Here is a 43344-nt window from a genome sequence, read left to right on the forward strand (position 1 = left end):
CACCCGTCACGCCCCTCTCCGCACCCACCCCCTCCACCGCCCCCTCCCGCAGCGCGTCCCTCTCGCCTGGGGCGGGTGGGAGGGGGAGGTGGGGGCGGAGGTGGTGTGGGGTGTGGGTGGGTGGGTGGGTGGGGGTGCGGGGGTGGGGTCAGGTCGGGGTCAGGTCGGGGTGGGGGTGGGGGTGGGGAGGGGGTCGGGGATGCCGGGGAAGGGGGTGTCGGGGGCGCCCCAGCGGTGGGCGCGGAGGGTGCAGTCGCGGAGGGCGGTGGCTGCGGTGGGGCGGTGGGGGGCGGGGAGGTCGGCGACCAGGTCGGCGTAGACGGTGGTGAGGCTGGTTTCCAGGTGGGCGGCGAGTTTGGTGGCGGTGGTGGGGTCGGTGACCGGGAAGGGGAGTTGGTAGCCGCCGGCGGCGGGAGTGGGGGTGGCGCCGAGGGTGGTGACGAGGCGTTGCCAGGCGTCGCGTTGGGCCTGGTGGGCGGCGTAGGCGGTGCGGGCGTCGGTGCGCTGCTGGTCCTCGGGGAGGTGGGCGCCGACGACGCCGTAGCCGTAGACGGCGGCGTGTTCGGCGCTCAGGGCCTTCTGGAGGGCGGGGAGTACTGCTCCGGGGGTGGTGGTGGGGGTGGGGGTGCCGCTTGCCGTCGGGGTGGGCTGGTCGGCGGGGGCGCCGAGGGAGGCGGCGTGCAGGGTGTTGGCGGCGGCCACCGAGGCGAGCAGGCGGGCGAGGGGTGGGCGGGCCGCGCCGAGGTCGGCCAGCCGGGCCTGGGCGGTCTGGCGTTCCAGGGTGGCCAGGGCGGCGGGGGTGGGGGTGGGGGTGGCGCTGGGCGGTGTGGTGGTGGGGGTCGGTGTGGTGGGGGTGGGGGCCGGGATGCCGTCGGCGAGGGCGGCGCGGTGCTGGGCGGTCTCGGCGCGGAGGGTCTTCAGCAGGGTGGTCTGGGCCCCGGCGGTGGCCAGGAGGGTGTCGTAGGCCGCCAGCAGGGTGTCGGTGGCGGCGACGGCGCGCAGGCGGACGGGGGTGTCCGGGTCGGGGCTCTTGTCGCCGGGTGTCACGTCGGGGCCGGTGCCGGAGCTGGTGCAGGCGGTGGTGAGGGTGATCAGTCCGAGGGCCAGGAAGGTCCTTCGGCTGGGCGGCTGCATCGGGGTCACTCCGGAGCGGGTACGGGAGGGCGGCCTCCCCGCCTGCCCTCGTTGGCGTGAATCTTCGCAGAATCCCCACCTTTGCGGGTGGTGTTCGAGGGTTCGGTGCGGCGGGCGGGGCGGTGTGAGCTTGCTCGCAGTGGGTGGCGTGCGGCTGGTCGGGGGAGGTCCGGAATCGGTGGTTCGCGGCTTCACCGGCTAGGCTTTGGGCCGAGCTGCCGTGACCCGGTGTGCGCCCGACGGGCGCGGAGGGCGCGGTGCGACCTCTGACAACAGCAGACGCGGCCGAGGAGTCCACCCGGATGAGCACCACCCACACCGACCGGCTGCGCGCGTTGCTGGAGCCGCTGGCCGTCCAGGCCGGACTGGACCTGGAGGACGTCAAGGTCACCAAGGCGGGCAACCGCCGGCAGGTGCAGATCGACGTCGACACCGACGGCGGCGTGGACATGGACGCCATCGCCGAGTTCAGCCGGGTGGTCGGCGAGGCCCTGGACGCCTCGGACGTGATGGGGGACGAGCCGTACCTGTTGGAGGTCGGCTCGCCGGGTGCGGAGCGTCCGCTGGTCCTGCCGCGGCACTGGCAGCGCGCCGAGGGCCGGCTCGCCAAGATCCACCTGGTCGACGGCGGGGAGCTGGTCGCCCGGGTGCTGGAGGCGGACGAGGCCGGCGCGCTGGTCGAGGTGCAGCCGGTGAAGGGGCGTGGCCGTCCGAAGGAGCGCCGCCTGGAGTACGTCGAGGTCGATCGCGCGCGGGTCCAGGTCGAGTTCAACCGCAAGGACGACGAGCAGCTCCTGGACGAGGCCGCCGACTTCGACGAGGGGGACGACGGCGCCGAGTGAGCCGGCCGCCGTACGACCATCATGAACGTGACGAAAGACGAGGAGGCGTAGCCGTGGACATCGACATGAGTGCCCTGCGCACGCTGGTCAACGAGAAGAACATCCCCTTCGACCTGCTGGTCGAGTCCATCGAGTCCGCCCTCCTCACCGCGTACCACCGCACCGAGGGCTCGCGCCGTCGCGCCCGGGTGAACCTGGACCGCAAGAGCGGCCACGTCACCGTGTGGGCCATGGAGGACCCGGCGGAGCTGGACGAGGGCGTCGAGCCGAAGGAGTTCGACGACACCCCGAACGGTTTCGGTCGGATCGCGTCCAGCATCGGCATCCAGGTGATGATGCAGCGCCTGCGCGACGCCGCCGACGACCAGACCTTCGGCGAGTACGCGGGCAAGGAGGGCGACATCGTCACCGGTGTCGTCCAGCAGGGCAACGACCCGAAGAGCGTGCTGGTCGACATCGGCAAGCTGGAGGCCATCCTGCCGCCGCAGGAGCAGGTCCCGGGCGAGGACTACCGGCACGGCACCCGGCTGAAGTGCTACGTGGTGGCGGTGCGCCGTGGTGTCCGCGGGCCGTCGGTGACGCTGTCGCGCACCCACCCGAGCCTGGTGAAGAAGCTGTTCGCGCTGGAGGTCCCGGAGATCGCGGACGGGAGCGTGGAGATCGCCGCGATCGCCCGTGAGGCCGGTCACCGTACCAAGATCGCGGTGTGGTCGCGCCGGGCCGGGCTGAACGCCAAGGGTGCCTGCATCGGCCCGATGGGCTCCCGGGTGCGCGCCGTGATGGGCGAGCTGCACGGCGAGAAGATCGACATCGTCGACTGGTCCGAGGACCCGCGCGAGATGGTCGCCGCCGCGTTGTCCCCCGCGCGGGTGACCAGCGTGGAGATCGTGGACCTCGCCCAGCGTTCCGCCCGGGTGATCGTGCCGGACTACCAGCTGTCCCTGGCGATCGGCAAGGAGGGGCAGAACGCCCGTCTGGCCGCGCGTCTGACCGGTTGGCGGATCGACATCCGGCCGGACACCGAGGGCCAGGCCGAGTCCCAGTAGGAGAAATGCAGGGCCGCGGCCCGGTAGTGAGTGTTGTTCCTGGCGCCCCCGCCGGTCCTCCGGGATCTGCGGGGCGGCGCCATGTCGCTTCGGAGGGGTAGACTTGCCTTCGTCTGGCCGGACGCACGTCCGAGCACGCCCGGAACGCACCTGCGTGGGCTGCCGCAAGCGCGCGGCCAAGCACCAGCTGTTGCGTGTCACGGCGGTCGAGGGCGTCTGCGTCCCCGATCCCCGTGGCGCACTGCCGGGCCGAGGCGCTCACCTGCACCTCGATCCGGCCTGCCTCGACCTCGCGGTCCGCCGCCGGGCGTTCCCCCGGGCCTTCCGGCTCCAGGGGACGCTCGACACGGAGCGGCTCCGCGGGTTCATCGAGGAGCGGGCGGGCGGAGCCTCCTAGACGGGCCGCCTCCCGCGACAACCGCCGCTCATCGCGGCGGAGAACCACCGCAACAAGCACAGCGCTCGGGCAGCCGCGCGCCGTGCCACCAGTCAGGTACCTCGCGATGTGGAAGTAGGTCGAGATTGCGATGAGCACTCGATGAGTACGCGATGAGTACGCGATGGGTACGCCCATGAAGTAGCGACAGTCCGGCGGACGAGACCCCCGGACTCATAGACAGGAGTGAAGTGGCTAAGGTCCGGGTTTATGAACTCGCCAAGGAGCTTGGCTTGGAGAGCAAGGCCGTCATGGCCAAGCTGACCGAGCTCGGTGAGTTCGTCCGTTCGGCGTCCTCGACGATCGAGGCGCCGGTCGTGCGCAAGCTGACTGACGCGCTTGGCGTGGCCCCCACCGGTGGTGGCGCTGCCAAGCCTGGCCCGCGGAAGCCCGCGGCGCCCCAGCCCGCGGCAGGCGCCGCGGGTGCACCCAAGCCGGGTGCCCCGACCCCGGGTCCGCGCCCCAGCGCGACCCCTGGTCCCCGTCCGACCCCGGCCGCCGCGGCTCCCGCCGCTCCGGCCGCCCCCGCGGCTCCGGCCGCTCCCGCCGCCTCGCGCCCGGGTGCGCCGACTCCGGGCCCGCGCCCGGCCGCGCGTCCCGCCGCCCCGGCGGCTCCGGCTGCTCCCGCGGCCGAGTTCTCCTCGCCGGCTCCGGCCGGTGCCGACGCCCCGCGTCCGGCCACCCAGGCCCCGCGTCCGAGCGGCCAGGCCCCCGCCGGTGGCGGCGCCCGTCCGGGCCCGCGTCCGGCCGGCCCGCGTCCGGGCAACAACCCGTTCACCTCGGGTAGTGCGACCGGCATGGCTCGCCCCGGCGACCGCCGTCCGGGCGCGCCGGGTGCCCGTCCGGGTGCTCCGGGTGCGCAGGGCGGCGACCGTCCGCGTCCCGGTGGTGACCGTCCGCGTCCGGGTGGTGCGCCGGGTGCCGACCGTGGCGCCCCGCGTCCCGGTGGTGACCGTCCGCGTCCGGGTGGTGCGCCGGGTGCCGACCGTGGCGCCCCGCGTCCCGGTGGTGACCGTCCGCGTCCGGCCGGTGGGCCGGGTGCCGGTGCTCCCCGTCCGGGTGGCGCCCCCCGTCCCGACGGCATGCCGCGTCCGGCCGGTCCGCGCCCCGGCGCGCCGTCCCCGTCCGGCATGCCGCGCCCGAACCCGGGCATGATGCCGCAGCGTCCGGCCGGCCCGCGTCCGGGTCCGGGTGGCCGTGGTCCGGGTGGCCCCGGTGGCCGTCCGGCCGGTCCCGGTGGCGGCGGCGCCCGTCCGGGCTTCCAGGGTCGTCCGGCCGGTCCGGGCTCGCGTCCGGCCGGTGGCGGCGGCTTCGGCGGCCCGCGTCCGGGTGGCGGCGCTCCCGGCGGCGGCGGTGGCTTCGGCCCGCGTCCCGGTGGCTTCGGCGGTCGTCCCGGCGGCCCGGGTGCCCGTGGCGGCACGCAGGGTGCCTTCGGTCGTGGCCCGGGCGGTCGCCCGGCGCGCGGTCGCAAGTCGAAGCGGGCGAAGCGCCAGGAGTACGAGGCCATGCAGGCCCCGTCCGTCGGCGGTGTGATGCTGCCTCGCGGCAACGGCCAGACCGTTCGCCTGTCGAGCGGCGCCTCGCTGATGGACTTCGCGGAGAAGATCAACGCCAACCCGGCCGCGCTCGTCTCCGTCATGTTCAACCTCGGTGAGATGGTCACCGCGACCCAGTCGGTCTCCGACGCCACGCTGCAGCTGCTGGCGGACGAGATGGGCTTCGTCCTGGAGATCGTCAGCCGGGACGACGAGGACCGCGAGCTGCTGGAGTCGTTCGACATCGACTTCGGTGCCAACGAGGGCGACGAGGACCAGCTGGCCCCGCGCCCGCCGGTCGTCACCGTCATGGGTCACGTCGACCACGGTAAGACCCGACTGCTGGACGCGATCCGCAAGTCCAACGTGGTGGCCGGCGAGGCCGGTGGCATCACCCAGCACATCGGTGCCTACCAGGTGGCGACGATGGTGAACGGCGAAGAGCGCCCGATCACCTTCCTCGACACCCCGGGTCACGAGGCGTTCTCCGCCATGCGTGCCCGTGGTGCCAAGTCCACCGACATCGCGATCCTGGTGGTCGCGGCCAACGACGGTGTCATGCCGCAGACGGTCGAGGCGCTGAACCACGCCAAGGCCGCCGGTGTGCCGATCGTGGTCGCCGTCAACAAGATCGACGTCGAGGGCGCCGACCCGACCAAGGTCCGCGGTCAGCTGACCGAGTTCGGCCTGGTGGCCGAGGAGTACGGCGGCGACACCATGTTCGTCGACATCTCCGCGCGCCAGGGTCTGAACATCGACCAGCTGCTGGAGGCCGTGGTCCTGACCGCGGACGCCTCGCTCGACCTGCGGGCCAACCCGGAGCAGGACGCGCAGGGTATTGCGATCGAAGCCCACCTGGACAAGGGCCGCGGCGCCATGGCGACCGTCCTGGTCCAGCGCGGTACCCTCCGCGTCGGCGACTCGATCGTCGTGGGCGACGCCTACGGCCGCGTCCGCGCCATGCTGGACGAGAACGGCAACAGCCTCGCCGAGGCCGGTCCGTCCCGCCCGGTGCTGCTGCTCGGTCTGACCTCGGTGCCCCGCGCCGGCGACAGCTTCATCGTCGTCGACGAGGACCGCACCGCCCGCCAGATCGCCGAGAAGCGCTCGGCCCGCGACCGCAACGCCGCCTTCGCGCAGCGTCGGGTCCGGGTGTCCCTGGAGGACCTGGACAAGGCCATCGCCGCCGGCTCCATCGAGCAGCTCAACCTCATCATCAAGGGTGACGTCTCCGGTTCGGTCGAGGCCCTCGAGGACGCCCTCGTCAAGCTGGACGTGGGCGAGGAGGTCGAGCTCCGGGTCCTGCACCGCGGTGTGGGTGCCATCACCGAGTCCGACGTGGACCTGGCGATGGGCTCGGACGCCATCATCATCGGCTTCAACGTGCGCGCCGAAGGCCGTGCGCGCGCCGCGGCCGACAAGGAAGGCGTGGACGTCCGGTACTACTCGGTCATCTACCAGGCGATCGAGGAGATCGAGAACGCCCTCAAGGGCATGCTCAAGCCGGAGTACGAGGAGGTGCGCCTCGGCGCCGCGGAGATCCGCGAGGTCTTCCGCTCCTCCAAGTTCGGCAACATCGCCGGTGTCCTGGTCCGCGACGGCGTCATCCGCCGCAACGCCAAGGCCCGCCTGCTGCGCGACGGCAAGGTCGTGGCGGAGAGCCTCACCATCGAGGGTCTGCGCCGCTTCAAGGACGACGCGACCGAGGTCCGCGAGGGCTTCGAGGCCGGTGTCACCCTGGGGTCGTTCAACGACATCAAGGTCGAGGACATCATCGAGACCTACGAGATGCGCGAGAAGCCGCGCGCCTAGTCGGTGTCAGCCGGGGCCGGTCGACGGATGGTATTTCCGTCGACCGGCCCCGGTCTCGCTGTGTAGGGTCCTGGGAAGCCGGACCGGTTCCGGACCGGTTTCCCGAGGCCTTCCAGGTCGGCGAGACCTGTCATACATGTTCGTGGGAACACTCACCTTCGACCTGCTGCTGGGCGACGTCCACTCGCTCAAGGAGAAGCGTTCGATCGTGCGGCCCATCGTGGCCGAACTGCAGCGCAAGTACAGCGTGTGCGCTGCCGAGACCGGGAACCAGGACCTGCACCGCCGGGCCGAGATCGGCCTCGCGGTGGTCGCCGGCGAAGCCGGGTACGTCACCGAGGTCCTGGACAGCTGTGAGCGGTTGGTCGCCGGCCGCCCCGAGGTGCAGCTCCTCTCCGCGAGGAGGAGGTACCACAACGACGACGACGAATGAGGGCTGTGGAGCCGGCCGGCGGAAGTCGCCGTTCTCACACAGATCAGGACCGAGAGCGCCCGCAAGGCCGGGCGCGGGCCGGTACTTTGGGGCATGGGCCCCGACGGGTGCGCAGCTCGCCCGGGTACCGGGCCCACTGCACGAGGAGGCAACGTGACCGACACCGCAAGGGCGCGCAAGCTCGCCGACCGCATCCAGGTGGTCGTCGCCCAGACCCTGGAGCGGCGGATCAAGGACCCGCGGCTGGGGTTCGTGACCATCACCGACACCCGGGTGACCGGAGACCTGCGCGAGGCCACCGTCTTCTACACCGTCTTCGGCGACGAGACCGAGCGCGAGGCCACCGCGGCCGCGCTGGAGAGCGCCAAGGGCGTGATCCGCTCCGAGGTCGGCAAGATCGGGGTGCGCTTCACCCCCACCCTGACCTTCGTCGCGGACGCGCTGCCGGAGAACGCCCGGAACATCGACGACCTGCTCGACCGGGCCAAGGCCATCGACGCGGCGGTGCGCACCACCGCCGCGGGCGCGACCTACGCCGGTGACGCGGACCCGTACCGGGTGCCCGCGGCCGAGCGTGACGACGAGGACGAGTAGTCATGGCGGGTGAGCCGGCGCAGGCCGCCTCGCGAGCCGGAACGACCACGGGGGCGTCCTCCACCAGCACGGTGGAGGGTGCCCTCGCGGCGCTCCCCGGCCCGCGGGCCGAGGAGAGCGGCTTCGAGCTGCTCTGGCAGCAGGTGGTGGCGGAGATCGGGCGGGCCCGTTCGATCGACCTGATCTGCCACATCTGCCCGGACGGCGACGCGCTCGGCTCCTCGCTGGCGGCGGCCCTGGCACTGCGCGCGCTCGGCAAGGAGGTGCGGGTCTCCTTCGGCGACGACCCGCAGATCGTGCCCGAGTCGCTGGCCTTCCTGCCCGGCCAGGAGCTGATCGTGCCGGCCGCCGAGGTGCCGGACGTGCCCGAGCTGGTGCTCTGCTTCGACGTCGCCGCGCAGAGCCGGCTGGGGCTGCTGCACGACAAGGCCTTCGCCGCGCCCGTCCTGGTGGTCTTCGACCACCACGCCTCCAACCCGGGCTTCGGCACCCACCAGTTGATCGACCCGGCCGCGCCGGCCACCGCCGTCCTGGTGGACGAACTGCTGCGCCGGCTCGGCGTCGAGCTCGACCAGTCGCTGGCCACCTGCCTCTACACCGGGGTCGCCACCGACACCGGCTCCTTCAAGTACCGGGCCACCACGCCCGCCACCCACGAACTGGCCGGACGGCTGCTCGCCACCGGGATCCGGCACGACCTGATCTCCCGGCAGCTGTGGGACACCTCCTCCTTCGGTTACCTCAAGGTGCTGGCCGCCGCGCTGGACCGGGCCGTCTACGACCCGGACGCGGCCGACGGGCTGGGCCTGGTGTGGACCTGGGTGCCCTACCAGGACCTGGCGCTGTTCAGCGTCACCGTCGAGGAGATCGAGGGGCTGATCGACATCCTGCGCCGGCCGGCCGAGGCCGAGGTGGCGCTGGTGCTCAAGCAGGACCCGGACGGCACGCTGCGCGGCTCCTCCCGCTCCAAGGGGGCGGTGGACGTGGCCGCCGCCTGCGCCGAGCTGGGCGGCGGCGGGCACGTCTTCGCGGCCGGGTTCAGCGCCCGGGAGGACGTCGCCGCCGTGGTCGAGCGGTTCCGGGGCGCGCTGCGGCCCCGTCCCTGACCTGACCGTCCCGCGGTGGGCGACTGCCGCCCGTCCGTACGCCTGCCCGTCCGTACGCCTGCCGCTCGTACGACCGCACGTCCGTACGACCGCACGTCTCAGAGAAAGAACCCGATGAAGCGCAAAGGCACCGGCCCCGACGGCCTGGTGATCGTCGACAAGCCCGAGGGCATCACCTCGCACGGGGTCGTCGCCAAGATGCGGTGGCTGGCCGGGACCAGGAAGGTCGGGCACGCCGGCACGCTGGACCCGATGGCCACCGGGGTGCTGGTGATCGGCGTCGAGCGGGCCACCCGGCTGCTCGGCCACCTGATGCTGACCGCCAAGACCTACGAGGCGACCATCCGGCTCGGCCAGACCACCGTCACCGACGACCGCGAGGGCGAGATCACCGCCTCGGCCCCGACGGACGGCGTCACCCGGGAGGCGATCGACGCCGGGATCGCGGCGCTCACCGGCGAGATCATGCAGGTGCCGTCCAAGGTCAGCGCGATCAAGATCGACGGCAAGCGGTCGTACGCCCGGGTGCGCGAGGGCGAGGACTTCGAGCTCGCGGCCCGGCCGACCACGATCCACTCCTTCACCGTCCAGGCGCAGCGCGAGGCCGTCGCCGAGGACGGCACGCCGGTGATCGACCTGGACGTGACCGTCGAGTGCTCCTCCGGCACCTACATCCGGGCGCTGGCCCGCGACTTGGGCGCCGGGCTGGGCGTCGGCGGGCACCTGACGGCGCTGCGGCGCACCAGGGTCGGGCCGTACGGGGTGGAGTCGGCGCACACCCTGGAGGAGCTGGAGACCGCCGTCAAGGGCGAGGACGGCGCGCCGCTGGAGGTGCTGCCGATCGCGGCGGCCGCGGCGGCCGCCTTCCCGCGCTGGGACCTGGACGAGGACTCGGCGGAGAAGCTGTCGCACGGCGCCCGGCTGAAGGCGCCCGGGCTGGGCGCGGACGGGCCGATCGCGGTGTTCGGGCCGGACGGGCGCTTCCTCGCGCTGGTCGAGGAGAAGGGCGGGCAGGCGAAGCCGGTCGCGGTGTTCGTCGGCTGAGCAGGGCGTGGTCGGAACCCCCGTCGGGACGTGCTCCCGGCGGGGGTTCCTGCTGTGCGGGGAGTCGCCGGTGCGGGGTTCACCCGCGGGTTCGCCTACGGGTCACCTGCGTGGTCCGCCTTCGGGGGTTCACCTGTGCGGGCCTTTCACTCGAACCGGGGGCGTCACCCGTGCGGGGGAGCGCGCGAGGTGAACCGCCGTGGTGAACGGCGCGGGCGCGGTCGGGGCGCCCCCTCGGCGGGCAGGATCCCGGCGGCGAGCGGGCGACGGGCCCGCTCGACGGTCGAAGGGGCGTCCATGCCGGGGTTCGCGGAGGGTGATCCGGGGCGGTACCTGCTGCGGATCCGCGACCTCGACGGAAGGCTGCACGGCTTGGGGTTCGCCGCCGACCCGCAGGGCGGGGTGCTCACCGCGCACGAGGCCGTGGCGGGCCTGGACCGGGTGGTGCTGCACACCCCCGGCGGACAGACCCGGGTGCTGGGCCCGGAGGCCGTGCTGCCGCTGCCCGAGCACGGGCTCGCCCTGCTGCGCACCGACGCCGTCGGCGGGCTGCCGGTGCCGCCGCTGCCGGTGGCCGCGGTGGGGGCCGGGCACGAGGTGCTGCTGCCCGCGCTCACCGGCGAGGACGGCCGGGCGGTCGTGCTGCGCTGCGGGCTGCTGGGCGTCGGCGGCGCGGCCTACGGCGGGCACCGGCTGGCCGGGGTGCTGGTGCTGGACGTGCCGGCGGTCGGCGGGGTCCTGGTGCCGGCCGGCTCACCGGTGCTGGACGCACGCAGCGGTGCCGTGGTGGCGCTGGCCGTGCCCGGCCTGCGCGGCTCGCAGCCCGGCGGGGCGCCGTACGGCCGTTCGACGTACGACCGTTCGCAGTGCGGCGAGCAGTACGGCGAGCAGTACGGCGGGGCGCTGTCGGCGGTGCCGGCCGGTGGCGGGGCGGTGGTGGCGGAGGCGCTGGCCGGGCTGCTGGCGCGCAACGCGGCGGCGGTGCCCGGGTACGGCCCGGCGCTGAACCTGGCCGGGGTGCTGCGGCTGGCCGCCGCCCAGCTGGCCGCCGCCGGGGCCGGTCCGGGCCGGGTGGCCGGGCTGGCCGCCGACCGGGTGGACCGGCCGGACGGCCCGGCCGGGGACGAACCGGAGGCGACCGTCACCGCCCTGGTCGGCGCCCCCGGCAGCGGGCGCTCCACCGAACTGGCCGCGCTGGCCGTCCGCCGCTCCGACGGCGACCGGCCGCTGCCCACGCTCTGGCTGCGCGGCGCCGACCTGCGCGCCGGGGACCGCTCACTCGCCGAACCGGTGGAGCGGGCGCTGGCCGCCGTCGCGGCCGAACTGGGCGTCCCGGCGCCCGCCCCGGAGCCGGTCGCGGCGCTGTGCGCGGCCGCCGGCCGCCCGCTGCTGGTGGTGCTGGACGGCCCCGAGGAGGCCCCGGCCGAGCTGGACCCGCGCTGGCTGCGCGGCGCCGGGCAGTGGCTGACCGGCTGCGGGGCACGGCTGCTGACCGCCTGCGGCGAGGAGGTCTGGGAGCGGCTGGCGGCCGAGCCCTGGGGGAGCGGCGCCCCGGACGCCGCCCGCCCGGCCGAACCGGGGCCGGACGGCGACCTGGCCAGCGCCCCCACCGTCCGGATGGACGGCGCCGGCCCCGGCGCCCCGACCCTGGCCGGGCACCGGCTGGGCCCGCTGCCCGTCGAGGCGGCCGAGCGGGTGCGCCGCCGCTACGGGCTGCCGCCGGGCCGGCCGTCCGCCGCCGAGGACGCCCGGCACCCGCTGGCCGTCCGGCTGGCCGGCGAGCTGTGGGCGCAGGGCCTGCACGACGGGCCGGCGCGGCGCGGCGAGCTGTTCGGGGCCCACCTGGACCTGTGCTGCTTGCGGGTGGCTCAGCGGCTGGCCGAGGACGACCGGCCGCGCCGCCCCGGCGCCCACCGCCGGGGCGCCGTCCGGCCCGCCGGACCGCGCCAGCGCCGGGTGCGCCGGCTCGCGGCGGCGGTGGCCGGGCGGGTGCACGAGGCGGCCCGGCGGATGCTCGGCGAGGAGCCGGGCGGGCTGGGCCGGGAGGCCTTCGAGGGGCTGTTCCCGGTCGACGGCGGCTGGGCCGGCGCGGTCCTCGCCGAGGGGCTGTTCGTCCCCGCCGGGCCCGGCTACCGCTTCGCCCACGGGGAGTTCGCCGACTGGCTGCAGGGCCGGCACCTGGACCTGGACGCGGCGCTGCGGATGCTGCTCGGCGAGGCCGAGGACACCCCGCCCGGGCCGGAGGGGCCCGGCCCGGCCGTCCCCCGGCACCGGATCGGCCCGGTCACCGCCGCGCTGCGCCGGGTCGCCGAGACCTGGGGCGCGACCGCCCTGGACCCGTGGCTGCACCGGATCTGGCGCGCACTGGACCTGCGCCCGCCGGGCAGCGAACCCGCCTGGTGGGCGGCCCGGTTGCTCACCGCCGGGCTCGCCGCCAGCCCCGATCCCACCGAACACCGGGCGCTGCTCGACCAGTTGGCCCGCCGGATCGCCGAACGGGCGGCGACCGCCGGGAGTTGGGAGGTGCTCGACGGGCTGAACCGCTTCGGACCGGCGTTCTGGATCGGCCTCGGCCTGCCCGTCGAGGCCGAACTCGCGCTGCTGCGCCGCCTGGTAACCGCCGACGGCTCCGGGCAGCAGTTCCTCGGCGCGGTGGCCGGGCGGCTGCGCGCCGACCCGGTCGCGGTGTTCCCGCTGCTCTGCGCCTGGTTCGAGGACCCGGGCGGGCTGCCGGGCCGGCCCGGTCGGACGGTCGCCGACCTCGCCCACGACCTGCTGCACGCCCACCGCCGGCTGGCCCTGGACGAGTTGGCCGACGCGCTGGCCGACGCCGCCCACCCGCGGGCGGACGCGCTCCTCGCCGTGCTCGCCGCGGAGGAGCCGTCCGCGCTCTGCCGCGCGGTGGACCGCTGGAGCCACGACCGGCGGCCCGAGCGGCACGTCGCCGCCGCCGTGCACGCGCTGCGGACCGCCCCGTACGCCGGCGGTCCCGGGGCCGAGCTGCTGCGGTACACCGCGCTGACCCTGCTCGCCCGCCAGGACGAACCCGGCCTGCACGGCGCCGCGCTGGCCCTGCTGGTCGGCGACCCGGCGACCCGGGCCGGGCACCTGGAGGCCGCGCTCGCCCGCCACCGCGCGGGCGGCGACCCCTTCCTCACCGCGCGCGCCCTCGCCCCGGCCCTGGAGAGCGACCCGGAGCCCGTCCTCGCCGCGCTGGCCGACGGCCTGGCGCTCCCCGGCGCGGCCCCCGCCGAGACCCTGCGGGTGCTCGCCGACGCCGGGTCGCCGGTGGCCGCCCGGCGCAGTGCCGACCTGGCCGCCCGGCTGCTGCGCCGGCACCCGGAGCTGGCCGGGCCGGTCGCCGTCCACTACCTCGGCCGCCGGCTGCGGCACGCCGCGATCGACGGCCCGGCCGCCCGGCTGGAGCTGCGGGTGCTGCTCGGCGGGGCGCTGGCCGCCCGGGAGGCCGCCGTGTGCCGGCCGTTCGCCGAGGTGCTGTCCGTCCCGGTGGCCGACCCGGCGGCGGACGCTCTGCGCTGCGAGCTGCTGGACACCCTGCTCGCCACCGAGACCGACCGGGTGGTGCTGACCGCCGCCGTGGAACGCCTCGCCGAGCACTGCGCGGCCGAGAACCCGGCCCGGGCCCGCGCCGTGCTGGCCCGGGCGACCCCGGGCTTGGCGGACGCGGACGAGCTGCTGGTGCGCTGCGCCGGGCGCTCGGCGGCCTTCGCCCGGCTGCTCGCCCGGTGGCCGCGCGACGCCGCCCCGACCGCCCCGGACGGCCCCCGGCTGGCCCGGATGCGGGCCCTGGTGGCGGCCGGACGGGACCCTCAGTACGCCGCCGCCGAGGCCGAGCGGGCCGTACCCGCGGGGGCGCTGCGCGCACCGGTGCGCGCAACCCCCATTCCGGTGCCTGAGCCCGGCCAGGCGCATGGCACGCTATAGGGGTTCGGTTGTGAGCGTTTGAGCGTGCCGAGGGTACGCACCGTACGGAACAAGGAGCAGTCGGGTGCAGCGCTGGCGTGGCCTGGAGGAGATCCCCGGTGACTGGGGACGCAGCGTCGTCACCATCGGCTCGTTCGACGGGGTGCACCGCGGACATCAGCTGATCATCGGGCGGGCCGTCGAGCGGGCCCGCGAACTCGGCCTCCCCTCGGTCGTGGTGACCTTCGACCCGCACCCGCGCGAGGTGATCCGCCCGGGCAGCCACCCGCCGCTGCTCGCGCCGCACCCGCGCCGGGCCGAGCTGATCGCCGAACTCGGCGTGGACGCGGTGCTGGTGCTGCCGTTCACCACCGAGTTCTCCCAGGAGTCCCCGGAGACCTTCGTCCAGCAGGTGCTGGTGGACGCGCTGCGCGCCCGGGTCGTCATCGAGGGCCCCAACTTCCGCTTCGGGCACAAGGCGGCCGGGGACGTCGCGCTGCTCACCGAGCTGGGCCGGGCGGACGACTTCCAGGTCGAGGTGGTGGACCTCCAGGTGTCCGGCACGGCCGGGGACGGTGAGCCGTTCTCCTCCAGCCTGACCCGCCGCCTGGTCGAGACCGGGGACATGGCGGGCGCCAACGAGGTGCTCGGCCGCCCGCACCGGGTCGAGGGCGTGGTGGTGCGCGGCGCGCAGCGCGGCCGCGAACTCGGCTACCCGACCGCCAACGTGGAGACCGTGCCGCACAGCGCCGTCCCCGCCGACGGGGTGTACGCGGGCTGGCTGACCGCCGAGGGCGAGAGGATGCCGGCGGCGATCTCGGTCGGCACCAACCCGACCTTCGACGGCACCGCCCGCACCGTCGAGGCGTACGCGATCGACCGGGTCGGCCTGGACCTGTACGGGCTGCACGTGGCCGTGGACTTCCTGGCCTACCTGCGCGGGATGGAGAAGTTCGACTCCATCGAGGCGCTGCTGGACCGGATGGCCGATGACGTCAAGCGGGCCCGGGAGCTGACCGAGGTCTGATCCCGGCCGTACGGGGAAGGGCCCGCCGACTCGGAGTCGGCGGGCCCTTCCGTCGTCACTGCTGGGGCGGCTGCGGCGGGTAGCCGTAGCCCGGGCCCGGCTGCGGGGCGCCCGGCTGCTGCGGCCAGGGGGCTCCGGGGGCGGGCTGCTGGGGGTAGCCGTACCCGGGCGGGGGCGGCGGGGCCTGGCCGGGCTGCGGGGCCCACGGCGCCCCGGGGGCGGGCTGGGCGGCCTGGCCGGGGTAGCCCTGCTGCTGGGGGTCGGCGTACGGCTGGGGCTGGGCCGGCTGCTGGTAGCCGGCCTGCGCCTGCTGCTGCCAGCCGGCCTGCTGGGCGGCCGCCTGCTGGGCCCGGACGATGTCCTCGCCGACCAGGGTGGCCAGCTCGAAGTACGCCTCGCGGACCTTGGGTCGCATCATGTCGAGGTTGACCTCGGCACCGGCGGCCAGGCTCTCGTCGAACGGCACCACGATGACGCCGCGGCAGCGGGTCTGGAAGTGCGCGACGATGTCCTCGACCTTGATCATCTTGCTGGTCTCGCGCACCCCGGAGACCACCGTGATGCTGCGCTGCACCAGATCGGCGTAGCCGTGCGCGGAGAGCCAGTCCAGGGTGGTCGAGGCGCTGGAGGCGCCGTCCACGCTCGGGGTGGAGACGATGATCAGCTGGTCCGCGAGGTCCAGCACCCCGCGCATCGCGCTGTACAGCAGGCCGGTGCCGGAGTCGGTCAGGATGATCGGGTACTGGCGGCCCAGCACCTCGATGACCTGGCGGTAGTCCGAGTCGTTGAAGGTGGTCGAGACGGCCGGGTCGACGTCGTTCGCCAGGATCTCCAGGCCCGAGTTCAGGTCCTGCGAGGTGAACTGACGGATGTCCATGTAGCTGCGCAGGTGCGGGATCGCCGTCACCAGGTCGCGGATGGTCGCGCCGGTCTGGCGCTTGACCCGGCGGCCCAGGGTGCCGGCGTCCGGGTTGGCGTCGATCGCGATCACCTTGTCCTGGCGCTCGCTGGCCAGGGTCGCGCCGAGCGCGGTGGTGGTCGTGGTCTTGCCGACGCCGCCCTTGAGGCTGATCACGGCGATCCGGTAGCAGCTCAGCACCGGGGTGCGGATGATCTCCAGCTTGCGGGCCTTCTCGGCCGCCGCCGCCTTCCCGCCGAACTGGAACCGGGGCTGCTGGCGCTGCTGCTTGGGCTGGCTGCGCAGCAGCCGGTCCGAGGACAGCTCGACGGCGGCGGTGTAGCCGAGCGGGGCGCCGTGGGCGGTCTGCTGCGGGGCGGCGGCCTGCTGGAACGCGGCCGGCGGCGGCGTGGCGGCACCCTGCGGCGGCCAGGGCTGGGCGGGGGCGGGCTGCTGCTGGGCGGGCTGGCCGGGCTGGCCGGGGTAGGGCTGCCCGGGCTGGGGCTGGGCGGCAGGCTGCTGGTAGGCACCGGGCTGCGGCCAGCCACCCTGACGCGGGTCGACCGGGGCGGGCGGCGCGGGCTGGGGCTGTTCGGGCTGCGGCTGGACGGGCTGGACGGGCTGGACGGGTTGCGGCTGTGCGGGCTGCGGCTGGACGGCCTGCGCGGCGGCCGCGTGCTGGGCGGCCCAGGCGGCCTGCGGATCCCAGGCGGCCTGCGGGTCCAGCGGGGCCTGGCCCGGCACCGGCTGGGCCGTCGGCTGCTGCGCGAACTGCTGCGGCGGTACCGGCTGCGCGGGCTGCGGGGCCGGGTACGGCTGCGGCGCGCTCGGCTGGGCCGGTGCCTCCGCCGCCGGCGGCCAGGGCTGCGCGGCGGCGGGTGCCTGCGGATGCTCCGGCGTCACGGGCGGGGCCGCCATCGGGAACGGAACGTGCTGGGCCTCGGCCTGTACGGGCGGCGTCGGCGGTACGGGGGCGGGCGCGGGCGTCGGTTCGGCCACCGGCGGCGGGGTGGGGGCCGCGACCGGAGCCGGGGCGGGCGCAGGCGTCGGCACGGGCGCCTCGCCGACCGTCGGAGCCGGAGCCGGAGCCGGAGCCGGAGCCGGGGTCGGAACCGGTGCAGGAACCGGTGGCGGCACCGGAGGACCGGGGACGCCCGGTTCGGCCGGGGCGCCGGGGCCCGCGGCCGGGGCCGGGCCGGCCGGCGTCGCCGGGCCCGACTGCACGTACCAGGACGGGGGAGTGTAATCGGGCGCGTCGGACCAGTCGTCGTCGTCCTCCGCCGCGTTGTCGCCGACGTAGACGCCGTCCCGATCGCTGCTCACTAGGGCTCCCTCGTGTTCGCCGCCGCTTGTTCAGCGGTGCCGTTGCCGCAACAAAGACTAGGCCGTTCGGCTGCCCCTGTTGAAGGCGGCTTCGGTTCCGGACCGGGATCGACCGGCCCGGGAGCGCCCCTCAGTCCATCCGGCGCGGCAGGCCGAGCACCTGCTGCTCGGCCTGCCCGGCCACCGCGCGGACGTACTGACGCCGCATCCGGGTGGCCCACAGGGTGAGGTCGTCGCCGAGGGCGGGCAGCGCGGCCACGTCCTCCGGCGGCAGCGACAGCACCCGGCCGACCAGCTCCGCCTCCTGGGGCATGATCCGCTGCACGCCGACCAGGTCGGCCGCGTTGAGCACCCGGGAGGCGTTCGGACCCAGGTACGGGAGCAGCGTCAGGGTGGTCTGCCAGGGCGCGGCGGAGAGCCGGGTGCGCGGCGGGCGGGCGCCGAGGTCGCGCACCACCAGCACCGGGGAGGCCACCGAGGCGCCCTGCGGGCCGAGCCGTCCGACCTGGTGGACCGTCACGCAGGGCTGGCCGCCGCCGGCGGCCTGCGCCATCGGGCCCCAGAGCTGGGCGCGGGCGGTCTCCACCGCGACCCGGGCACCGATCGCGGCCGCCCGCAGCGCGATGATCTGGGCCGTCCACACGCCGCCGACCAGCACCAGGTCGTAGGCGCTGGGGCGGAACAGGCCGAGCACCGCGGGCAGTCCCTGCGGGTCGACGCCGATCACCACGCCGTCGTCGCCGACCGGGAAGGCCAGCGCGGCGAGGTCGGCGGCCTCCAGCACGTGCTTCTCCCGGCGCGGTCCGCGCAGCCCGAAGCCCGGCAGGATCCGCGGGCGCGGCCGGCGCTGTTCGGCGCCGGGCGTCGGACCGGGGGCGGGATAGGTCTGGTACGCCATCAGGACGTTCCTCCCAGCGGCAGGGTGGCGAGCATGCCGGGGGCCTGTTCGAGGTCGAGCCGGACGAGGCCGAGCCCGGCGCTCTGGGCCCGGGCCTCCACCTGGCGGCCGACGTCACCGACCTCGCCCTCGCTGCGGCCGGTCACCCGCAGGTGGCCGCTGACGGTCACCGAGCCGCCGGTGCCGTGCCCGGCGGTGAGGCTGAAGGTGCTGGCCAGTGCGGGGGAGCCGGTGATCAGGTTGACCAGGTCCGGTGCGCCGATCCGGCCGGCGCCGCCGCCGGGGCGGGTCAGCTGCGGCCAGCGGGAGATCGCGTAGGTGCTGTGCCAGCGGTCGTCGATCCGCCAGAAGCGGTTGCCCTCCTGGGTGCGGCGGGTGGTGCCGCCGCCGCTGCCGGTGCCCTGGCGTCCGGCGACCGCGATCGGGTTGGCGCAGGTGGCGATGGCCAGGGCGGCGATCAGCTCGCGCTCGTCCAGCACGGTCGCGTTGAACCCGGCGCTGTTGAGGCGTCCGGCGAGCTGGTCGGTCACCCGCTGGAGCGCCTTGCGGGCGCCCTCCTCGCCGCCGCCGCGGGCCCGGACGGCGGTGGCCGCGCGCTCCGGGTCGAGCTTGAGGGCGACCCAGGTCAGCCGCAGCCCGGGGGTGGAGGTGCCGTCCGGGAGTTCGCGGTAGGCGCGGGCGGCCAGCGACTGCTCGGGCAGGTGCTGGGCCGGGGCGGGCTGGGTGTGCTGGACCAGCTGCACCGACTCCAGGGTGACGTCGTCCACGGTGAGCGCCGAGCAGATCACGTCCAGCGGCAGCGGCAGCGCGGTGCGCACCGGGCGCAGCGGCTGGTCCTTGGCCTGGACGAGCAGCACCGAGGTGAGGAAGGTGCCGTCACCGACCATGCCGGTCTCGCGCCGCACCGGGCGGCCGCCGAAGTCGGCCTCGGTGGCGTGGGTGCAGGTGCGCAGTGCCGGTTCGAGCTCCAGCGCTGGCGCCAGGGCCGGGTCGGTGCCGGGCGGCGGCAGCAGCGACTTCGCCTGCCGGCGGCGGGACTTGAGGGCGGTGCGGACCCGGAGCAGCTCCGGGATGGTGCGGCCGCGCAGCGGCACGAGCGCCAGCACCAGCAGGACCAGCGAGACCGCGCCGAAGCCGGCCGCGACCGGGCGGCTGATCGTCCAGCCCACCGCGACCAGGGCGGCGGCGACCTCGACCAGGACGAGCTGCTGGAGCTTCAACCGGCCGCCGAGCAGCCCGGGTCGGGGGTTGACGCGCACCTGGACGGGGCCGCCGGGGCCGGCGGGCGCCGCCGGTCGGACGGCCGCGGTCCCGGCGGGCGGGCCGCCGCGTCGGGCCCGTCCGGGCCGGCGCGACCTCCCTGCGCCCGCGTCGCCGCGGCGTTCTGGAGCGGTCTGGCTTGGCATCCCCCGGTGGCCCTCTCTGATCCGTTGGCGCGGCCCGGCTGGCTGGTTCGCGGACCGTACCCGTACCGTACTCACCGTCTGCTGCCGCATCGTAGAGGGTTCGGGCCGGGTCCCGCCCGGCGGGTGCGGACCACGGGGCAGGTCGGGCCGACGGGAGGCCGACCGCGGCCGGCACAGGTCTGACAGAGGGGGACGACGAGGATGGCATCGCGTCGGGACGAACTGAACGCGTACACCTTCGCCCGCAAGCGCACGGTGGGGGCGTTCCTGCTGCCCTCCGGCGGCGGCAGTGACGAGGACGCGCCGCGCCCGGTGAAGGCGGTGCTGCCCAGCGTGCTGGTCGGGACGCTGGTGGTGGCCGGGTTCGGGCTCTGGGGGGTGTTCAAGCCCGCCGCGCCGCTGCAGTGGGACAGCGGGAAGAACATCATCCAGGGCAAGCAGTCGACCACCCGCTACGTGGTGCTGGTCGATCCGGACGGCAAGACCAAGCGGCTGCACCAGGTGCTCAACATGTCCTCGGCGCGGCTGGTGCTGCCGGTCGACGCCAAGGTCGTGGTGGTGGACGACGGGGTGCTGGACCGCTACCCCAACCACGGCCCGACCATCGGGATCCCGTACGCCCCGGACAAGTTGCCCGGCAAGGACAGCGCCGGCCAGCCGATGAAGTGGGCGGTCTGCGACCGTCCGGGGTCGGACGAGAAGCAGGAGACCGTCAACCAGGCGGTGTTCGTGGCGGCCGGCGCGGACGCGGCGGCGCTGGCGGCCAAGGACCGGATGCTCGGCCAGGACCAGCTGATGCTGGTGCAGCAGGCGGACGACCAGCAGGTCTCGGCCTCGGGGCCGGGCCAGTCGGCCGGGGGCGCCGCGAAGGTGTACCTGGTCGACGCCCAGGGCCGCAAGCACGAGATCGGCTCGACGCAGTCGGACGACAAGGAGCGCAAGGCGCTGGTCACCGCGGTCTTCGGGCCCAACGCGGTGCCGCAGCGGGTGAAGCGGGAGTGGCTGGACACCCTGGTGACCGCCAGCGCGATCACCTTCCCCGACGTCCAGGGGATGACCGACACCCCGAACCCCAACTCCAGCGTGAACCTGGGCAACGCGGCGGACCGCCGGATCGGCCGGCTGGTGCACTACCAGGACCGCAACTACGTGGTCGGCAAGGACGGCCTCTTCCTGATCACCCCGTTCCAGGCGGAGCTGATCCGGCAGAACCCGGCGTACCAGGTGCTCTACAAGTACGACCAGGACAAGCGGCCGCGCAACGACGAGATGACCCCGGACGACCAGTTCAAGAACAACACCGACGTCCGGCTGCCGAAGACCCCGGACGACTGGCCGCTGAAGTCCGGTGCGCCGGTGAACAACTGGCAGGACCGCCAGGACGCCCGGCTGGTGGTCTGCAGCACCTTCGACGGCATGGCCGAGGACGGCCGCACGCCCAAGCGCAGCGTCTGGGCCGGGACGTCCTACCCGGCGGCGTACAACAACGGCGCGGGCGCGGCGTACGTGACGCCCGGTCACGGCCTGTTCTACCGGGCGGTGGACAACGCGGCAGGCGGCAACGGCGGCAACAACACCAACGGCGGCAACGAAGCCAACGCCGCGGCCGGGGGCGGCTCCGGCACCGACTTCCTGATCACCGAGACCGGCCTGCGCTACTCCGTCCCGGCCAACGGCGACGGCGGCCACGGCCCCACCCCGTCGCCCGGCTCCAGCGGCTCCCCGAAGCCGACGGCCGCGCCGCCGAGCACCCCGAACCCGGGTGCCGCGAACCAGCCGACCCAGAACCCGGACGAGCAACCCGGTGGCAACCAGGCCCGACTGGGCTACCAGAACGTCCAGCCGCTGCCGGTCCCGAAGGAGTGGTCGAACCTGGTGCCGGCCGGCCCGCCGCTGACCGCGAAGAGCGCCGCGCAGCCGCAGAATGCCTGATCAGCCAAGCCCGGCAACGGAATTGGCCCCAGTGTCATGGTCTGGTAACTACTCGGCACTCGATGTTGGGTGAGTTGCGTGTGCCGACTACAGTGCTGCTGGACATCACACGGGTGATGCGGCGGCGGGCCCTCGGGGCCCTCCGTGCACACAATGTTTTTCTCATGGGGGACGGTGGATCATGAGTGACGGCCAGTTCACGGTGACCGCGCAGGAGATGATGGACTTCGCCGGGAAGATCGAGACGGCGATCGGCCAGATCGAGGCGGAGCGCAGCGCGCTCCAGACGACGGTCGACAACATCACCAGCGGCTGGAAGGGCCAGGCGGCTGACGCCTACAAGGCCCTGCAGACGAAGGTCAACGATGACGTCAAGGCGCTGAAGGAATCGCTGCACGCGATCAAGAACGCCATCGAGCTGACCACCAAGCACTACGCGAGTGCCGAAGAGGAGCAGAAGTCGCTGTTCGGCCCCCAGAGCTGATCACCGCTTCCACGCTGATCACCGCTCCGTTCCGACCTTCCGCCCTCCGGGGCGACCGCCGATGAACGCGGGGCGCTCCGCATCCTCGTCAAGGGAGACATTGTGACCGACCACATCCTCGTCAACTTCCAGACCCTGCACCAGGCGTCCCAGGACGTGCAGACCTCGGCCAACAAGATCGAGCAGATGCTCTCCGACCTGCGCAAGGAGGTCACCAAGATCTCCCACGGCTGGCAGGGCCAGGCCCAGCAGGGCTACAACGCCCAGCAGACCAAGTGGGACGGCGCCGCCCAGGACCTGAAGGACACCTGCGCCAAGATCTCCAGCTCGCTGGAGAGCGCCGCGCAGAGCTACCACGCGACCGAGAAGAAGAACGCCGGTCTCTGGAACAGCTGATCGCAGGTTCCCGGACGGGAACGGCAGGGGCGGGTACCCGGATTCCGGGCACCCGCCCTTCGGCGCGCGGCACGGTACGCCGCGGCACGGGGTGGCGAACACGAGGGGTGGCTAGGGTGTCCGGACGCGGGTTCCGTAGGACGGTCGCGGCGCTGGCCGCGCTCGTGGTGCTGGGCGGCCCGGCCGGGGCCCCGGCGTTCGCGGACGGCGGGCCCGGACTGGCCGCCGCCGGCGACTGCCCCAAGCCCGCGCCCGACGTGCCGACCGTGCCGTGGTCGCTGCAGCGGATACTCCTGGACGAGCTCTGGCAGGGCGGGAAGACCACCGGCAGCGGGGTGACGGTCGCCGTCATCGACACCGGGGTGGACGACACCAACCCCCAGCTGGCCGGCAAGGTCGACGCGGGCAACAGCCTGTTGTTCGACAAGCAGAACAACAAGCCGGTCGACGGCACCTCCAAGAACGACACGGTCGGCCACGGCACCAAGGTGGCCGGCATCATCGCCGCGGGCCGCAGCGACAAGACCGGCTTCGTCGGGCTGGCCCCCGACGCCAGGATCTACGCGATCCGGCAGAACGACAGCGAGGGCAACGGCGACGTCTCCAGCCTCACCAAGGCCATCAACGACGCGATCGACCACCACGTCAAGGTCATCAACATCTCGCAGGACGTGCGCGGAGCGGGGGACGCCCAGTTCGGCGGCTACGCGGACCTCAAGGCCGCCATCGACCGGGCCGAGCAGAGCAAGGTCGTGGTGGTCGCCTCCAGCGGCAACGACGGCAAGGAGGGCGACACCTACCCGGGCGCCTTCCCGACCGTGCTCTCCGTCGGTGCCTCCGACCGCAACAACGAGCGCGCCCCGTTCTCCCAGTACGGCTCCTTCGTGAAGGTCGCCGCGCCCGGCGTCGACATGCTCTCCACCGTGCCCGGCGGCGGCCAGTGCGTCGACAACGGCACCAGCTTCGCCGCCCCGTACGTCTCCGGGCTCGCCGCGCTGCTGATCGGCGCGCACCCCCTCTGGACGCCGGCCCAGGTGCGGGCGTGGATCGAGCAGTCCGCCCAGCGCACCGAGGCCGGCCCGAACCAGTTCATCGGCTGGGGCGTGGTGGATCCGGTCAAGGCCGTCACCAAGGCGCCCGAGAACCCGCCGTCCACCCCCGCCCCGGACGCCCCGGTGCAGCTGGCCGCCGCCCCGATCGTGCCGCGGCCGGTCGGCATCGGCGAGACCCAGGCCGACCGCGACGGCCGCACCGCCACCTACGTGGTCGGCGTCGGCGCCCTGGTGGTGGCCCTGCTGATCGGCGGCGGCGTGGTGCTCCGCGACCGGCGCCGCGGGAAGAACCCGTAAGCCGCCTGTAACACCACGGCCGGTTCACCGCATCCATCAGGTGTCGGGGGCACACGGACGCGGGGGAGCGACGGGCGATGAGATGGATCGGTGGTGGCCGCGAGGCCAAGGACGCGGAGTTCCTGGAACTCGTCTCCAGTCGCACCGGCCCCCTCTACCGCTCGGCCTGCCTGCTCACCAGCGGCGACACCCACTACGCCGAGGACCTCGTGCAGGAGGCCCTCAGCCGGATGTACGTGCTCTGGCGGCGCAGCGCCTTCACCGGCGGCCGGAACAGGATCGACAACCCGGCGGCCTACATCCACACCGTGATGGTGCGCACCTTCCTCGCCCAGCAGCGCCGCCGCTCCAGCGGCGAGCGTCCGACCGAGGCCCTGCCGGAGCGGGAGGGTCACGACGCGGACAGCAGTCTGCGGCTGACCCTGCTCGACGCGCTCGGGCGGATGCCGGCCAAGGACCGGGCGGTGCTGGTGCTGCGCTACTGGGAGGACCGCAGCATCGAGGAGACCGCGGACGTGCTGCGGCTGTCCTCCGGCGCGGTCCGGACCAGGACGAGTCGGGCGCTGACCCGGCTGCGCACCCTGCTCGGCGATTCGCTGGCCGAGCTCGCCGCCCGCTGAACGCCCCGGGCACAACTGCTGACCACTACTGGCACTTCCGCGACGCAAGGAGACGGTGATCCGCCATGTCCGAGCCGGACAAGTTCGAAGACGATCTTCTCTTCGCCATCACCCGCACCGGTGAGGGCTTCCGCCCCGAGCAGGCCGACCAGGCCGGGCTGGTAGCGGGCGGCTACCAGCGCGGCCGCAGCCGCTGGCGCCGCCGGTCCACCGCCGCGGTGGTGGGCGGCGCCGCCGCGCTGGCGCTGGTGGGCACCGGGGCGGTCTACCTGACCGGCCCGGCCTCCCGCTCCGGTGACGGCACGGGCACGGTGGCCGCCGCCGGGCCGGCCGCCGCACCCGCGGGTTCCGCCGCCGCGGGCTCCGGGGCCGGGGGCTCCGGGGCCGCGACGACCCCGGCCGCCGACGCCACGCCGTCCGCCAAGCCGATCACCGACGACGAGATGCTGGCCACCTTCCAAGCCCTGCTGCCCCAGGGCCGCACCACCGACGGCAAGGGGTCCGGCACCGCTCAGCAGCCCGGCAAGCCGTGGGGCGGCGGCATCGCCGCGACCGCCTCGCTGGTCTTCGACGACGGCCAGGGCAAGGCCGCGATGGGCGTCTCGGTCGGCCGCCTGGCCCTGAACGATCCCAACCGGGCGCAGAACGTCTGCCCGAGCAAGAACACCGTCCCGTACGACGCCTGCACCTCCACCAGCCTGCCGGGCGGCGGCTCGCTGACCGTTCTCCAGGGCTACGAGTACCCGGACAAGCGGGCCACCACCAAGTGGTGGAACGCCAAGCTGATCGGCCAGGACGGCCGCCAGATCGAGCTGTCGGAGTGGAACTCCGCGGCCGAGAAGGACTCGCCGGACAGCCGCCCGAACCCGCCGCTGTCGCCGGAGCAGCTCAAGGCGATCGTCACCGACAAGTCCTGGGACGCGGTCGTCGCGGCGATCCCGGAGCCGAAGCCGGTCAAGGTGCCGGACACCTCGAAGGAGTACAGCGCCCAGGAGATCCTGGACCTCACCGCCAAGCTGCTGCCGGGCGGGCTGACCGAGTCGACCTCCCAGGCCGACGGCTTCGGCTACGCCAACTTCGTCCTCGACGACGGCCGGGGCAAGTCCCTGGTGCAGCTCAACGTCCAGGACTGGAGCCGCGACGACCAGACCAAGGCGGAGCTGTTCGCCGGCGCCCGGACGCTGCCGGACGGCACCAAGATGGTGATCCGCAACGGGAGCGACAAGCCGGGCGTGGGCATGTGGACCGTCGACACCCTGCACCCGGACGGCCTGCGGGTGGTGATCAGCTCGTTCAACAGCGGCACCCAGCAGGCCCCGGCGACCCGCAAGACGCCGGTGCTGACCAACGACCAGATGCAGGCGATCGCGGCCGCCCCGGTCTGGAAGCTGAAGAAGTAGCGGGCGGACGTACGGATGCGGCGGTGCCCCGGGCTGGGGGGAAGGCCCGGGGCACCGCCGTGTGGGGGAGGGGTGGGGGATCGGGGGTCAGTCCCGCTGGTCCTCGGGGAGGCTGATCACCCAGCGGGTGTCCTGCCGGGGGCGCAGGTAGAGCAGCCAGTAGAGGGTGGCGGCGGCGGTGATGCCACCGGTCCACAGCAGGGGTTCGGCGTCGAGCTGGGTCATGACGTAGACCAGGACGACGATCAGCAGCGCGGGGACGGCCGGCCACAGCGGCATCCGCCAGGCGGCGGCGTGCTTGTGGTGGCCGCGGCGGGAGAGCAGCGAGGCGATGGCGACCAGCAGGTACATCGCGGTGACCGCGACGCCGGTGATGTTGCTGAGCAGTTCGCCCTTGACGAAGCAGAGGGCGGCGCCGGGCAGGCCGACCGCGAGGGTGGCGATCCAGGGGGAGCCGAAGCGGCCGAGGGTGCCGAAGGCCTTGTTGACGGGCTCGGGCCAGGCCTTGTCGCGGGCGGAGGCGAACAGCACCCGGGAGTTCTGGATGACCATGACGATGCCGGCGTTGATGATGGCCAGCGCGATGCAGAGGCTGATGAAGGTGCCGACCGCGGAGTTGCTCCAGGCGGTGACCATGCCGGAGATGTCGCCGGAGGTCAGGGTCTGCAGGTCGGGGGCGCCCAGGGTGATGGCGGCGACCGGGATCAGGATGATCGCGCTGGACAGGCCGAGGGTCCACAGCACGGTGCGGGAGACGGTGCGGCGGGGGTTCTCCAGCTCCTCGGAGAGGTAGACGGCGGTGGAGAAGCCCTGGGTGGCGAACAGGGCGATGCCCAGGGCGCCGATGATGGCGCCGATGCCGACCGGGCTGGCGGCGCCGCCGTCCGTGGAGACCAGGCCGTGCAGCAGGCTGGGGTGCGCGGAGTTGGCGTGGGCGAAGCCGAGCACGGAGACCACGCCGGCCGCGATGACCTCCAGGACCAGGAAGATGCCGGTGATCCAGGCGTTGGCGCGCAGGTCGAGCAGACCGGCCAGGGTGGCGGCGAGCATCACGACGGCGCCGGCGATCGGCTTGTCGACGTGCAGGACGGGCGCCAGGTAGTCGGCGGTGCCGAGGGCGATGACCGAGGGGACGATCATCACCACGATCAGCGACTGGATGAAGACCAGCCAGCCCGCGAGGCGCCCGGCCAGGGTGCCGACCATCGCGTACTCGCCGCCGGCGCTGGGGATCAGGGTGCCGAGCTCGGAGTAGCAGAACGCGACCGCGACGCAGAGCACCGAGCCGATGGCGATGGCAAGGGCGGTGGCGCTGCCGATGCTGGAGAACAGCTCCGGCACGATCACGAAGAGCGTCGACGCGGGGGTGACGCAGGACAGCGTGAGCAGGGTGCCGCCCACGACGCCGATCGAGCGCTTGAGCTGCTGGGGCGCTGCTGTTCCGTCCGCCGTGGCGGTGACGTTCTGTGGCGGGCGAAGCGTGTCGGTCATGTGGCTTCCGATCGGCTCTGTGCGGTCCTGGGATGGGAGCGGTATCGCCTCCGCTGGCTGGTTGCTCGGGTCCTGTCGGTCGCTCCCAAGGCCGCAATGGAACCTTGGGTGTATTGATTGCGTCAACGCCGGAACTGCTTCGGAATCCGTTGCGGTGAACGGCATAAACATGCGATCCGATGATCACTTACGGTCATCACGTTGGTTGTCCGACTTGCTACTTTGGCCACATCAAGCATGAATCAAAGGTGAACTGCACATTGCATGCCATCTTTCCAAGGTGGCGCCTCGATGGGACGGTGATACGCCCAGGCGCCCCTGAGCCGCAGGGCAACTCCCGAGGCGGGTGCGGGAACCGCAGCCCCACGCCGGAAAGATCTAGGTAACGTTTCAGCACCTGGGACGACGAAGGGGTCGGACTCCGCTGAGTCCGACCCCTTCGATCACCGTCCGTAGCGGGCGGCCCGTCCATGGCGGGCGGCCCGCCCGCTGCGCCCGGTCACTGCGCCGGCAGCCAGCCCGTCTGGACCATCTGTCCGTTGGTCGCGCGGCGTGACACGTAGACCCCGCGGCCCGGCGGCAGCGCCTGCGGCTTGACCGTCCCCAGCAGCGCGCCCTCGTCCCGGTTGCCGGACAGGATGACGCCCTGCCCGCCGAGCTCGCGCATCCGCTGCATCACCGGCTCGTACAGCGAGCGCCCGGCGCCGCCGGCGCTGCGGGCCACGATCACCCGCAGGCCGATGTCCCGGGCGAACGGCAGGAACTCGGCCAGCGGCGCCAGCGGGTTGCCCGAGCTGGTCGCGACCAGCTCGTAGTCGTCGACGATCACGAACATGTCCTTGCCGCTGTACCAGCTGCGGTTGCGCAGCTGCTCGGCGGTCACGTCCGGGCCGGGCAGGCGCCGGGCGCAGGCCCCGCGCAGCATGTCCACGATCGCCGTCATGGCCGGCTGCGCGGCCGCGTACTCCACCAGGAACTCCGGCGGGACGGTGCCCAGCAGGGCGCGCCGGTAGTCGCCGACCACGATGCCCGCCTGGTCCGGGGTGTAGCGCTCGGTGATCTGCTTGATCAGCATCCGCAGCACCGCCGACTTCCCGGACTCGGTGTCACCGAAGACGATGAACAGCGGGTCGGTCTCGAAGTTGACGAACACCGGTGCCAGCTCGGCCTCGTCCACGCCGAAGGACACGCCGCGCTCCGGGTGCTCGAAGCCCTTCGGCAGCGAGTGGCCGTCCAGGACGGCCGGCAGCATCCGCACCTGCGGGGCGCGCGGGCCGGTCCAGGCCCCGTCGACCGCGCCGACCAGTGCGGCGACGCCGTCCTGGAGGTCCTCCACCGAGGAGGAGCCGTCCAGTCGGGGCAGTCCGCCCAGGAAGTGCAGCCGCTCCGCGGTGATGCCGCGCCCGGCCAGCGGCGGGACGTTCTGCGCCACCCGGCGGTCCACCTCGGACTCCATCGCGTCACCGAGCTTCAGCTCGATGCGGTTCTGCAGCAGGTCCTTCAGCGCGGGGCGCACCTCCGCGTAGCGGGCCGCGGTGATCACCAGGTGGACGCCGTAGCCGAGGCCGCGCTGGGCGATGTCGCCGATCACCGGCTCCAGGCCCTCGAACTCCTGCTTGAAGGTGTTCCAGCCGTCGATCATCAGGAAGACGTCGCCGAAGGCCTCGTCGGGCAGCTGTCCGGCCGCCCGGCGGGCCCGGTAGGTGGTGATGGTGTCGATCCCGGCCGTCCGGAACAGCTCCTCGCGCCGGTTCATCACCGAGTGCACCTCGGAGACCATCCGACGCACCTTGTCCACGTCCAGGCGCCCGGCCACCCCGCCGACGTGCGGCAGTCCGGTCAGCGACTGGAAGCTGCCCGCGCCGAAGTCCAGCAGGTAGAACTGAACCTCGCGCGGGGTGTGGGTGAGGCCGAAGGCGGCCGTCATGGTGCGCAGCACGGTGGACTTGCCCGAGCGCGGGCCGCCCACCACCAGGCCGTGGCCAGCCGCCCCGGAGAAGTCGACCTCCAGGATGTCGGTCTTCTGCTCGCGCGGCTTGTCCACGATGCCGATCGGCGCCCGCAGCCGGCCGCCCGGGTAGCCCGGTGCGGTCAGCCCGCGCTCCGGGACGACCTGCAGCGGCGGCAGCAGGTGGTCGATGCTCGGCGCATCGTCCAGCGGCGGCAGCCACACCTGGTGCGCGGCCGGGCCCTGGCCGGTCATCCGCTGGACGAAGACGTCCAGCACGGTGTCCACCAGCGCGTCGTCCTGTTCCGGGGCCCGCGGCGCCTCCTCCTCCACCGGCTCCGGCGGCAGGTCCACGAAGGCCGAGGTGAACTCCACCGGCCGGGCGTTCACCCGCCGGCCACCGGTCGAGCGCTGCTGCCCCGGTGCCCGGTACGGCCCCGAGACGTACGCGGCCTTGAACCGGTCCATCACGTCCTCGCCGAACTTCAGGTAGCCCACCCCCGGCACCGGCGGCAGGTGGTACGCGTCCGGCACGCCGATCGCGGCCCGCGACTCGGCGGCCGAGAAGGTGCGCAGACCGATCCGGTAGGAGAGATAGGTGTCCAGGCCGCGCAGCTTGCCCTCCTCCAGGCGCTGCGAGGCCAGCAGCAGGTGCACGCCCAGGGAGCGGCCGATACGGCCGATCTGGATGAACATCTCGATGAAGTCGGGCTTGGCGGTGAGGAGTTCGGAGAACTCGTCGATGATCAGCACCAGCGAGGGCAGCGGGTCCAGCGCCGCGCCGGCCGCCCGGGCCCGCTCGTACTCGTGGATGTTGGCGTAGTTGCCGGAGCGGTGCAGCAGCTCCTGGCGGCGGTGCAGCTCGCCCTCGATCGCGTCGCGCATGCGGTCGACCAGGGTGAGCTCGCCCTCCAGGTTGGTGATCACCGCGGAGGTGTGCGGCATGTCCGCCATGCCCAGGAAGGTCGCGCCGCCCTTGAAGTCGGCGAGCACGAAGTTCAGCGTCTCCGAGGAGTGGGTCATCGCCAGCGCGAGCACCAGTGTGCGCAGCAGCTCCGACTTGCCGGAGCCGGTCGCGCCCACGCACAGGCCGTGCGGGCCCATGCCCTCCAGCGCGGCCTCCTTGATGTCCAGGTAGACGTGCTCGCCGTTGGCGCCGACGCCGATCGGCACCCGCATCCGCTCGTGCTGGGCGCGCGGGCGCCAGCTGCGGGCCACGTCGAAGGAGCCCGGGTCGCCGGAGTTCATCATGTCGGTGAAGTCCAGGTTGGACAGCAGCGGCTCGTCGTCACCGCCGGCCGAGGCCCGGTACGGCGCCAACTGCCGTGCCAGTGCCTCGGACTGCCACTGCGAGAGCAGGTCCGGCTTGCCGCTGTAGGTCGCCCCGGAGGCCGAACGCAGCACCAGCTCCTGCGGGTTGACCGTCACCATCAGGTGCCCGCTCGGCTCGTCCACCTCGCCCGGGACGACCTCGATCACGGTCACGCCCTGCACGCCCTCGGGGCTCGCCAGCACCGAGTCGTGCGGCACCCCGGCGCCGTCCATGATCACCACGAGGTGCGGCTGGTCCGCGGCGGGCGCCGCGTCCCGGACGAAGCGCTGGCGGCCGGACAGCTCGTCCTGGAGCAGGAACTCCAGGTCGCCCAGGTCGGTGGCGTTCAGCCGGCGCGAGCCCGCGCCGTCGCTCTCCTTGCGGTGCTGGTTGTGCGGGAGCCACTTGGTCCAGTCCCACTCCTCGGCCGCGCCGGGCGCCGCGGCGACCGCGACCAGCAGGTCGTCCGGCGAGTGCAGGGTGGTCAGTTGGGCGATCATCGCGCGCACGTTGCCGTACACCGAGTCCGGGTCCCCGCACACCGTGATGTGGTAGAACGCCCGCAGCGAGACCGCCAGCGGCAGGTCCTGCAGGGTGCCGTGGGCCTTCAGGAAGGAGTGCATCGCGGCCGCAGACAGCGGCTCCAGCTCGTCCATCGGCGCGGTCTGCGGCGCCACCAGCGGGGTGGACAGCTGCACCGGCCCGAGGCCCACCCGGATCTGCGCGAAGTCGCCGTCGGCCGTACGCCGTTCCCACAGCCGCCGGCCGTCCTCGACGATCGACCACAGCTGGTCCGGCGCCGGGTTCAGGAACAGCAGCGCGCCGCGCTGGCTCTCCGCCGTGCGGCGCACCTGGCGGCGGGTCTGCTGCAGGTACTTGAGGTAGTCGCGGCGCTCGTCCGCCATCGCGGTCGAGCCGCCCTTGCGGGCCCGCACGATCTGGGCCAGCACCATGCCGACCGTCGAGGCGATCATCAGACCGCCCATGATCTTCATCGGGGCGGCCGCACCGGGCGAGAAGAAGAACACCGCCGAGCCGCCCATGCCGAGCATCGGCAGGATGCTCATCAGCCAGTCCTCGCCGCCGTGCCGGGGCAGCTCGGGCGGGCTGATCAGCTCCACCGGCTCGTCCGGCACGGTCGGCGGGTAGGCCCTGGCCGGTCGCTTGACCATGATCACACCCATGTGCCATCCACCCCGCGGCGTCGATCGATCACTTCGGCATCAGCCCTCACGCGACTGCGCCGGTCCGGTACGGAATCCCGTGGCTGAGGACGTCCCACCCAGCGCAGCCCCCGTACCACCGTGCGCAGGCGCCCGATACTAACGGTCGGCCCCCGCACCGCCCGCCCGGCCCCGCCCCGGGGCGGCACCGGGCCCCGCCCCGCGGCGACGGAGGGCACGAACCGAGCGGGTAGGGTAACGCCGCGCCAACTCGCGGCCCGGCCGGGCCGGTTCCACAGCCACACCGCGCGCCGCCGTGCCGCGGCACCGTCAATACAGGGGGAGCGCCCAGTGCGTCGAAGGATCGAGGTGTCGTCGTGAGTGAGCGGAGCGAGCTCACCATCGAAAGGTGCGTGTGGGCGAGTGCCCCTGCCGGGCGCGGCGAGGTGGGCGCATGAGCGCGGCTGCCGCCACGGGCTACTGCCGGGTGACCGTCGTCGCCCCGGACCGCCGGATCGATGTCGCCCTGCCCGAGGACGTCGCCCTCGCCGACGTCTACCCCGAGGTGCTGCGCCTGGCCAAGCAGAGCCAGCCCGACGGCACTCCCACCGGCTTCCACCTGGTCCGCCGCGACGGCACCGTGCTCGACAGCAGCCTGTCACTGGCCGCCCAGCAGGTCCGCGACGGCGACCTGCTGGCGCTTCGCCCCTTCGCCGAGTCGCTGCCGCCGGCCGTCTACGACGACGTCGCCGACGCCATCGCCAGCGCCGTCGAGGCCGACCGCCGGTTCTGGACCGTCGACCTGATGCGCGGCTTCGGCCTGATCGGCGCCGGGGTGCTGCTCGCCCTGCTCGGCTTCGCGCTCTGGTTCTCCGACCTGCGCCACGACATGCACAGCCTGCCCGGCGTGCTGGCCGGCGTCGCCGCCGTCGTGCTCACCGCGCTCGCCGGGGTGCGCGCCCGGGTCTACCAGGACCCCCACGCCGCGGTCGCGCTCGGCCTCGGCGCCCTGCCGCACGCCATGATCGCCGGCAGCGGCGTCATCGCCGTCGCCCATCCGTGGGACGGCCCCGGCCGGCTGCAGTTCCTGACCGGCTGCGTCACCGTCCTGGTGATCGCCGTGCTGCTGGCCGGACTGCTGCCGGAGAAGGACGCGGTGTTCGTCGCCGCCGCCTTCGTCGCCACCGCCGGCTCGCTCGCCACCTTCACCGCCGTACTGATGCCCGACACCCCGGCCGGGAACATCGCCGCCGTCACCGGCGTCGCCGCGGTCGCCGCGGTCGGCTTCCTGCCCAGCCTCTCCGCCCGCTTCGCCCGGCTCCCGGTCGGCTTCAGTGCCCCCGGCCAGACCCGCACCCGCAGCCGCGACTACGACGAGGAGGCCGAGCGCGCCGAGGCCGTCGAGTACGAGCGGATCGCCCACCAGGCCCGCCGCGGCCACGAGGTGCTGGTCGGCCTGGTCGGCGGCTGCGCCGCGGTCGTGGTCGGCGCCTGCGCCGTCCTCTCCTTCACCGACCGGACCTTCCCGGAGCTGCTGGCGCTCACCCTGGGCATCGCGACCATGCTGCGCGCCCGGTTGTTCCGCTACACCGCCCAGGTCCTCAGCCTCACCGTCGCCGGGCTGCTCGGCCTGTGCCTGCTGATCGTCGGGCTGTCCCTGCACACCCCGGCGTTCATCCTGCGGGCGGCCGGCTCCGGCACCGAGCTGGACCTGCGCACGATCTGGCTGGCCACCTCCATCGCCTTCGGCGCCGCGCTGCTCACCGCGATCGCGCTGGTGGTGCCCCGGCTCGGCGTCTCCCCGTTCTGGGGCCGCATCCTGGACCTGGTGGACAGCCTCACCCTGATCTCACTGGTCCCGCTGGCGCTCGCCGTCCTGAACGTCTACCGGCTGGTCCGCGGCGCCACCGGCTGACCGCCGCCGACCGGTGCCGCCCCACCCGTCGCCCGGCCGGGTGGGGCGGCACTGGTACGCTTGGCCTCCGAGTGCAGCAGTGTGTCCGCCCCCCACGGGTAGCAGACCGCAGGACGCGCTCACGACACCGAGTTCTCGCAGAGCCCTGTGCAGTCGACCAGGACCGCTCGGTAGACCTTGAAGGAGTTGCAGTGGCTCTCGCCTCTGACGTCAAGAAGCAGATCTTCGCCGAGTTCGGCCAGAAGGAGGGCGACACCGGTTCCCCCGAGGTCCAGGTGGCCATGCTCTCCCGCCGCATCTCGGACCTGACCGAGCACCTCAAGTTCCACAAGCACGACCACCACTCGCGTCGTGGCCTGCTGATCCTGGTCGGCCAGCGCCGCCGGCTCCTGCAGTACCTGGCCAAGAAGGACATCGAGCGCTTCCGTACGCTCGTCGACCGTCTGGGCATCCGCCGCGGTGCCGCCGGTGGCGCCCGCTAAGACCGCCGCTCGGGGCGGCTCCCCACACCGGGGAGCCGCCCCTCGCGCGTATGCCGCGGCGGTTCGACCGCGGCACCTTGACACAACAACTCGCGCGCACCTCCCCAGGTGGCCGAGGATTGCACCGTAGGGTTGTGGGCATGCCGGGTGATGGCGCAGCAGCGCGCCACCCGGGCAGACAGCCCGAACCCCCCGCGGGACGAAGGCTTCAAACGGAAGCCGCCCGCATCCGAGAGAGCGTCCAGACGCGGACCGCCCGTCCCGGCCCGGCAGTCGTGAGGCGCCGGTCCTCGGTAGTGGCCCCCGGAACCCCCGCAGCCGAGCGGGGCACCCCGGAGGCTTCGATCGAAGACCGGCCCGACTGCCGCCCTCCCTGGCAAGAGGGCCCCGGAGCCAACGCGAGGCACTGCGCGGGGACGCTTTCCCGGAGACGTACGAAAGAGGAGATCTTCCAGGTGGAAGAGAACGTGTTCTACGCCGAAGCCGTAATCGACAACGGTTCCTTCGGCACCCGTACCATCCGCTTCGAGACCGGCCGCCTGGCCCGTCAGGCCGCCGGCTCCGCCGTGGCCTACCTGGACGACGACACCATGGTGCTGTCGGCCACCAGCGCCTCCAAGCAGCCGAAGGAGCACTTCGACTTCTTCCCGCTGACGGTGGACGTCGAGGAGCGGATGTACGCCGCCGGCCGCATCCCCGGCTCGTTCTTCCGTCGTGAGGGCCGGCCCTCCGAGGACGCGATCCTCACCTGCCGCCTGATCGACCGCCCGCTGCGCCCGTCCTTCGTCAAGGGCCTGCGCAACGAGGTCCAGGTCGTCTGCACCGTCATGGCGCTCAACCCCGACCACCTGTACGACGTGGTCGCGATCAACGCCGCCTCCGCCTCCACCCAGCTGGCGGGCCTGCCGTTCTCCGGCCCGATCGGTGGCGTCCGCGTCGCGCTGATCAACGGCCAGTGGGTCGCCTTCCCGACCCACAGCGAGCTGGAGTCGGCCGTCTTCGACATGGTCGTCGCCGGTCGCGTCCTGCCGGACGGCGACGTCGCGATCATGATGGTCGAGGCCGAGGCCACCGACAAGACCATCAAGCTGGTCGAGGGCGGCGCCGAGGCGCCGACCGAGGAGGTCGTGGCCGCCGGTCTCGACGCCTCCAAGCCCTTCATCAAGGTGCTGTGCGCCGCGCAGGCGCAGCTGGCCGCCCAGGCCGCCAAGCCGACCGCCGAGTTCCCGGTCTTCCTGGACTACCAGGACGACGTCCTCGCCGCGCTGACCAGCGCCGTCAAGGACGAGCTGGCCCAGGCCCTCACCATCCCGGGCAAGCAGGAGCGCAACACCGAGCTGGACCGCGTCAAGGCCGTCGCGGCCGAGAAGCTGCTCCCCGAGTTCGAGGGTCGCGAGAAGGAGATCAGCGCCGCCTACAACGCGCTGACCAAGAAGATCGTCCGCGAGCGCGTCATCAAGGACAAGGTCCGCATGGACGGCCGCGGTGTCACCGACATCCGCACCCTGGCCGCCGAGGTCGAGGCCATCCCGCGCGTCCACGGCTCGGCCCTGTTCGAGCGCGGCGAGACCCAGATCCTGGGCGTCACCACGCTGAACATGCTCCGGATGGAGCAGCAGCTCGACACGCTCTCCCCGGAGACGCGTCGCCGCTACATGCACAACTACAACTTCCCGCCGTACTCGGTCGGCGAGACCGGCCGCGTGGGCGCCCCCAAGCGCCGCGAGATCGGCCACGGCGCCCTGGCCGAGCGCGCCATCCTCCCGGTCCTGCCGACCCGCGAGGAGTTCCCGTACGCCATCCGCCAGGTCTCCGAGGCGCTCGGCTCCAACGGCTCCACCTCGATGGGCTCGGTCTGCGCCTCGACCATGTCGCTGCTGAACGCCGGTGTGCCGCTGAAGGCCGCCGTCGCCGGCATCGCCATGGGTCTGATCTCGCAGGAGATCGACGGTGAGACCCACTACGTCGCGCTGACCGACATCCTGGGTGCCGAGGACGCGTACGGCGACATGGACTTCAAGGTCGCCGGTACCCGCAACTTCATCACCGCGCTGCAGCTCGACACCAAGCTGAACGGCATCCCGGCCTCCGTGCTGGCCGCCGCGCTGAAGCAGGCCAAGGACGCGCGCCTGCACATCCTCGACGTGATGAACGAGGCCATCGACTCGCCCGACGAGATGTCCCCGAACGCGCCGCGCATCATCACCATCAAGATCCCGGTGGACAAGATCGGCGAGGTCATCGGCCCCAAGGGCAAGATGATCAACCAGATCCAGGAGGACACCGGCGCCGAGATCACGATCGAGGACGACGGCACCATCTACATCGGTGCCTCCGACGGCCCGGCCGCCGAGGCCGCCCGCACCACGATCAACCAGATCGCCAACCCGACCATGCCGGAGGTCGGCGAGCGCTACCTGGGCACCGTGGTCAAGACCACGACGTTCGGCGCGTTCGTCTCGCTCATGCCGGGCAAGGACGGCCTGCTGCACATCTCGCAGATCCGCAAGCTGGCCGGCGGCAAGCGCGTGGAGAACGTCGAGGACGTCCTCGGCGTCGGCGCCAAGGTGCAGGTCGAGATCGCCGAGATCGACCCGCGCGGCAAGCTCTCGCTGATCCCGGTCATCGAGGGCGAGGAAGGCGGCGAGGCCGCTTCCGAGTGAAGCGCCGCTAGCTGACCCCTTGCGGCCCGTACGCCTCCCGGCGTGCGGGCCGCACCCTGTTGTCCACGCGTTCGTCCGTACGTGCCATTCCACGTGCGTTTCCTCTGGAGGTACCCACCGTGGCCCAGGCCCCGGCGGTAAAGCAGCGTCCCGGCACCACCCGGACCCTGCTCAAGGGCGTCGACGGCGCCGGCACGGTGCGCCGCTCCGTCCTGCCCGGCGGCCTGCGGGTCGTCACCGAGACCCTGCCGACGGTGCGCTCCGCGACCTTCGGCATCTGGGTCGGCGTCGGCTCGCGGGACGAGACCCCGCAGCTCAACGGCGCCACCCACTACCTGGAGCACCTGCTCTTCAAGGGCACCGAGCGGCGCAGCGCGCTGGACATCTCGGCGGCCCTGGACGCGGTCGGCGGCGAGATGAACGCCTTCACCGCGAAGGAGAACACCTGCTACTACGCCCGGGTCCTGGACACCGACCTGCCGCTGGCCATCGACGTGGTCTGCGACATGCTGACCGGCTCGCTGATCCGCTCCGAGGACGTCGACGCCGAACGCGGCGTCATCCTCGAGGAGATGGCGATGGCCGAGGACGACCCGGGTGACGTCGTCCACGACCTGTTCGCCAAGGTGATCTTCGGCAGCGGCCCGCTCGGCCGTCCGATCCTCGGCACCCAGGAGACCATCAAGGCGCTCACCCGGGAGCAGATCGCGGGCTTCTACCACCGCCGCTACCGCCCGGAGAACCTGGTCGTCGCCGCGGCCGGCAACCTGGACCACCGCAAGGTCGTCAAGCAGGTGCAGGAGGCCTTCGCCCCGGTGCTGGCCCGCTCCACCGCGGCGCCCGCCGAGGCCCGCCGCGGCGTCAAGGCGCTGCGCACCAACGGCAAGGTCGAGGTGCTCAACCGCTCCACCGAGCAGGCCCACCTGGTGCTGGGCGTGCCCGGGGTGCCCCGGCACGACGAGCGCCGCTGGGCGATGGGCGTGCTCAACGCGGCCCTGGGCGGCGGGATGAGCTCGCGGCTGTTCCAGGAGGTCCGGGAGAAGCGCGGCCTGGCGTACTCGGTCTACTCGTACTCCTCCTCCTACGCGGACAGCGGCCTGTTCGGCATCTACGCCGGCTGCCAGCCCAAGCGGGTCGAGGAGGTGCTGCGGATCTGCCGCGACGAGCTGGCCAAGGTGGTCGCCGAGGGCATCACCGAGGAGGAGCTGCAGCGCGCGATCGGGCAGATCTCCGGCTCCACCGTGCTCGGCATGGAGGACACCGGCTCGCTGATGAACCGGATCGGCAAGGCCGAACTCAGCTACGGGCACCACCTGTCGGTGGACGACATGCTGGAGCGGATCGCGGCGGTGACCCTGGAGGACGTGCACGCGGTGGCCCGTGATGTGCTGGGCGCGTACCGGCCGTCGCTGGCGCTGATCGGTCCGGTCAACGACAAGCGGGCCGCCCGGCTCGCCGATCTGCTGGCCTGAGATTGCCTTCCCGGAGAGGAATGTCGCTATGACGCTGCGTGTCGCCGTGATCGGTGCCAACGGACGGATCGGCTCGGAGGCGGTCAAGGCCGTCGAGGCCGCGCCGGACCTGGAGCTGGTGGCCACCCTCGGCCGCGGCTCGAAGCCGGCGGAGCTCACCGAGGCCGGGGCCCAGGTGGCCGTCGAACTCACCCACCCGGACTCGGTGATGGGCAACCTCGACTACTGCGTCCACCACGGCATCCACGTGGTCACCGGCACGACCGGCTGGACGGACGAGCGGCTGGCCACCGTCCGCGGCTGGCTCACGGACGCTCCGGACCTCGGCCTGCTGATCGCCCCGAACTTCTCCATCGGCGCGATCCTCGGCATGAAGTTCTCCCAGGTCGCCGCCCGGTACTTCGAGTCGGTCGAGGTGGTCGAACTGCACCACGACCGCAAGGCCGACGCCCCCAGCGGCACCGCCACCCGCACCGCCCAGCTGATCGCCGCGGCCCGCGCCGAGGCCGGCCGCCCGAAGCAGCAGGACCCGACCACCCACAGCCTGCCCGGCGCGCGCGGCGCCGACGTGGACGGGGTGCCGGTGCACGCCGTACGGCTGCGCGGCCTGCTGGCCCACCAGCAGGTGATGTTCGGCGACACCGGCGAGACGCTCACCATCCGGCACGACTCGCTGCACCACAGCAGCTTCATGCCGGGCATCCTGCTGGGCGTGCGCAAGGTCGTCGGGACGCCGGGGCTGACCTTCGGCCTCGAACACTTCCTGGACCTGTGACTCCGTTGAACTCCAGGAGCGCGAAATGACCTCCCGTACCGGTTTCTTCGTCCTGTCCGGCGTGCTGCTGCTGGTCGCCCTCGTCTGCGTGGGGGAGGGCGTCCAACTGGTCGCCACCGGCAAGCCGCTCGGCATCGGCATCGGCCTGTGCGCCTTCGTGATCCCGGTGATCGGCGTCTGGTTCCTGCGCCAGACCGTCCGCTTCGGCCGGGCCAGCGAGCAGCTCGCCCGAGAGCTGGAGGCCGAGGGCGGCCTGCCGGTGGACGAGCTGAAGCGCACCGTCGGCGGGCGGATCGACCGGGACTCGGCCGACGCGGTGTTCGCCCGCCGCCAGGCCGAGGCGGAGGCCGTACCGGGCGACTGGCGGGTGTGGTTCCGCCTCGCCGTGGCCTACGCCGACGCCGGCGACACCCCGCGCGCCCGCAAGACCATGCAGCACGCCATCAAGCTGCACAGCACCGAACCCGCAAGGAGTAACGCGTGAGCGACGAACCGACGGCCCCCAGCTTCCGCAGCGACGTGACGGTGGACCTGGTCCGCAGCGCCGCCGCGGACTCGGACGTCATCTGGGCGGCCCGGGTGTCGACTGCGGGCGAGCAGTCCCTGGAGGCGCTCCAGCAGGACCCGGAGAAGTCCAAGGGCCTGATCAACTTCCTGATGCGCGACCGGCACGGCACGCCCTTCGAGCACAACTCGATGACCTTCTTCATCAGCGCGCCGATCTTCGTGTTCCGCGAGTTCCACCGGCACCGCAGCGGCTGGTCGTACAACGAGGAGTCCGGCCGCTACCGCGAGCTGGAGCCGGTCTTCTACGTCCCGGCCGAGGACCGCAAGCTGGTCCAGCAGGGCCGCCCCGGCAAGTACGAGTTCCACCAGGGCACCCCGGAGCAGCACGAGACCACCACCGCGGCCATGGAGGCCGCGTACCGCGAGTCCTACGCCCGCTACCAGGAGATGCTGGCGGCCGGCGTGGCCCGCGAGGTCGCCCGCGCGGTGCTGCCGGTCGGCCTGTTCTCCTCGATGTACGCGACCTGCAACGCGCGCTCGCTGATGCACTTCCTCTCGCTGCGCACCCGGCGGGAGAACTCGGCGGTGCCGTCGTTCCCGCAGCGCGAGATCGAGATGGTCGCGGAGCAGATGGAGGAGCAGTGGGCCAGGCTCATGCCGCTCACCCATGCGGCTTTCGAGAAGCACGGCCGAGTCGCCCCCTGACCTGGGACGACAGGCATATGGGCAGAGTGTCTGGCATGTCTGGATTGCGGCTTTTCTAGCCGCTCCCTACATTCGTGACCACGGATTCCGGTGCTGCCCGAACCCCCGAGCGGGCAGCACCGGAATCCCATCTCCCCGCCCCGACCTGCTCCACCTGTCCGAACCATGGACCGGCATGGGTACCGCCCCACCGCCTACGAGTAGCTTTGGACGCATGGCTCCGACCTCCACCCCCCAGACGCCGTTCGGCCGGGTGCTGACCGCGATGGTCACCCCGTTCACCGCCGACGGCGCACTCGACATCGACGGCGCCCAGCGCCTCGCCACGCACCTCGTCGACTCCGGGAACGACGGACTCGTCGTCAACGGCACCACCGGTGAGTCCCCGACCACCAGCGACGCCGAGAAGGCCCAGCTTGTCCGCGCCGTGGTGGAGGCGGTCGGGGACCGGGCCCACGTGGTGGCCGGGGTCGGCACCAACGACACCCACCACAGCGTCGAGCTGGCCCGGCAGGCGGAGGCCGCCGGGGCGCACGGCCTGCTGGTCGTGACGCCGTACTACAACAAGCCCCCGCAGGAGGGCCTGTACCGGCACTTCACGCAGGTCGCCGACGCCACCGGCCTGCCGGTCATGGCGTACGACATCCCGGGCCGCAGCGGGGTCGCGCTGAGCCACGAGACCCTGGTCCGGCTCGGCGAGCACCCGCGGATCGTGGCCAACAAGGACGCCAAGGGCGACCTCGGCGCCGCGGCCTGGGCGATCGCCCGCTCCGACCTCGCTTGGTACTCCGGCGACGACATCCTCAACCTGCCGCTGCTGTCCGTCGGAGCCGTCGGCGTGGTCAGCGTCGTCGGGCACGTGGTGGCCGGTGAGCTGAAGTCGATGATCGAGGCCTACCTGAGCGGCGATGTGGCCAAGGCCACCGCGATCCACCAGGGCCTGCTGCCGGTGTTCACCGGTATGTTCCGCACCCAGGGCGTGATCCTCACCAAGGCCGCGCTGGACCTCCGGGGCCTGCCGGCCGGGCCGCTGCGACTGCCGCTGGTCGGTGCGACGCCCGAGGAGATCGACCGATTGAAGCAGGATCTCGCCGCCGGCGGGGTACACCTGTAGGCAGACACAGACGTGCGCGCCCCGGCTCGCCGGACCCACCCGGGTCCGCCGCTGGACCGGACCGAAGGCGCGAGAGCACAGACCCAGTAGGAAAACGACACTGAGTACGCACGCCATATGTCTCCAGGGGGAGGACCCCAGGCATATGGCGTGCGTCGTGAGGAGAGTCTTTTGAGCCACCCGCATCCCGAACTCGGCGCACCCCCGGCCCTGAAGGAGGGCGCCCTCCGCATCACTCCGCTCGGCGGTCTCGGTGAGATCGGCCGCAACATGACGGTCCTGGAGTACGGCGGCCGCATCCTGATCATCGACTGCGGTGTCCTCTTCCCCGAGGACGAGCAGCCCGGCGTCGACCTGATCCTCCCGGACTTCAGCTACATCCGGGACCGCCTCGACAAGGTCGACGGCATCGTCCTCACCCACGGGCACGAGGACCACATCGGCGCCGTCCCCTTCCTCCTGCGGGAGAACCCGGACATCCCGCTGATCGGTTCGAAGCTGACCCTCGCCCTGATCGAGGCGAAGCTCGCCGAGCACCGCATCCGGCCGTACGTGCTGGAGGTGAAGGAGGGCGAGCGCGAGCGCATCGGCCCCTTCGACTGCGAGTTCATCGCGGTCAACCACTCCATCCCGGACGCCCTCGCCGTGGCCGTCCGCACCCCCGCCGGCATGGTCGTGGCCACCGGTGACTTCAAGATGGACCAGCTGCCGCTGGACGGCCGCCTCACCGACCTGCCCACCTTCGCCAAGCTGGCCGAAGAGGGCATGGACCTGCTGCTGGTGGACTCCACCAACGCCGAGGTCCCCGGCTTCATCCCGCACGAGCGGGACATCTCGGCCGCGCTGCGAAACGTTTTCGCGAACGCCGACAAGCGCATCATCGTCGCCTCCTTCGCCAGCCACGTGCACCGCATCCAGCAGGTGCTGGACGCCGCGCACGAGTACAAGCGCAAGGTCGCCTTCGTCGGCCGCTCGATGGTCCGCAACATGGGCATCGCCCGCGACCTGGGCTACCTGAAGGTCCCCGGCAACATGGTCGTCGACGTCAAGCAGCTCGACGACCTGCCGGACAAGGAGGTCGTGCTGATCTGCACCGGCTCCCAGGGCGAGCCGATGGCGGCACTGTCCCGGATGGCCAACCGCGACCACCAGATCCGCATCGTCGAGGGCGACACCGTCGTCCTGGCGTCCTCGCTCATCCCGGGCAACGAGAACGCCGTCTACCGCGTCATCAACGGCCTGACCCGCTGGGGCGCCAAGGTCGTGCACAAGGGCAACGCCAAGGTGCACGTCTCCGGCCACGCCTCGGCCGGTGAGCTGCTGTACTTCTTCAACATCTGCAAGCCGCGCAACCTGATGCCGGTCCACGGCGAGTGGCGCCACCTGCGGGCAGCTGCCGAGCTCGGCATCGCGACCGGCATTCCGCGCAACCGCGTGGTCATCGCGGAGGACGGCGTCTGCGTCGACCTGGAGAAGGGCGTCGCCCGGATCGTCGGCAAGGTGCAGGCCGGTTACGTCTACGTGGACGGCGCCTCGGTCGGCGACATCACCGAGGCCTCGCTCAAGGACCGCAAGATCCTCGGCGAGGAGGGCTTCATCTCGGTCTTCGTCGCGGTCGACTCGACCAACGGCAAGATCGTCGGGCGCCCGACCATCCAGGCCCGCGGCTCCGGCATCGACGACAACGCCTTCGTGCCGGTCGTCGCCAAGCTCCAGGAGGCACTGGACCGCTCGGCGAGCGACGGCGTGCTGGAGCCCCGCCAGGTGCAGCAGCTCGTCCGCCGGACCATCGGCAAGTGGGTCGCGGACAACTACCGCCGCCGGCCGATGATCCTGCCGGTCGTCGTCGAGGTCTGAGCTCGGCCCTGGGCCTCTTCGCCGAAGCCCGTCCTGACCTGCTGAGGCTGGTTTGACGTGGGGCGACCCGGTGCGTAATGTTCTCCGGGTTGCCCCACGGGACGAGCCCCAAGGCGGTCCTCGAATACGAATGCGAATTCGAGAACGGCCGGGAAAACGGACCGAGAAACTCTGATAGAGTTCGGGAGCGCCGAAAGGCGAAAGCCAAATCGGATGAATGAAACTCCGGAAAACGGAGCGGAAAACATCTGATAAGCTGGAAACACGAAAGAACGAAGCGCCCGGAGGGCCCGCTGGAAGG

General features: G+C 73.0%; 31 protein-coding genes. 25 read left to right on the top strand and 6 right to left on the bottom strand.

All coding sequences use genetic code 11. The annotated features are described in order from the left end of the window. Positions 1–159 precede the first annotated feature (159 nt). On the bottom strand, positions 160–1134 hold the full coding sequence (locus ACFWIS_RS32645; protein ID WP_380460509.1) for a ferritin-like domain-containing protein: 975 nt from the start codon (positions 1132–1134) through the stop codon (positions 160–162). A 302-nt stretch (positions 1135–1436) separates the two neighbouring features. Between ACFWIS_RS32645 and rimP the strand changes: the two genes are divergently transcribed. The 10 genes from rimP to ACFWIS_RS32695 all read left to right on the top strand — a co-directional run bounded on the left by rimP (position 1437) and on the right by ACFWIS_RS32695 (position 14933). After that, on the top strand, positions 1437–1976 hold the full coding sequence (gene rimP, locus ACFWIS_RS32650) for a ribosome maturation factor RimP (RefSeq protein ID WP_380460507.1): 540 nt from the start codon (positions 1437–1439) through the stop codon (positions 1974–1976). A 53-nt stretch (positions 1977–2029) separates the two neighbouring features. Next, on the top strand, positions 2030–3022 hold the full coding sequence (gene nusA / locus ACFWIS_RS32655; protein WP_380460506.1) for a transcription termination factor NusA: 993 nt from the start codon (positions 2030–2032) through the stop codon (positions 3020–3022). A gap of 154 nt (positions 3023–3176) precedes the next feature. Then, positions 3177–3419 carry a YlxR family protein gene (locus ACFWIS_RS32660; protein ID WP_317621212.1) on the top strand — a complete coding sequence of 81 codons (243 nt, stop codon included), beginning with the start codon at positions 3177–3179 and terminating at the stop codon, positions 3417–3419. A 230-nt stretch (positions 3420–3649) separates the two neighbouring features. Further along, complete coding sequence (gene infB, locus ACFWIS_RS32665; RefSeq protein WP_380460504.1) at positions 3650–6805, top strand: translation initiation factor IF-2; 3156 nt, start codon at positions 3650–3652, stop codon at positions 6803–6805. A gap of 136 nt (positions 6806–6941) precedes the next feature. After that, entirely contained in the window at positions 6942–7238 is a 297-nt protein-coding gene (locus ACFWIS_RS32670; protein ID WP_030311386.1) for a DUF503 domain-containing protein, read from the top strand. A 153-nt stretch (positions 7239–7391) separates the two neighbouring features. After that, positions 7392–7832, top strand: a complete 441-nt coding sequence (rbfA, locus tag ACFWIS_RS32675; RefSeq protein WP_380460502.1) for a 30S ribosome-binding factor RbfA — start codon at positions 7392–7394, stop codon at positions 7830–7832. Positions 7833–7834: 2 nt separating this feature from the next. After that, positions 7835–8938 (top strand): bifunctional oligoribonuclease/PAP phosphatase NrnA, encoded by a 1104-nt coding sequence (locus ACFWIS_RS32680; RefSeq protein ID WP_380460500.1) that lies wholly within the window; start codon positions 7835–7837, stop codon positions 8936–8938. A gap of 114 nt (positions 8939–9052) precedes the next feature. Further along, positions 9053–9982 carry a tRNA pseudouridine(55) synthase TruB gene (truB, locus tag ACFWIS_RS32685; protein ID WP_380460498.1) on the top strand — a complete coding sequence of 310 codons (930 nt, stop codon included), beginning with the start codon at positions 9053–9055 and terminating at the stop codon, positions 9980–9982. A gap of 297 nt (positions 9983–10279) precedes the next feature. After that, positions 10280–13927: a serine protease gene (locus ACFWIS_RS32690; RefSeq protein WP_380460496.1), complete on the top strand. Its 3648-nt coding sequence runs from the start codon at positions 10280–10282 to the stop codon at positions 13925–13927. A gap of 64 nt (positions 13928–13991) precedes the next feature. Then, positions 13992–14933 carry a bifunctional riboflavin kinase/FAD synthetase gene (locus ACFWIS_RS32695; RefSeq protein WP_380460494.1) on the top strand — a complete coding sequence of 314 codons (942 nt, stop codon included), beginning with the start codon at positions 13992–13994 and terminating at the stop codon, positions 14931–14933. A gap of 55 nt (positions 14934–14988) precedes the next feature. Here the strand turns inward: ACFWIS_RS32695 and ACFWIS_RS32700 are convergent, their stop codons facing one another. The 3 genes from ACFWIS_RS32700 to eccE form a co-directional block, all read right to left on the bottom strand. Further along, positions 14989–17154 (bottom strand): MinD/ParA family protein, encoded by a 2166-nt coding sequence (locus ACFWIS_RS32700; protein WP_380460492.1) that lies wholly within the window; start codon positions 17152–17154, stop codon positions 14989–14991. A gap of 130 nt (positions 17155–17284) precedes the next feature. Further along, entirely contained in the window at positions 17285–18052 is a 768-nt protein-coding gene (locus ACFWIS_RS32705) for a hypothetical protein (protein WP_380460490.1), read from the bottom strand. Further along, on the bottom strand, positions 18052–19311 hold the full coding sequence (gene eccE, locus ACFWIS_RS32710; RefSeq protein WP_380460488.1) for a type VII secretion protein EccE: 1260 nt from the start codon (positions 19309–19311) through the stop codon (positions 18052–18054). The genes ACFWIS_RS32705 and eccE overlap by 1 nt, the downstream gene beginning before the upstream one ends. A gap of 348 nt (positions 19312–19659) precedes the next feature. On the opposite strand from eccE, the gene ACFWIS_RS32715 reads away from it, so the two are divergent. The 6 genes from ACFWIS_RS32715 to ACFWIS_RS32740 all read left to right on the top strand — a co-directional run bounded on the left by ACFWIS_RS32715 (position 19660) and on the right by ACFWIS_RS32740 (position 25639). Continuing rightward, positions 19660–21390 carry a type VII secretion protein EccB gene (locus ACFWIS_RS32715; protein WP_380460486.1) on the top strand — a complete coding sequence of 577 codons (1731 nt, stop codon included), beginning with the start codon at positions 19660–19662 and terminating at the stop codon, positions 21388–21390. Positions 21391–21571: 181 nt separating this feature from the next. Further along, complete coding sequence (locus tag ACFWIS_RS32720) at positions 21572–21874, top strand: WXG100 family type VII secretion target (RefSeq protein WP_380460484.1); 303 nt, start codon at positions 21572–21574, stop codon at positions 21872–21874. A gap of 102 nt (positions 21875–21976) precedes the next feature. Continuing rightward, positions 21977–22270, top strand: a complete 294-nt coding sequence (locus ACFWIS_RS32725) for a WXG100 family type VII secretion target (protein WP_380460482.1) — start codon at positions 21977–21979, stop codon at positions 22268–22270. Between the two features lie 116 nt (positions 22271–22386). Then, positions 22387–23619, top strand: a complete 1233-nt coding sequence (gene mycP / locus ACFWIS_RS32730) for a type VII secretion-associated serine protease mycosin (protein ID WP_380460480.1) — start codon at positions 22387–22389, stop codon at positions 23617–23619. 77 nt (positions 23620–23696) lie between these two features. Continuing rightward, positions 23697–24239: a SigE family RNA polymerase sigma factor gene (locus ACFWIS_RS32735; protein WP_380460478.1), complete on the top strand. Its 543-nt coding sequence runs from the start codon at positions 23697–23699 to the stop codon at positions 24237–24239. A 65-nt stretch (positions 24240–24304) separates the two neighbouring features. Next, entirely contained in the window at positions 24305–25639 is a 1335-nt protein-coding gene (locus ACFWIS_RS32740) for a hypothetical protein (protein ID WP_380460476.1), read from the top strand. Positions 25640–25726: 87 nt separating this feature from the next. Here ACFWIS_RS32740 and ACFWIS_RS32745 read toward each other — a convergent pair whose 3' ends face one another. Together ACFWIS_RS32745 and eccCa are read right to left on the bottom strand one after the other, a co-directional pair. Further along, the gene (locus ACFWIS_RS32745; RefSeq protein ID WP_380460474.1) at positions 25727–27130 is read right to left on the bottom strand and encodes an APC family permease; all 1404 of its coding nucleotides are present in this window, start codon (positions 27128–27130) and stop codon (positions 25727–25729) included. 499 nt (positions 27131–27629) lie between these two features. Further along, positions 27630–31574: a type VII secretion protein EccCa gene (gene eccCa / locus ACFWIS_RS32750; protein WP_380460472.1), complete on the bottom strand. Its 3945-nt coding sequence runs from the start codon at positions 31572–31574 to the stop codon at positions 27630–27632. A gap of 433 nt (positions 31575–32007) precedes the next feature. Here eccCa and eccD point away from each other — a divergent pair, with 433 nt between their 5' ends. The 9 genes from eccD to ACFWIS_RS32795 all read left to right on the top strand — a co-directional run bounded on the left by eccD (position 32008) and on the right by ACFWIS_RS32795 (position 43043). Further along, on the top strand, positions 32008–33468 hold the full coding sequence (gene eccD, locus ACFWIS_RS32755; protein ID WP_380460470.1) for a type VII secretion integral membrane protein EccD: 1461 nt from the start codon (positions 32008–32010) through the stop codon (positions 33466–33468). Positions 33469–33659: 191 nt separating this feature from the next. Continuing rightward, complete coding sequence (gene rpsO / locus ACFWIS_RS32760; protein WP_188302791.1) at positions 33660–33950, top strand: 30S ribosomal protein S15; 291 nt, start codon at positions 33660–33662, stop codon at positions 33948–33950. Positions 33951–34405: 455 nt separating this feature from the next. Then, entirely contained in the window at positions 34406–36613 is a 2208-nt protein-coding gene (locus ACFWIS_RS32765) for a polyribonucleotide nucleotidyltransferase (protein WP_380460468.1), read from the top strand. 119 nt (positions 36614–36732) lie between these two features. Continuing rightward, on the top strand, positions 36733–38085 hold the full coding sequence (locus ACFWIS_RS32770) for a M16 family metallopeptidase (RefSeq protein ID WP_380460466.1): 1353 nt from the start codon (positions 36733–36735) through the stop codon (positions 38083–38085). A 28-nt stretch (positions 38086–38113) separates the two neighbouring features. After that, positions 38114–38860 (top strand): 4-hydroxy-tetrahydrodipicolinate reductase, encoded by a 747-nt coding sequence (gene dapB / locus ACFWIS_RS32775; RefSeq protein ID WP_380460464.1) that lies wholly within the window; start codon positions 38114–38116, stop codon positions 38858–38860. A gap of 25 nt (positions 38861–38885) precedes the next feature. Further along, complete coding sequence (locus tag ACFWIS_RS32780; protein ID WP_380460462.1) at positions 38886–39344, top strand: hypothetical protein; 459 nt, start codon at positions 38886–38888, stop codon at positions 39342–39344. Then, entirely contained in the window at positions 39341–40072 is a 732-nt protein-coding gene (gene thyX, locus ACFWIS_RS32785; protein ID WP_380460460.1) for an FAD-dependent thymidylate synthase, read from the top strand. The genes ACFWIS_RS32780 and thyX overlap by 4 nt, the downstream gene beginning before the upstream one ends. 214 nt (positions 40073–40286) lie before the next feature. Beyond that, a complete protein-coding gene (dapA, locus tag ACFWIS_RS32790) occupies positions 40287–41186 on the top strand; it encodes a 4-hydroxy-tetrahydrodipicolinate synthase (protein ID WP_380460458.1) in 900 nt (299 codons plus the stop codon). A 171-nt stretch (positions 41187–41357) separates the two neighbouring features. Beyond that, the gene (locus ACFWIS_RS32795; RefSeq protein WP_380460456.1) at positions 41358–43043 is read left to right on the top strand and encodes a ribonuclease J; all 1686 of its coding nucleotides are present in this window, start codon (positions 41358–41360) and stop codon (positions 43041–43043) included. Positions 43044–43344: the final 301 nt, after the last annotated feature.

Origin of the sequence: Kitasatospora sp. NPDC127060, from assembly GCF_042724935.1 — a bacterium.
Classification (GTDB): domain Bacteria; phylum Actinomycetota; class Actinomycetes; order Streptomycetales; family Streptomycetaceae; genus Kitasatospora.

Bases quoted from the DNA above. Each gene is read 5' to 3' on its own strand.
- ACFWIS_RS32740 (WP_380460476.1), top strand. From the start codon at position 24,305: ATGTCCGAGCCGGACAAGTTCGAAGACGATCTTCTCTTCGCCATCACC.
- dapB (WP_380460464.1), top strand. From the start codon at position 38,114: ATGACGCTGCGTGTCGCCGTGATCGGTGCCAACGGACGGATCGGCTCG.
- rimP (WP_380460507.1), top strand. From the start codon at position 1,437: ATGAGCACCACCCACACCGACCGGCTGCGCGCGTTGCTGGAGCCGCTG.
- ACFWIS_RS32645 (WP_380460509.1), bottom strand. From the start codon at position 1,134: ATGCAGCCGCCCAGCCGAAGGACCTTCCTGGCCCTCGGACTGATCACC.
- eccCa (WP_380460472.1), bottom strand. From the start codon at position 31,574: ATGGGTGTGATCATGGTCAAGCGACCGGCCAGGGCCTACCCGCCGACC.
- ACFWIS_RS32680 (WP_380460500.1), top strand. From the start codon at position 7,835: ATGGCGGGTGAGCCGGCGCAGGCCGCCTCGCGAGCCGGAACGACCACG.
- truB (WP_380460498.1), top strand. From the start codon at position 9,053: ATGAAGCGCAAAGGCACCGGCCCCGACGGCCTGGTGATCGTCGACAAG.
- ACFWIS_RS32720 (WP_380460484.1), top strand. From the start codon at position 21,572: ATGAGTGACGGCCAGTTCACGGTGACCGCGCAGGAGATGATGGACTTC.
- ACFWIS_RS32690 (WP_380460496.1), top strand. From the start codon at position 10,280: ATGCCGGGGTTCGCGGAGGGTGATCCGGGGCGGTACCTGCTGCGGATC.
- dapA (WP_380460458.1), top strand. From the start codon at position 40,287: ATGGCTCCGACCTCCACCCCCCAGACGCCGTTCGGCCGGGTGCTGACC.
- ACFWIS_RS32715 (WP_380460486.1), top strand. From the start codon at position 19,660: ATGGCATCGCGTCGGGACGAACTGAACGCGTACACCTTCGCCCGCAAG.
- ACFWIS_RS32780 (WP_380460462.1), top strand. From the start codon at position 38,886: ATGACCTCCCGTACCGGTTTCTTCGTCCTGTCCGGCGTGCTGCTGCTG.
- ACFWIS_RS32670 (WP_030311386.1), top strand. From the start codon at position 6,942: ATGTTCGTGGGAACACTCACCTTCGACCTGCTGCTGGGCGACGTCCAC.
- ACFWIS_RS32735 (WP_380460478.1), top strand. From the start codon at position 23,697: ATGAGATGGATCGGTGGTGGCCGCGAGGCCAAGGACGCGGAGTTCCTG.
- ACFWIS_RS32745 (WP_380460474.1), bottom strand. From the start codon at position 27,130: ATGACCGACACGCTTCGCCCGCCACAGAACGTCACCGCCACGGCGGAC.
- eccD (WP_380460470.1), top strand. From the start codon at position 32,008: ATGAGCGCGGCTGCCGCCACGGGCTACTGCCGGGTGACCGTCGTCGCC.
- ACFWIS_RS32705 (WP_380460490.1), bottom strand. From the start codon at position 18,052: ATGGCGTACCAGACCTATCCCGCCCCCGGTCCGACGCCCGGCGCCGAA.